The sequence below is a fragment of the Parasulfitobacter algicola genome (genome assembly GCF_013315265.1).
Lineage (GTDB): Bacteria > Pseudomonadota > Alphaproteobacteria > Rhodobacterales > Rhodobacteraceae > Parasulfitobacter > Parasulfitobacter algicola.
On sequence record NZ_JABUFE010000006.1, the window covers coordinates 1 to 57,029 of the forward strand.

Sequence of the window (57,029 nt, forward strand, 5' to 3'; positions counted from 1 at the left end):
AGAGAACAAAGGTAACCTCAGACATCGACAAACAGGAATTTTGGAAAACAGACATTGACGGATTAGAGAACAAAATCTGCGGGAAGGGGAACTTCGCTGCGGCAAGCGTCGACGATCGTATCGCGCAGGAAGCAGACCCCTAAAAACTCAGTCAGCCAGCTTTGTCACGATCTGCGCGCTGCTTTCTAGAGTTTTATGCACGGGGCACTTATCGGCGATTTCAAGTAGGCGGGTGCGTTGTGTGGTATCCAGGTCGCCCTGCAGGTGGATTTGGCGGATAAAGGCGTCGATCTGTGTGTCTGTGCCGGTGCTGGCATCTTGGGCGTGAACCTTATCATGGCTGACATCGACGCGCACATTCGTCAGCGGCCAGCCTTTTCGACGCGCATACATGCGGATTGTCATGGATGTACAGGCCCCAAGCCCCGCGGACAAAAAACCATAGGGCGACATACCGCGATTGGTACCGCCATAGGCCAATGGTTCATCGGCAAGGGTATGATGGGTGGCACCTGATTGAACATCTTGCAGAAAGCCGTTTGGATCTGCTTCGGTTACGCGGATCACGCCTTCGGGCGCGCCGATCGGCGGGGCAGGCTGGGTCAGCGGAATGTAGCGGGATACCCAAGCAGAAATAACGCTGGCGGCGTATTCGGCATCTGCGGCCTTGGTGATCAGGTGATCGGCATTATCAAGGGTGATGAACGACTTGGGGTGCTTGGCAGCCAGAAAAATCTCGGATGCATTATCGATGCTAACTGTATCGTCCAGCGGCGCGTGCAAAATCAACAAGGCCGCGCCTAAATTGCTGATTGCGGGGGTCAGTTCGCCCTTGGCGATGTCATCCAGAAAGTTTTTCCCGATGCGAAAAGGGCGACCGCCCAATTGCACTTCGGCTACGCCTTTGCTGATGATCTCGGGCAGGGCGTCGGCGAAGTTGTGGGTGACGTGATTGGGATCGAACGGTGCGCCAAGGGTAACAACAGCCTTGGTTGACGGGATCTGCGGGGCGGCTTTCAGAACGGCGGCACCGCCCAGGGAATGCCCGATCAGAATGCTGGGGGACATCTTGCGCCCATCCAGATATTCACACGCAGCGATCAGATCATCGACATTTGACGTAAAAGACGTATTTGAAAATTCGCCACCTGAATGCCCCAGCCCGGTGAAATCAAACCGCAAAACAGCAATCCCCATTGATGCAAGGCGCGCGGCAATGCGGCGCGCAGCAGGGATATCTTTTGAGCAGGTAAAGCAATGGGCGAAAAGGGCCGTTGCCAGATGTGGGCCGTCTGGCAAATCAAGGCGGGCTGCCAATTGATCACCGCTGTGACCTGTGAATGTGATCCGTTCGGTAGGCATTGCCATGTGTCCCTTTGCGCGTGTTGGTTTCGAAATTGGGACAGGTTTGCGCAAGACACAAGGCATGTGTCAGTTCTGTCACGTCATGGTGACAGATCGTATGTGATATGTTTCAAAAATGAAGCGTCTGGCGACGCTGCATTTATAGGTGCGTTGCCCTTAAGTGGGGCAACGCCACGTGCTTATCCGCCAGAACGAGATTGGCGTTTGCGTTCGTGCGGATCCAGGTAACGCTTGCGCAGACGGATGGCGTTTGGTGTCACTTCGACCAGTTCATCATCGTCGATATAGGCGATGGCCTCTTCAAGTGACAGCTTCATAGGTGTGGTAAGGCGGACGTTTTCGTCGGTGCCGGCCGCACGAACGTTGGTCAGCTTTTTGCCTTTCAAAGGATTCACCTCAAGATCGTTTTCACGGCTGTGTTCGCCGATAATCATGCCCTGATAGACGTCTTCCTGTGCGCCGATAAAGAATTTGCCGCGATCTTCGAGGTTAAAGATCGCATAGGCGACAGACACGCCGTTTTCCATCGAAATCAGAACACCCGCGCGACGACCTGGAATGGCGCCTTTGTGCGGAGCCCAATCGTGAAAAACACGGTTCAGCACGCCTGTGCCGCGTGTATCGGTCAGGAATTCGCCGTGATAGCCGATCAATCCGCGCGATGGCACATGTGCAATAATGCGGGTTTTGCCCGCCCCGGCCTGCTTCATTTCAACCAGATCGCCGCGACGCGTACCGGTGATCTTTTCGATAACAGCACCAGAATATTCGTCATCAACATCAATGGTGACTTCTTCGATGGGTTCCAGTTTTTCGCCGTTTTCTTCGCGAAATAGCACCTGGGGGCGACTGATGGACAGCTCAAACCCTTCGCGGCGCATGTTTTCGATCAGAACGCCCATTTGCAATTCGCCGCGGCCTGCGACCTCAAACGCTTCGCCACCGGGGGTGTCGGTGACACTGATAGCGACGTTGGATTCGGCTTCCTTCATCAGGCGTTCGCGAATTACGCGGGACTGAACCTTTTTGCCATCGCGTCCAGCAAGCGGACTGTCGTTGATGCCGAAAGTCACCGTGATAGTGGGCGGATCGATGGGTTGTGCCGGAATGGCTTCGGTGACCGTGGTTGCACAGATCGTATCGGCGACGGTGGCCTTGGTCATGCCTGCGATGCTGACAATGTCGCCCGCTTCGGCCACGTCGATGGCCTGTTGGCCCAGGCCGCGAAAAGCCAGAATTTTGGTGGCGCGGAACTGTTCAACGCGGGTACCGTCGCGCGACAGGGCATGTACGGTTTCACCAGCTTTCAGGGTGCCGCTTTCCACGCGGCCCGTCAGGATGCGGCCAATAAAAGGATCAGCGCCCAATGTGGTGGCCAGCATACGAAACGGATCCGAGATCGCATCAAGTTGTTTGGGGGCGGGCACGTGTTGCACGACCAGATCAAACAGCGCTGAAAGATCCTTGCGCGGGCCGTTCAGTTCGACATCGGCCCAACCGGATCGACCGGATGCATAAAGGGCCGGGAAATCCAGTTGATGGTCATCGGCACCCAGGTTGGCAAACAGATCAAAGACTTCGTCAAGTGCGCGATCCGGTTCGGCATCAGGTTTGTCGACCTTATTCAGCACAACGATGGGACGCAGGCCAAGGGCCAGTGCTTTTGAGGTGACGAATTTTGTTTGCGGCATCGGCCCTTCGGCGGCATCAACCAGAAGTACAACACCGTCAACCATCGACAGAATGCGTTCGACTTCGGCACCAAAATCAGCGTGGCCGGGGGTGTCAACGATGTTGATCCGGCGATCTTTCCATTCGACGCTGGTTGCTTTGGCCAGAATAGTAATCCCGCGTTCGCGTTCCAGATCGTTGCTGTCCATCGCGCGTTCGGCCACAGCCTGATTTTCACGAAAGGCGCCCGACTGTTTCAAAAGTTCATCCACAAGTGTGGTTTTGCCGTGGTCAACGTGTGCGATGATCGCGATATTGCGAAGGTCCATGTGTCATGCCTTATGCTGGAGTTGCGCGCGGCCTAACGCGGCTGTGCACAAAAAGCCAGAGGGAATGCAAAGACACCCTGCGTAAAACGTATCTTTCGCCCAAATCTGTGAAACCTGCTGGAAATGTCACATAATAAAGGGGTGTTTTCATGCAGCCGTTAACTTGGTGCGGCAGCGCGGGCTTTGCTGACGGGTATAAAGCAGGGTGAATTGGAGTAGGGTTATGATTTTTATTTGGGGCTCGCGCGGGCGGGCTAAATCTATTGAGAACGGCGATTTTTTCTGCCCCGAATGTAACGGACGTCAGGATATGGATCTGATGCATGTGAAAAATTGGTTTACTTTTTATTGGATACCGATTTTTCCAATGGGGGATCTGGGCAAATATGTGGAATGCAAACGCTGCAAGGCCACATTTAATGAGCGTATTCGCGACTATGATCCTGAATCGCAGGCCGAAGCGTTCGAGGCTGAATTTTCCATCGCAGCCAAGCGCGTAATGTTCAAAATGGCATTGGCGGACGGTGAAATTGATGATGCCGAGGTGGCACAGATCACACAAGCCTTCCAGAACATCGCCAAACGCGAGATTGACCCGGCTGATATGGCGGCTGAATTGGAAATGGCCCGCAACGATACACTGACGGTCAAGGATTATCTGACGGATGTGGCCCCTGGGTTGAACGATACGGGCAAAGAGCTGGTGCTGCGATCCGCGATTGCGGTGGCCAAAGCCGACGGCAACGTGGACCCCGAAGAAATCGTGCAGATCAAGGAAGTTATCGCAGCACTGGATATGCCCAAAGCCTATGCCAATGGTGTGCTGGCCGAAGAAGGATTGGCCACGATTTAAGGCACGGGCTTGGACAATTCGGTCTGTACCGGGGTGGGGATATCTTCTGCGCCCCATGACACGGATCTAAGCAGTTCGCAATCAAACGTATCACCATGTAGTACGCTGATGTCGCCCGTTGGTTCAAACACGACCGCCCTGATTTGGCTTAGGGCGATTGCGTTCGCCTCGCGCAGTTTGCCGCGCAAATCCGATTGGGTGACGCGCGCCAATGGCAGGTTCTTTTCAAGAACAACGCCATCATACATCAACATCAGGGGTGCATTATCGGTCAAAGTTACAGCCCACCCGTATCGCTGCCGGACTTTTGAGACGACAAAACGGGTCAAAAACAGCGTGGCCAATGCCACCAGTTCCGGCCAAGGAGAATCGCTGCTGGTCATCATCGTGGCCAGCACGGACCCGGCAGCGACTGTTAGGCCGAAATCAAAACTGGACATTTTGGAAAACGACCGAAGCCCGTTCAGTCGCACTAATACGATCACGGCTACGACCGCCAGTATTGTTTGTGCAGCAACGATGATAAATTCCATCAGCTAGTTACTTTTCAAAGCGTTGCGACCGCGTGATACAAAGACGGTGCAAAGCGTACTGACGATGGCACAGGCGATAACACCAAGAGCGCGTTCATAAAGCCCATCGACCGTTGTTGGCAGAAGAAAAAAGATCGGTGCGGTGATACCCCAAAGCAGACCAAGACCAATCAGGGTGCGCATGGCCCAATCGTGATTGATACCGATACCCTTGGCCATGAAAAGTGGGGCCAACAAAAAGAAAACGCCAAGACAGTAAACCAGATACATGTGGATTACGATGCCTTCATTGTCGTTGTCACCATATTCATTGCGTGCGCCGACCACGACGACCAAGGCGGCTAGAACGGCTAACGAAAAGATCCCACCAGACCAGAAAATACCCCCTAAATGCGCATGAGAGGCGGCAAGTGCTGTGGCGAATAGTCCTGCCGCAAAGCCATACAGGGCCACGTCCATAATAATCTCGGATTGACCGGCGGCCAGATCACTGATGGTGTCGGATACCCAATTATATTCTGGAACGAAAAACGGCGCTATGATTGTTCCAAGAATTAAAGCAACACAACCCAGCAGACCAATCAGTCCGAATAGGATCAGCAGATAGGGGCGTTCTTGATCTATCGCGTGGCCCGTTGCATCTTGCGTCAATGATCTACCCCTTTGGCCGTGGTGTTTATTTCAAACGCAACGTTGTCAAAAAATGTTCCGCGAACATTTGATATGATTGCGAACGGCTCAATTGAGCGGCCGAATAAGGATACGAAATGTCAAAACGAACGATAATCGATGTGCCAGGTGTGCCTAAGTCGCCGTCACCCATTGCGAATGCAGTAGTGGTCGGGAATACCTGCCATATCTCGGGGCAACTTAGTGTTTATGACGATGGATACCGCCCGGGCACACCGCGCGCCGAAGCCGAGCGCGCGTTTGAGCTGATCTTTCTGATCGCCGCCGAGGCAGGATTTGACCGATCTGACATCGTTTATGTCGACCTGGCTTTTGCCGATTTGGATGATCTGCCCGACGTGAATGCGCTTTATGGCGAGCTGTTTGAAACACCACCGGCGCGCACGATCTATCAAGCGGCCAAACTGCCTTTTGGGGCCAAGGTTAAGGTGCAGGCGGTTGCGATGAAGTCATTCATCGGTGATAAGGAAGCATGACAATACTAGAAAAAATCCTGACTTTCTTAGTCGCGTGGGTCGTTATTGGGGTGGTATGTCTTGCCTTCATTGCCATAGCTTTATCGGTAAATACCGATTTAGCAGGAGGATGGGCCGCGGTGCCGTTACTTTTGCCGATTGTTGGTGGGATGTTTTTTGTGTCCTATCGAAAAAAATCCCATTCAAAATGACCGTGCCAGTCGGGCATATAGCTATGACGTCCTCTTGAGGTCGTTCCCAACAGGTGGAAATTTGATGATACGCAAATTGATTACGATATTATGCATGTCTGCTGCTTTGACACATGCTGTAAGCGCACATGAAGTGGACGTCGATCGACAATTTACCCCGAATAAAGAAGTCGCGGGCGTGGATACACCGCCCTATAGCATCGATGATATCTTCAGGGGCGAGGCGCGCGATGTCTTGCTGGACGCCGACTGTAACATGACAGCCCGCACATTTCAGAATATGTCGATCGGGGCATGGCTGGAACAGGATATCGAAGAACGACAGCGGCTGGTCTGTGTGATTCTGATGGTGTCAGGCGGGCCAGAGCGTCTGAAAGAACGCGCGGGACAAGACCCGATAGATCCGTTTGTTTTACAGTCCCTTACAGAACAAGCAGCATATCTGTCCGAGGTGCTTCGCGCGCCTTATAACCTAAGTGCTGTCGAAGCGGTTAGCGCCATTCTGGTGATAAACGGGGCGCTGTATCCGGGGGACAGACGCGCCATGATGCGGTTGATTGCGGAAAAATAAATGGGCCGCGTGTCGAGCCGATTCAGTCAAATGCAACTGTCCTATGCATGTCCGCTTGCGCGCGTGTGATCGCCTTGGCCACCTGAACCGATGTGAGAAATGAAATATTCATCAAGATCAACTGAATAATAACCATGATCGGCAAGTATGATACGAACTCATCAATATTGAAGATTATCATCGTAATTATTGCTATAGCGGTAAAATAAAGGATCGAGCTGATCCAATATACGTAAAACACGGCCTGGATCTTGGCATCACGCCAGTTTTTTGGATTAATCGAGGCTTTCCATATGTCACGTAGGGCGGCGAACGGGATCCAAAGATTTATAATTGGTATCAATTTCCACAATGCAGCACGAAGTGGGGGTATTGGCATATCCTTTGCCCCTAAGGCACGGGCATTTAAAGCTGCGTGATAAATCCACGTCATAAAGCTGATAAAGGATATGATGAAGACGATTATCGTAACAGGCATCAATAAACTATGTCCGACATATACATACGGGTATAGTTTTTGAACGCTTGGCGTTGTTATTAAATACCTTTGAAACACACCGGTCCAAAGTATTTGCATAATAAAATAGATGTTACAAAAACCCATCGTCAGATAAGTCGTCCATTTGACCCATGATAATCTGGGCGAAATGGCGCGGAAGTCGGGGGGTAATTTTGGGTTCATTATTCAAATAAAATGGGCCGCCCGATATCAGGCGGCCCGTGTTCTTTTACATCGCAGCGTTCAGGTTTTCGTCGATCTTCTCAAGGAAACCTTCGGTGGTCAGCCATTTCTGATCGGGGCCGACAAGCAGGGCCAGATCTTTGGTCATATGGCCGCTTTCGACCGTATCGACGATGACCTTTTCCAACGTATCGGCAAATTTGGTCAGTTGATCGTTGCCGTCCAGTTTCGCGCGGTGCTTCAGCCCGCCGGTCCAAGCAAAAATCGACGCGATTGAATTTGTCGATGTCGCTTCGCCCTTTTGGTGCTGGCGATAGTGACGTGTGACGGTGCCGTGGGCGGCTTCGGCCTCAACGACTTTGCCATCGGGCGTCATCAGTTGGCTGGTCATCAGACCAAGCGATCCAAAGCCCTGTGCCACGGTGTCAGATTGTACGTCGCCATCATAGTTCTTGCACGCCCAGACAAAGCCGCCAGACCATTTCATGGCAGCCGCGACCATATCGTCAATCAGACGATGTTCGTACGTGATGCCAGCGGCCTTGAACTTATCGGCGAACTCTTCTTCGAACACCTTTTGGAAGATCAGCATGAACTGACCATCGTACTGTTTCAGAATGGTGTTCTTGGTCGACAGATACACCGGCCAACCCAGGTTCAGACCATAGTTCAGCGACGCGCGTGCAAAATCGTGAATGCTTTCATCAAGGTTATACATACCCATGTAAACACCGGATGATGGCGCCTTGAACACTTCGTGTTCGATCACCTTGCCGTCGTCGCCCACAAATTTCATGGACAGCGTTCCAGGCCCGGGGAATTTCATATCCGTGGCACGATACTGATCACCATAAGCATGACGGCCAATGACGATGGGCTGTGTCCAGCCTGGTACAAGACGGGGGACATTCTTACAGATGATCGGAGCACGGAACACAACGCCGCCCAGAATGTTGCGGATCGTCCCATTGGGGCTGCGCCACATTTTCTTAAGGCCGAATTCTTCGACCCGGCCTTCGTCGGGGGTGATCGTTGCGCATTTGACGCCGACGCCGATTTCCTTGATCTTTTCGGCCGCATCAATGGTGATCTGGTCGTCTGTGCGATCACGTTCTTCGATGCCAAGATCGTAATACAGCAAGTCAACATCCAAATAGGGCAGGATCAGTTTTTTCTTGATGAAATCCCAGATGATCCGGGTCATTTCATCGCCATCAAGTTCGACGATTGGATTTTCAACTTTGATCTTGGACATGGTGTCCCCCTTGCTGCGTGAATCGGTCTGCGCGTCGTCTAGCGCAATTCGCCGCCGCGGGGAAGGTATACGCTTGTATACGGAATTTGATTACACACCATACGCATCAATCGTGATCACACCATCCAATGTGCCAAGTAGAGAGGGCGATGCAGATTCGTCAGCACCTTCAGCCGGGACAAACATGTTGATCGTACCACCTAGAATCGCCCCGGGACCAAGCAAGTGGTCGAAAATTTCAGGTTCAGTTATGGGATATTTTGCATGACCCTGCCCGTTACCTTTTCGAGTTTCATAGCCGCAACAAACAAAGCGCAGATCGCCCAAGCCGTATTCAGTTTGCAGATAAGCATGTGCCTCGATGAGGTTTTCAGCAGGAACTGAGTATTTCACCTGAATAAGTTTTTGAGAATTCATGACGACTAGGCATTCGGGCTTGCCAAGATAGGGAAGGTTCAGGCCGTCATTCTTCAAAAACGCTTGGCAAATATCGGTTTTAGGCCAAACAAAATATGTGACGCTTCCCAAAAGGCATAAGGATAGAACCGTCAGAATTCCTGTTTTCATTCCGCATCAAGTGGATTGGTTTTTTGGTGTTCTTCCAGTTTGTCGGCCAGATACATGCGACCTTTGTTGAACGCCAGTTGTGTGCGTACCGCGCCCAGAAACTCTTCTTCAAGAGTTTGAGAAGATGCACCAATAATATCTGCCAATTTGACAAAAAGGCTGCTGTCCCCGATTTCATCTTGGACAGCAACACATTCTTCGGCCAATTGCGCGGCCATTTCCTGAATCGTAGCCATTAGCGTGTGTTTTCAGTTAACCTGCGTTGTACGTATTCTTTCACATTACCAATCATCGTATCCATATAATCATCTTCAAAAAAGTGGCCAGAGCCATCGATTTCCTGATGCGTGACAGTAATACCTTTTTGTTCGTGCAGCTTTTCGACCAGCGCATGCGTGTCAGCGGGTGGGGCCACGCGATCGTTCGTGCCGTTGATGACCAACCCGGAACTGGGGCAGGGCGCAAGGAACGAAAAATCATACATATTGGCGGGTGGCGATGCGCTGATGAACCCTGTAATTTCGGGGCGGCGCATCAAAAGCTGCATGCCGATCCAGGCGCCAAAAGAAAAGCCTGCGACCCAGCAATGCTTGGAATTATTATTCATCGATTGCAGGTAATCCAGGGCCGATGCTGCATCTGACAGCTCTCCTATGCCCTGATCATATTCGCCTTGGCTGCGACCCACCCCGCGGAAATTAAACCGCAGAACTGTAAAGCCCATGTTATAAAACGCGTAGTGCAGATTATAAACGACGCGATTGTTCATAGTACCGCCAAATTGTGGATGCGGATGCAGCACAATCGCAATGGGGGCGTCTTTTTCCTTCTGCGGATGGTAGCGGCCTTCTAGCCGACCTTCGGGGCCGGGGAAAATCACTTCGGGCATAGGTGTCCCTGTCTTTTTGTGTTTAAGGCGCATGGTATTCTTGACGAATTCACTTGGTCACCTTAGAACAGTTCTAAATTATACTTGTTATGCACTGGACGTGCTGGAATAAGGCAACTAAGCAATCTGTCTTGGCGCGTCAATGCAAATGCGGAAGTCTTGGATCATGAAGCTAAGTACAAAGGGCAGATATGCAATGGTTGCGCTGGCTGATCTGGCGCTGCAACCCGCTGATGTATTGGTGTCATTGGGTGAGATTTCTAAGCGTCAGGATATATCTTTGCCGTATCTTGAACAGCTTTTCGTGAAATTGCGCCGCGCCAAACTTGTGGACAGCGTGCGCGGACCCGGTGGCGGCTATCGGCTGGCGCGGGCCGCAGTTGATATTCGGGTGGTTGATATATTGTCGGCGGTGGACGAGACGGTCAGCGCGATGCACACAGGGGCAGGGGCATCAGGTGGCGTGTCAGGCAGCCGCGCACAGTCTTTGACCAACCGTCTGTGGGAAGGGCTGTCGGCCCATGTCTATGTGTTTTTGCACCAGACGCGATTGTCGGATGTGGTGAAAAACGACCTTATGCCATGCCCTGCCGTGCCGAATTTGTTTGAGCTCGTTGACGAATGATGCATTACCGAAATGAAACGCCTGCGGCGCTGCGGTTTCTGGCACTTCGTGCAGGTTTCGCCTTTGGCGAGAATATTTTTGCCAAGAAGAAGGCGGTAATATGAGCCGGGTTTATCTGGATTATAATGCCACGGCGCCTTTGCGGGTGGAGGCGCGCGAGGCGATGTTGGCGGCAATGGATGTGGTCGGTAATCCGTCGTCGGTTCATGCCGAGGGGCGCGCAGCGAAGGCGATTGTCGAAAAAGCGCGGGGGCAGGTTGCGGCGCTGGTCGGGTGTGATCCACAGGAGATTATTTTTACCAGCGGTGCGACGGAGGCTGCAGCTTTGGTCCTTCGGAATGCCAAAGGGACAGTTTTTGTATCTGAGAACTGTCATGATTGTTTTTTTGCGCATGTTGATAATGCGAATGTCAGATCTGTTCCGATCAATGTAAACGGATATGTCGAGAGCGGCTGGCTGGATGATGAGCTGCAGAAGGTCAAAAAAGCGGGTCAGAAGCTAAATCTGGTTGCCCATTCCTTTGCCAATAGTGAAACAGGCATTCTTGAGCAGGGCATGATCAGGCGCGCCATTCTGGATACCGGTGCGCGGCTTGTCACGGATTGTGTTCAGGCTGTGCACAGACGCAGTATCTCTTTCGGTCAGCCCTGGAACAGCTATGCCGTTTTATCAGCTCATAAAATGGGTGGCCCTTATGGTGTCGGATGTCTTGTCGTGAAACAGGGTATTGATTTGCAAGCACAGATCAAAGGTGGCGGCCAAGAGATGGGGCGGCGGTCTGGGACTGAGAATGTCATCGGGGTTGCTGGATTTGGGGCTGCGGCCGAGGCTGCGGCACGAGATATTGAGGCGGGCGTCTGGGAAAAAGTTGAGAAACTTAGAAATATTCTAGAAAGTGCTATTGAGGCTGGCTCAAACGATACTATTTTTGTCGGGAAAGGGACTAAACGTTTGCCGAACACATCTTGTTTCGCCACACCGGGTTGGAAGGCTGAGACACAGGTGATGCAGATGGACCTTGCGGGCTTTGCGATCAGTGCGGGCAGTGCGTGTTCCAGCGGCAAGGTCAAGTCCAGCCGAGTGCTGCGCGCGATGGGATACAAAGATGATGTGGCGTCAAGCGCGGTGCGCGTGTCATTGGGGCCCGAGACAACAGAACAGCAGGTCATGGCGTTTGCGGATGCTTGGCTGAATGCAAGACAAAAACAACGCGCCCGTGCGGCGTGATAACACGAGAGGAAAGCAAGATGGCGGCACTGGATGTTGATGTCAAAGAAGGCGTCGAAGCGGAAACCGTTGAGGCCGTTCAACAGCTTGCGGGCAAATATAAATACGGTTGGGAAACCGAGATTGAGATGGAATATGCTCCAAAAGGGCTGACGCCAGATATCGTCAAGCTGATCTCAGAGCGCAATGAAGAGCCTGAGTGGATGACCGAGTGGCGCCTTCAGGCCTATGACCGTTGGCTGCAAATGAAAGAACCCGATTGGGCGATGGTGGATTACCCTGAGATCGATTTTCAGGATCAGTATTACTATGCCCGCCCCAAAAGCATGATTGAAAAGCCTAAATCACTGGATGAGGTTGATCCGAAATTGCTGGCGACTTACGAAAAGTTGGGGATCCCTCTGAAAGAGCAGATGATTTTGGCTGGTGTCGAAGGGGCCGAGGATATGCCTGCCGAGGGGCGCAAGGTGGCCGTGGATGCGGTGTTTGACTCGGTTTCCGTGGGCACAACGTTTCAGGCCGAATTGAAAAAGGCCGGTGTGATCTTCTGTTCCATTTCTGAGGCAATCCGCGAACATCCTGAACTGGTGAAGAAATATCTGGGGTCGGTCGTGCCGGTGTCGGATAATTTCTATGCCACGTTGAACTCTGCTGTGTTTTCAGACGGGTCGTTTGTCTATGTGCCGCCCGGCGTGCGTTGCCCGATGGAGCTGAGCACCTATTTCCGGATCAATGCTGAAAATACGGGGCAGTTTGAACGCACACTGATCATTGCCGACAAAGGATCGTACGTCAGCTATCTGGAAGGCTGTACCGCACCGCAGCGTGATACATCACAATTACACGCAGCCGTGGTTGAGATCGTGCTGCTTGAAGATGCCGAGGTCAAGTACTCTACTGTTCAGAACTGGTATCCTGGTGATGAAAACGGCAAGGGCGGGATTTATAATTTTGTGACCAAGCGTGCCGATTGCCGCGGGGATCGTTCCAAGGTGATGTGGACGCAAGTGGAAACCGGATCAGCTGTGACCTGGAAGTACCCAAGCTGTATTCTGCGTGGTGACGAAAGTCAGGGCGAGTTCTATTCGATTGCGATCACCAACCATATGCAGCAAGCCGATACCGGAACAAAAATGGTGCATCTGGGCAAGAACACCAAATCCCGGATCGTGTCCAAAGGGATCAGTGCCGGCAAGGCGCAGAATACCTATCGCGGGCTGGTATCGATGCATCCCAAGGCTAAGAACAGCCGAAATTACACGCAATGCGACAGTCTGTTGATCGGCGACAAATGCGGGGCCCATACAGTGCCATATATTGAGGTCAAGAATAATAGCAGCCGCGTTGAGCATGAGGCGACAACATCCAAGGTGGACGACGATCAGCTGTTTTACTGCCGTCAGCGCGGTATGGACGAGGAAGAGGCCGTGGCCCTTGTCGTGAACGGGTTCTGCAAGGAAGTGCTGCAGGCGCTGCCGATGGAATTTGCGATGGAAGCTCAGCAGCTGGTTGCGATTTCTCTGGAAGGGTCAGTGGGTTAATGCGCGACCTTCCCATGCATCATGGCACCTATACGCCAAATGGCGTCGCCACAGATAAAGCAGCAATGCATCGTCAGCACATGCATGGTACGATGTCCTACACGTCTGGATTGACATATCTGTTGTCCATCCCTGCAGGTGCTTTTGTGTTCAGTGCTATATTCTATGTGATATTTGGTATGCCTGCCGCAGGTACGCTGATTGGGGTCATTCTAACACCCATCTTGCTGTTTTGGCGCGCACGACGGGCTGAAAAGAAGTGGCAGATGATCAAATCACAGCAGCAATATACTGCACAAGAAGACCGCAGAAAACAGACCGCGCGTCAAATTCAGGAAGCAAAAGCGCGCGGTGATTTTGATCGGTTCGGTCAGACTGAAAAATGAAACGCACGGCACTTTTATCTGCAGTGGCAACGGGTGCGTTTTGTGGGCCATTTGCTTTGATCGTCGATACCCTTTCGGATGGTCTTGGGGCGCTTGAGATATTAGCTGCCGGCGCGATATCAGGCTTTTTAGGCAGCCTTTTTGCGCATTTTATTTTGTGGAAGAAATCATGACGAAGATGAGGATGCAATTTGAAGACAATCATTTGATTGACACATGCATTGATTCCGTATCGTCAAAAGTGCCGAAATTATTCTTTTCGCAGTCAAGTTGTCGCCTTAATCGCTTTCTACCCAAGGGCGATATCGCAGACAAAAAAGATCGTCAGAATGAGCGAAGAGCAAAAAGCCAATTTTCAGGATCGTTTGGCCAGAATAAATGGCCCGCAATCCGCGCAGTCCATGCCACAGAACATGGTGACGCAGCCATCCCAGTCCAAGGCGCGCAAAGTTCACAAAGAACCGATGCTGGGGAACTTCGGATATCCACTATCGATAATCGGTGCGTTTCTTCTGGGTATGATCTGCGTTTTGATCAGTCGGTGGGCACGTTTTCATATCGCGATTGGCGAACCAACGGCGATATCTTACGACGCACTGGTAATCGAAGGCCTGCTTGCCGGCGGGATCGCTTTTATCATGCGGCACGCCTTCAATCTGGAAGATCCCATTCATATCAGCGCCAAAGGCTTTGGAATCACAGCAATGATTGGTCTTATGCACAATCTGGTTTGGTATTTTCCTACAGCGTTCGAACTGATCTTCTCACCCGAATGGGTCGAACTTGTGTTGGATCAGACAGAGATAAACTCATTCATGATCGGCCCGATTGCTGTTGTATTCGGGCAGTAAACTCGGCGGCTATTCGCCGTGATAACGCCCAAATCACCAATCTTTCGCCCAAGAACCGCCCAATTTGCTACCTAGGTTTGAAGAAACTTGGGGGTTTTTTGTATGTCAGTTGGTCAAACATCGTTCAGCAGCAGGATCGGGCGCGTGGAAGCAGGTCAAGATGGTTTAATAACGGGGCGCGGGCGCGGTGGCGCAAAGCAACCCAATTTCATTGTTGGGTTCGTAACCGGAATTTTGGCCTATGTCGGCTTTATACTGGGCGCATGGCACCTGAAAGAATGGGCGGCGGTCAACTTTACAACAATCGAAGATTTCGGCATTATTGTTCTTGGAACGATCATAACAGGCTGGATCATCCGGTCACTTTTGAAAATTCAGGGCAAGAATGTAATCCGCAATCATTTGCTGGGCATCATCGTGGCATTTGGCACATTTCACATGGCTGTACATGCCTTTCCCGAACAAATCGAAATGGCGTTTGCCCCCGAATGGATGGCGCAAACCATGTCCAGCACAAGTCCGGACTTTATGACACCCGACGCCGGCTTTCTGGCCGCACGCGATGTGATCATGGTCAAATTAGAAAGCATGGAAACTTATCAGAATCTTCGGGCCGAATTGGCCGAAGAGCTAGAAAACTAAACCAAAACAGTCCATCACTGAACCTTAATCGGGACCCTGCATCGCAGGTGTCCCTTTTTGCGTTGCCTAAGAGGAAATTATGTTAGAAATCAAAAATCTGCACGTTAAACTTGAAGAAGAAGACAAACAAATTCTGAAAGGGGTCGATCTGACGCTTGAGGCCGGTAAGGTGCATGCGATCATGGGGCCGAATGGGTCTGGTAAATCGACTTTATCTTACGTCCTTGCGGGCCGCGACGGCTATGAGGTCACCGACGGATCGGCTAAGTTGGGCGGTGAAGATATCCTGGAAATGGATCCAGAAGAGCGCGCTGCGGCTGGTCTGTTTTTGGCCTTTCAATACCCGGTCGAAATTCCCGGTGTGGGCAACATGACATTCCTACGCACGGCCGTGAATGCCCAACGCAAGGCGCGCAGCGAAGATGAACTAAGTGCAGCCGATTTCCTGAAATTGATCCGCGAAAAAGCCAAAAGTTTGAAAATCGACGCTGACATGCTAAAGCGTCCGGTGAATGTCGGGTTTTCGGGTGGTGAGAAAAAGCGCAATGAAATTCTGCAGATGGCAATGCTTGAGCCAAAGATGTGCATTTTGGATGAAACGGACTCAGGCCTGGACGTTGATGCCATGAAACTGGTCGCCGAAGGCGTGAATGCGCTGCGCGATGAAGGGCGATCATTCTTGGTCATCACGCATTATCAGCGCCTTTTGGATCATATCAAACCAGATGTCGTCCATATCATGGCGGACGGTAAAATCATCAAAACTGGTGGCCCAGAACTGGCGCTTGAAGTTGAAAATAACGGTTATGCCGACATTCTGGCCGAGGTGGCATAAATGGCGCTTGCGAAACTGAAACAAGACACGACTGAAACACGTCTGTCGGCCATGCAAATGCCCGAAGGCGGACATTGGTCAGATGCGGCCCGTGCGGATGCGCTAAGCCGCGTTCGGATGATGGGCCTGCCGACCCGGCGTGATGAATATTGGAAATATACAAACCCAACGACGCTGACAGATGCAAATGGCCCGCCAGCGGCGACATTTGATATGAGTGATGAATCACAGCTGTTTGGTGACATTGATCGTTTGAAAATCGTTTTTGTCGATGGTGTGTATGATGCCGATGCATCAGACCCACTGGCGATGGAGCACGTGACAATCGCGCGCCTGGCCGAAGCGGGTGAAAAAGATATCCACTGGGCCAAAGACATGTATGGCACGCTGGAAATTGATGGCCAGAGTCCAGTCGAACGGCCCCTTGCGGCCTTGAACACCGCATTTGCCAGTGACGGCATTCTGATCCATGTCACGGGTAAGGCCCCAAAGCCTGTCAGCATGATTTATCATCATAGTTCAGATACATCCGACGCCATTTTGCATCATTGCATCAAGCTTGAATCGGGTGCGGAACTGACAGTTCTGGAAAATGGCCCGGCGGCTGCGCGCTTTAACAAATGCATGGAGATTGATGTAGCTGATGGCGCGGCTTTTCACCATGTGCGGGCGCAGGGGCGTGATCATGAACGGCGTGCTGTGACGCATATGTTCACGCGTTTGGGTGCAAATAGCACCTATAAAAGCTTTACGTTGACCGCGAATGGCGTGTTAACCCGTAATGAAACCATCATTGACCTAAGGGGCGATGACGCGATTGCCCATGTAGCGGGTGCGGCCATGGGCGATGGTGATTTTCACCACGACGACACTGTTTTTATCACCCATGATGCCGTCAATTGCGAAAGCCGTCAGGTGTTCAAAAAGGTTCTGCGCAACGGGGCTGTCGGCGTTTTTCAAGGCAAAATTCTCGTGCAACCAGGTGCGCAAAAGACCGATGGCTATCAGATCAGCCAGTCACTTTTGTTGGATGAAGACAGCCAGTTTCTAGCCAAACCTGAACTTGAAATCTATGCCGATGATGTGGCCTGTTCGCATGGGTCGACATCTGGTGCGATTGATGAAGATGCGCTGTTTTATCTGCGATCACGCGGTGTGCCTGAACATCAGGCGCAGGATCTTCTGGTTTTGGCATTCCTGGCCGAAGCGATTGAAGAAATCGAAGATGAAGATATTGCCGCCGATATTCTGTCGCGGCTTGAAGGTTGGCTGGTCAGACGTCGCTGATGCCCGTTGCGGATAATATCATAGCAACTTACCGGGGGCCGACGCGGGTAATGCAGCGGCTTTTGGATGCAGGTCAACGCGAAGATCGGGCCTTGGCAATGGTCATGGGCGCCAGCGCGCTGATCTTTATTGCACAATGGCCTAAATTGGCGCGCCAGGCCCATCTGACCGAAGGTGTCGAGATTCAGCAATTAATCGCCGGTGCGCTTTGGGGGATTATCTTTTTACTGCCCTTGATGCTGTATGGTCTGGCAGCATTAAGTCATATGATTGCACGCGTATTTGGGGGCAGGGGCAGTTGGTTTGGTGCCAGATTAGCCTTATTCTGGAGCCTTTTAGCCTCGACCCCGCTATTGATGTTGCACGGTCTTGTTGCCGGTTTTATCGGACCTGGCACGCAGCTTTCGGTCGTTGGGGTTGTCTGGCTTGTGGTGTTTTTGGTCTTTTGGGGTCTGTGCCTTCGTGTCGCAGAGCTTGAGACCCCCCTCAAAGCGGACTAAGTACCTTTTATGACAATGACAATTCAATCTTTCCTCGCGTTATTCCAGCTTAGTTTTGCCCAGCCAAAGCAAGCGGCCGAAGCTGTCTTAGCTTTGAATATCCCGCGTGAGGCTTTGTGGCTGCTTGTGTCGCTGGCTGTGATTTTATCGACAATATCAGGCGTGCTTGGGCAAACGATTGCCACGCCCACTGAACAGCAACAGCAAGCAATGCAGTTAATCCCGACAAACCCTGTGCTTTTTTTGGTTATGTATGCTGTGTTTATAGTGGCATTTATGGGTGCCGTTCACGTGGCAGGACTTGCTTTTAAAAGTCAGGGCAGCTTCGATGAATGTGTCGTCGTGTTGTCATGGTGGCTGATCATATCGAATACTGCACGGATTATGGGGCTGTTTCTGGCTTTGCTTTCACCCATGCTAGGTGGCTTGGTGCTGCTTGGTCTTGTGGGGTATGGCATCTGGATTTTAGTCAACTTCGCAGATGTTATTTTCCGGTTCAATTCGCTTGGGAAATCAGCGCTGATGCTATTTCTTGCGTTCATGGGGCTGGTTTTTGCAGCCGCTATGATCTTGGCGATTTTTGGTTTCACACCACCTGAAGGGGCGGCCAATGTATGATATTGATAAAATCCGGGCCGATTTTCCAATACTGTCGCGCCAGGTGAACGGCAAACCGCTGGTATATTTGGACAATGGGGCATCTGCGCAAAAACCAAAAACCGTGATAGATGCGATCACAACGGCCTATTCCTATGAATATTCCAATGTTCACCGTGGCCTACATTATCTTTCCAACGTCGCGACTGAAAAATACGAAAGCGTGCGCGGGATCGTGGCGCGCTTTTTGAATGCGCCCTCTGAGGATGAGATTGTTTTGAATTCCGGCACGACCGAAGGCATCAACATGGTTGCTTATGGTTGGGCTATGCCACGGCTGCAGGCCGGTGATGAGATCGTTCTTAGCGTGATGGAGCATCATGCGAACATTGTACCGTGGCATTTTCTGCGTGAACGGCAAGGTGTCGTTCTAAAATGGGTCGATGTCGATGTGAACGGTGCATTAGATCCGCAGAAGGTGATCGACGCGATTGGGTCCAAGACTAAACTGGTGGCGTTGACGCATCTGTCGAATGTTCTGGGCACGAAGGTGGATATCAAAGCCATCACCAAGGCAGCCCATGATCACGGTGTGCCAGTTCTGGTCGATGGATCACAGGCAGCTGTGCATATGCCTGTCGATGTGACTGATCTTGATTGCGATTTTTACGCGGTTACCGGGCACAAACTTTACGGTCCAAGTGGATCTGGTGCGATTTTCGTCAAGAAAGAGCGGCTGCAGGAAATGCAGCCCTTTATGGGTGGTGGCGATATGATCCGTGATGTGCACAAGGACAGTGTGACCTATAACGATCCGCCAATGAAGTTCGAAGCGGGAACGCCTGGCATTGTTCAGACGATCGGCATGGGGGCCGCGCTGACCTATATGATGGATTTGGGGATGAATAAGGTTGCTGCTTATGAGGACAGCTTGCGGGATTATGCGCGCCAGAAACTGGACGGATTGAACTGGCTGCATGTCCAGGGCACGACAGCAGATAAGGCTGCGATTTTTTCATTTACTTTGGATGGTGCGGCACATGCACATGATATTTCCACCGTTTTGGACAAAAAGGGCGTTGCTGTGCGCGCAGGCCATCATTGTGCACAGCCATTGATGGAACATTTGGGTGTGTCCGCCACATGTCGCGCATCATTTGGCATGTATAACACTAAGGAAGAGGTCGATGTTCTGGTCGATGCGCTGGAACTGTGCCACGATCTTTTTGCCTAATAGGGCGTTTCTTTTTACAAAGGTCCGGGCATAAAAAAGCCCCGCCTAAGGGGCGATTTCAGAATAGAGTTTGGGAAAAAAGACGGTTAACGCCCCCATGTCCGAATTGGACCGCAATCCATATGGACGAAGTTTGATTTTGAATATCGACCAACACCACCACTGGCACAGGCCGCTGCGGCACGTGCAACTTCGGTGACGCTTTTCGAATTCATCCGTAGATCGGCCGCCTGGCCTTTCATATGCAGTGATTGCTTGGCAACGCCACCTGAACGGGATCGCAGCATCGCATTGGTCTGCGGGGTGCGATATCCAGAGAGTAACAGATAAGGTTCATCCGCACGAAGCAGATTGTGGGACGCGGCCATAATATCAATGGTACGGGTATCGATAGAGGTGGTACTGTCCTGACGCCAGTCGCGCATGAAATAATTGATTTCTTTCAGACTTTCGCGAACGTATTTTCCATCGATCCAATAAAGAATGTCGATGCTTTCGCCGGTTCTGCCAGAATGCATACGCAATCTGCGCACATCGCCAGCACCGCGAAGAAAACCTGCCGCCATTGTGTAAGTAGGTGCTGCAGTCACCGCAGTTGCTGCAAACGCACCCAAGAGCCCACGTCGTGTTAAGCCCCTAGAGCCAGATATTGTCATGTCCCAAACGCCCGTCCCGTTTCTTAGTGTTTTGGCCCGCGTTTCGCGTGCCCCTGCCTGGTCATCCCCTGCATATGGTATGCCATATCTCGAATCAGCAACCAACCCCTGATTAGCTGTTAACCTTGTATAAGCATGAAAATTGGCAAAATTTTGCTAAAAAAGCCCTAATTTTTCTTGCCTTAAAGTAAACGCCGTGGTGCAAGTGCACCGGATTACAGATTATTGGCGCAAGCGCACGATTGTGAATGGACTTGCATCAATCCGTGTAACAAAACATGAACTGATCAGATAAACGAAACTTTAAACAGAGGCCAGAGATGCTTATTTCGCAGCCCCGACCTTCATCAATTTTTGCAATCATCGCATTGCTTTTTGTTGTTTTAACTGGAATTCCCGCCGCATCGCAGAATTTGCAGGCACGTCAGGCACTGGCGGAAGCCGCTGCCAGTGACCGCGGTATTGCCGAATTTTATAAATCGCGGAATTATGAACCAATTTGGACCGGATCGTCGTCAAAAGACCGGCAACGCAGACAGTCTTTTCTGAAAGCGTTAAAGACCGCAGATGATCACGGTTTGCCTGCAGAAAGTTACAAGGCTGACACAATCCTGTCTAATTTGCGTGGCGCTAAAACAGTCCGCGAACGTGCACAGATCGAAGTGCAGCTTAGCAAGATGTTTCTTGACTATGCACGTGACATTCAAACCGGTGTATTAGTCCCATCGCGTGTGGACAGCGGCATCGTTCGCAAGATACCCTATCGCGATCGTACTGCGACGCTGACAGCTTTTTCGAAAAGCTCAGCAAATGGTTTTATCAAATCACTTCCCCCTCGAAACCCCGAATACACACGCCTTATGAAGGAAAAGATGCGTCTTGAACGCCTTTTGGCACGCGGCGGGTGGGGCCCCGAAGTTCGTGCGCGGGAATTGAAACCCGGTGCAACGGGTGCTCAGGTTGTGGCATTGCGTGATCGGTTGCGGGCCATGGGGTATATCCGTCGGTCGTCAACACAGACGTACGACGACAACATTCGCAAGGCTGTCGCATTGTTCCAACGTGACCATGGTCTGCGCACTGATGGTGTTGCCGGCAAGGGCACGATGTCTGAAATCAACAAGCCGGTTGAAGCACGCTTGCAATCGGTCATTGTCGCGATGGAAAGGGAACGCTGGATGAACATGGATCGTGGTAAACGCCATGTCATGGTCAACCTGACAGATTTTACTGCCAAAATCATCGATAATAACAAGGTCACATTTTCGACCCGGTCTGTCATCGGCAAAAATGTTGATGATCAACGCAGCCCTGAATTTTCCGATACGATGGAATTCATGGTGATTAACCCAAGCTGGTATGTGCCGCGATCCATCGCAACCAAGGAATATCTGCCGCTACTGCGTCGAAATCCAAACGCTGTGCGTCATTTGGAAATTCGCGATACACGTGGTCGCCGGGTCAATCGCGCGACAGCGGACTTCGCAAATTATACGGAAAACAACTTTCCTTATACCATGCGCGAACCCCCAAGTCAGGGTAACGCGCTTGGTCTGGTCAAGTTCATGTTCCCAAACCAGTACAACATCTATCTTCATGATACGCCTGCGAAAAACCTATTTAATCGGGAAACCCGTGCCTATAGTCATGGTTGTATTAGGCTGCGCGATCCCTTTGATTTTGCATATGCGCTGTTGGCAAAGCAAACCAACGATCCCGAAGGTTTCTTCAAAGCGCAATTGCGCACAGGCAAGGAAGTGCAGGTTGATCTGAAGCAACCAGTCCCAGTTCACATCATGTACCGTACGGCTTTTACGCAAGCCAAAGGTCCTATCAACTTTCGTCGCGACGTTTATGGTCGCGATGCGCGTATCTGGCGCGCCCTTGAACGCGAAGGGGTAGCATTGCGCGCCGTTCGGGGGTAAGCCACACCCCGAGATATTCAGGGGAAAACACATGGCACATACTGTCAAACAGATTGCAGCGGCGCTTGGGGCGGAAGCCTTTGGCGCCGTTGATCTTTTGATCGAAGGTGCTGCAGAACCCGCGATGGCAGGTCCCACACAGATCGCATTGGCGATGGATCCAAAATATGGCGAAGGCCTTGCAAAAGGACATGCGCGCGCAGCGATTCTTTGGGCCGGGGCCGATTGGCAGGAACTGGGGCTTGATGCCGCGATCTTTGTGCCACGCCCACGTTATGCAATGTCGGGATTAACCACATTGTTGGATGCGGGGCCAGACATAGCCACAGGTATTCATCCCTCTGCTATTATTGATCCGTCTGCACATATTGGCGCAAACGCAGCAATTGGCCCACTGGTTGTGATCGGTCGCGATGTGACAATCGGCGACAACGCCCGCATTGCCGCACACACAGTTATTTCCGAGGCGACAGTGATTGGTGATGACGCCATGATCCTGCAAGGTGTGAAAATCGGTGCACGGGTTCAGATCGGCGACCGGTTTATCGCGCAACCGGGCGCTGTGATCGGATCAGACGGGTTTTCTTTTGTTACACCGGAAAAATCCGGTGTTGAAAACGTACGTGAAACCTTGGGCGATCAAAAGGATGCTAAGGCGCAAAGCTGGACGCGCATTCATTCCCTTGGCACCGTTGAAATTGCGAATGACGTGGAAATCGGCGCGAATACAGCCATTGACCGAGGTACGATCCGTGCGACGAAAATCGGGCGTGGTACCAAGCTGGATAACCTTGTTCATATCGGTCACAACATTCAGATCGGCGAAGATTGCCTGATCTGCGGACAGGTGGGCATGGCGGGATCATCGACCATCGGCAACCGCGTGGTAATGGCCGGGCAGTGCGGTGTGAACGACAATATTTTTGTTGGGGATGACGTTATCGCAGGCGGGGCGACCAAGATTTTCACCAATGCGCCTGCCGGGCGCGTGCTGCTTGGGTACCCGGCTATGAAGATGGAAACTCATGTAGAAGCCTATAAAGGTCTGCGCAGGCTATCGCGTCTTTTCCGTGATGTCGCGGACTTAAAGAAAGCGGTTTCAAAGCCTGAACAGAATGACTAAATCTTTGGCAGATGGATGGGGAAAGTAAGATGAGCGTCAAAGATCGCGTCATGAAAATCATCGCTGAGCAAGCCGTTCTGGATGTCGAGGACGTCAAAATGGACAGCACGCTTGAAGATTTGGGCATCGACAGTCTGGGGCTGGTCGAAAGCATTTTTTCCATCGAGGAAGAATTTGATATCCAGGTGCCATTTAATGCGAATGAACCCGGCGAAAGCGAATTCGATATTTCGTCTGTGGCATCGATCGTCAAGGCTGTTGAAACCCTTGTCTCTGAACAGGCATGACCCAAAACCGCGTTGTCATCACCGGCGTAGGAACCATCAATGCACTTGGTCACAATGCAGCCACCACGCTTGAGGCGATGCGCGAAGGCCGTTGTGGGATTGGCCCGCTGGATATTCGCGATGTCGACAGGCTAGGCGTCAAGATCGGCGGGCAGGTGCGTGACTATGATGAAACCACGCATTTTAACCGCCAACAGATCGTGCTTTACGACCGCTTCACACAGTTTACGTTGCTTGCGGCGAAAGAAGCAACTGACCAGTCCGGCATCAATTTCAGTGGTGAGTTATCTGATACAACCGGCGTCGTTCTTGGCACAGCTGCGGGGGGCGTGAACACCTGGGATGACAATTACAGATCCGTCTATGAAGATGGTAAAAACCGCGTGCATCCCTTTGTTATTCCTAAGTTAATGAACAATGCGGCTGCCAGTCACGTGTCGATGGAATATAACCTGCGTGGCCCCACGTTCACCGTTGCTACGGCCTGTGCATCGTCCAATCACGCGATGGGGCAAGCTTTTCACATGATCCGCAGCGGTATGGCCAAGGCGATGATCACGGGTGGATCGGAATCAATGCTGTGTTTTGGCGGTGTGAAGGCCTGGGAAGGACTGCGTGTGATGTCCAAAGACGCATGCCGCCCCTTTTCCGCCAACCGCAACGGCATGGTTCAGGGCGAAGGAGCAGCTGTTTTCGTTTTTGAAAACTATGATCATGCCAAAGCCCGCGGTGCTGATATTCTGGCCGAAGTTGTGGGCTTTGCGATGACATCGGATGCATCGGACATTGTGATGCCGTCAAAACAGGGGGCAGGGCGTGCAATAAGTGGCGCGTTAAGGGATGCAGGGTTAAACCGCGAAGACATTGGCTATATCAACGCCCATGGCACTGGAACTGCTGCTAACGACAAAACCGAATGCGCTGCTGTGGCGGATGTTTTTGGAAAACATGCCGATAAACTGATGATATCATCCACAAAATCCATGCATGGTCATCTGATTGGTGGAACTGGTGCCGTTGAACTTTTGGCCTGCGTCATGGCTTTGCGCGACGGGATTATCGCGCCCACAATCGGTTACGAAGAGCCCGACCCAGAATGCGCACTGGATGTTGTCCCGAACGAGGCGCGCGAAGTCAAAGTATCGGCCGTTCTGTCAAATGCCTTTGCCTTTGGCGGCCTGAACGCCGTTCTTGCCCTGCGCAAAGTTTGACTAAATTAAAACTGGTGATACACCCTTTCAGAATTGCTTGTTAAACAGGATCACCGTTTCATGAACCGCGAACAAACCAACCGTATTCGATATGTGCTGGAAGAAATTCTTCCACCTGCTTTGCGGGACACAAAGATGTATCTGTTTTTGGCTAAACGGGTTTGGGGTGAACACATTACGCGGCTTGCCGAGTTTCGTCAAAACGCCCCGTTTCTGACACCCGAAGAATACGAAACCCTCTATCGCGACCATCCACGGGTTCATGATGAAACAGACAATTCGCAAGGCTGCATCGATAAAATCACCCAGGATATTGTCGGGGACACCGTATGTGATGTCGGCTGTGGAACAGGTGCGCTGTTGTTGCGCGTCGCAGAAAAACGCAATGATATCAAAGAAATGACAGGCGTTGATTTCGTGATCGAAGACGCCAAGGCTCTGGATCGCGTGAACTATGTCGCCGCCCGAATCGAAGATTTACCGTTTGAGGATAACGCGTTCGATACCGTGATTTGCACCCACGTCATCGAACATATCTTGGAATACCGCGTGGCATTGGCTGAACTACGGCGAATTGCGAAAAAGCGCCTGATCATCGTTGTTCCCCGCGAACGCGAGGCACTTTATACCTTTAATCCGCACTTCAACTTCTTTCCTTATAAGCACGCACTTTTGCGTGCGCTGCATCCCATTCCCGAAAATTACGAATGCATCGATATCGGGCGGGATATCTATTACCGTGAAGATTACTAATAAAAAAACGCCGCTCAAATTCAACTGGGCGGCGTTTTTTATTCTGTTATCGAAAAACTATTCGGGAATTGTCGCAGGTTGTGGATCTTCTTCATTTGCCTGATCCAGCGCGTCAAAGGCGGCTGTGAACCCGTTAAGGGAGACAGTCAAAACCACATTCTGATCCGGCGCAAGGGCAGGAACAATTCTGATCCGCGCTTGCCCGCCCCGTTTGAAGTTATTCACGTAATTCTCATCTACGCCGAACTGCGCCAGACAACCAATTTCAGCGCATTGTCTGAAAGGATATCGGCGTGCGGTCCCACTGTCGATGGTCAGCGTAACTTGTTCGGTCAACAGCGTATCAAGGGGCGCTAGAAAGTTAACGGCGGCACGGGCAGGGCGCTGGTCTTCGGCTAATGGCAGAATGTTCAGCTCGGCCACGGGATTATCTTCGCTGTCCATCAATAGCTGGTGCATTTCGCAACCATCCCGACCATCAGGCAGACGCGTGCACCGAATTTTCCAATCGCTGAATTCTTCGCGAATAAATCGTTGACCGGGGCGAATTTCATTTGTGACATCTTCGCCCATCTCAAGCTGTGGGGCCTCAGTCGGTGCGGCTTCTTCTTGGGCTGGCGGCTCGGCCTCATTCGTGGTGTCTTGGGCAAAAACCGGTGCTGCGAGCCCAACTAAAGTCACGGCGCAAAACGTTTTTAAAATATCGGACATTGGTGATCCTGCTTGTTTTGATCTTTGACATCGTCGTTAACACGTCGATCTTACGGTGTCAGTCCCGTATGCCGTCAAACACAGCATAAAACCGCCGTGATTCATGGAAAAAAGGGTCCCCCCAAAGGAACCCTTTTTCAGACTAAAGTCTCTCCCCGTCGGACTGGCCGACTTCTTATTGAGGGTACGCTATGAAGTTTCATGATCTACGTCAATAACGATCTGTTCACGTTTTTGCATCGGAACAATTTTCTTTAAAACGTTAACGTATTGGGGTTCAAGTTATGATCAATGCATATTTTTTGACGCTGATTGATTACTGAATGTGCATCATGACTGGTGCAAAAAACCGAAGCCCCCTATGGTGACCTTGGGGAATGTGGGTAACGAGAAAGGGCAGACATGGTTAATGATATTTTTATCGGTGGGGGTGGCGAAGGGTATACCGAACCGCAGGCACTGAAACTTAGCTATGCAAACCGTCATGGCCTTATCGCCGGGGCAACGGGAACTGGCAAAACGGTCACGCTTCAGATTTTGGCGGAAAGCTTTTCCAACGCCGGCGTCCCTGTTTTTCTATCTGACGTGAAGGGCGATTTGTCTGGCCTTGCCAAGGCAGGTAGTGCTGATTTCAAGCTGCATGATGCCTTTACCAGTCGCGCGGAAAAAATTAGTTTTACCGATTACAACTATCAGGATTTCCCCGTCACATTTTGGGATCTGTTTGGCCAATCGGGTCATCCGGTCCGCACGACTGTCGCCGAAATGGGTCCGCTTCTGATATCACGTCTGCTTGAGCTATCCGAGGCGCAGGAAGGGGTTTTGAACATCGCGTTCCGTGTGGCTGATGAAGAAGGCATGCCGCTTTTGGATCTAAAAGATTTACAGGCGTTGTTGGTTTGGGTTGGTGAAAACGGCGGCGATCTTGGTTTACGTTATGGTAATGTATCCAAAGCGTCGATCGGGGCCATCCAGCGCCGGCTTCTGGTGCTGGAAAATCAAGGCGGGGCCAAGTTGTTTGGTGAACCTGCATTAGAACTGGCTGACATCATGATGACCAATGATCAGGGCAGGGGGCGGATTAACATTCTGGCCTCGGATCAGTTGATGGGTGCCCCGCGGCTTTATGCGACCTTCCTGTTGTGGCTGCTATCTGAACTGTTCGAAGAATTGCCCGAAGTAGGCGACCCCGATAAGCCCAAACTGGTGTTTTTCTTTGACGAAGCGCATTTGCTGTTCGAAGACGCCCCCAAAGCACTGGTTGATAAAGTCGAACAGGTCGCGCGGCTGATCCGGTCCAAGGGCGTTGGTGTCTATTTCATCACACAAAATCCGGCTGACGTGCCCGAAGATATTTTGGGCCAGCTTGGTAATCGGATCCAGCATGCCTTGCGCGCTTTTACTGCAAAAGACAAAAAGCAATTGCGCGCAGCCTCAGAAACCTATCGCGAAAATCCACGTTTCGACACCGAACAGGCGATCCGCGAGGTTGGCGTTGGCGAAGCTGTGACATCGATGTTGCAAAAAAAAGGCGTGCCCGGCTTAGTCGAACGTACGCTGATCCGCCCGCCATCTTCACAGCTTGGGCCGATTTCCGATCTTGAACGCAAGGGCGTGATTGCGATGTCGCCCATCGCAGGCAAATACGAGGCGCTGATAGATCGTGCCTCAGCCTTTGAGATGTTGAAAAAACGCGCCGAGGTCGCCGCGAAAGAAGCCGAAGCCGCCGAAGCCAAGGAAGAAGAACTGGCTGTGGCCGAACGCGAATATCGCGCCGCGCGCCGCTACTCCGGGACCAAAGTCAGCCGGTCCACATCGCGCCGGACACGTAAAACCGAAAGCTTCGGGGCCGCAATGACGGGCATGGTCATCAAAGAACTCAAAGGCACCACAGGTCGCCGTATCGTTCGCGGTATTCTGGGTGGGTTATTCAAGGGGCGTTGATGAACGACCTGTTTCTACTGGGCACCAAGGGCGGCCCGGCCGTACGTACAGGTGGTTCGATGCCGACATCGTCGTTGTTGCGCATCGCGGATCAGGTCATAGTGATTGACTGCGGCATTGGCGTGACCCGCGCAATTGTCAACGCAGGTGTGACCCTGATGGATGTCGATGCGATTTTTATCACGCATCTGCACAGCGATCATATATTGGAACTTGGGCCGTTGTTGCACACGGCCTGGACCACCGGATTGAAGCGCAAAATCCAGGTCTTCGGCCCGGTTGGGACCAATGATTATCTTGATCATTTCTTGCAATCCATGACGTTTGATAATGATATTCGCGTTCGCGACGAAGGGCGCATTCCCTTGGATACGCTGATCGAAGTGTCAATCTTTACGCAAGGGTCACTGCCAGATATTGGCGGGATAAACGTTGATGCATTGCGCGTTGACCATCCGCCGGTTACGGACTGCTTTGCACTGCGGTTTGAAGCGGATGATATACGCGTCGTCTTCTCGGCTGACACCGCCTATTTTCCGTCCCTTGCTGAATTTGCCCGAAACGCTGATGTTTTGGTTCATGAAGCAATGTTATTGGAGGCTGTTGATGCTTTGGTGGCGCGCACCGGAAATGCGGATCGTCTGAAACAGCACTTGTTGGCAAGTCATACCGCTGCCGCTGATGTTGCCCGCATCGCCCGTGATGCAAATGTCAAACATCTGTGCCTGAACCACCTGATCCCCGCCGATGACCCGCAATATAGCCCCGCAGATTTCATTGCGCAGATCAAGACCGTCTGGAATGGTGAAGTGACAGTCGGATACGATGGATGCAGGATTGATCTGGCGCCTGACTAAGGCCATCCCATCGCTTGAAAATCGATCTGATCAAATGGCACCGGCTCATATAAAATAGCATCAAGGGGCATGCGGTGTTCTGTCAGACATTGAGTGGATTTCCGGCTGATCTGCTGGCCTTGCTCAAATGTCCGCCCATGATTATTTGTCCCAATGCAATTTGCATAACTCATTTCACTACATCGTTTTTCGACAATACGAACAGCGCGAACAATATCGCATTCGGCGGTTTCAATCGCATCTTCGCGCGAGCTTGACAGCTTATCATAGGTTAACTCTGGATTGGAAAGTTGTTTGTGAATTAGATTAATTTGCGCCAGATATTCCAAAGTGGTGTCAAGGTTATGACCCGAATAATACAGTCGGTTTTGCGTGAAAATCTGTTTAGACTTCACATCATGAAAATCCGTTCTGACTGTTGCAAGCTGCCCGCCTAAGATCCACATATCACTGTCAAAGCGGCCATAAACCATAGCGTCATACCACATACGTCTTAACTGCTTCAGTTGACCATCTGTCAAAATAGTTTCGCTAACACTGATACCTGTATAATGATCCAAGTGCCTGAATTCGAGTTCGTGAAGAATGGCAATTTCAAGCCATTCATAATTCAGCGGATCATCTTTTAAGATTTGATCTGCATAGTCCTTAAGGTTCAGGTATGATTGAACAATGACCTGCGGATCCCTGTCGATACGTGCATACCTCATACCATTTCCAGCGTAATATTCGTGGTCATGTATTCCGTAATTTTCATCAAAATGCAGCTTCTGCAATCGCCGCAAATTTTCAAAGCTTCTGTCTGTCGCAAGGCTGAAAACATATCGCCAGTATTCCAGTTCTGGCGCATCCGCATACTTTTCAAGCACTGTCTTTATTTGCGCTATTTCTCTTTTAGAGGCATTTATGGTGAAATAGTAGATACCATATTTCGCAAAGAACAGGCTAACTTTGCAAATTTCGGCGTTATAGCCACTGACTTCCACAGCATAGATATTACACAAACGTTCCTGTTTACGGCGTGACCCACCCCATTCCGGCGCCATCACACTGACCGCTTTTGCGACGGAACGGCTGTTCGGAATTGAGTCCAAAACAACGTCAAGCACTGGCTCGGGGTTGCGACGCTGTTGCCCAATCTGCTGCATCAGAAAAACGGCATCGCTAGCAGGAATGAACGTTGGAAGCTGTTCATAAGCTGTCAAAGTATGCTCGTTGGCTTTGTTCATATTGAATTGAAAGGCGCGCATTGCTTCGGGCGATGTTTCAGATACAATTCTTTCGCCCCGATACAACCAACCCGACTTTACATACATCCAGGCCGCCGCAGAATGCGCATAAGCAGATGTCGGATAAGCGTTCGTCCATTCCTGAATAGCAGCGCGCCTTTGGGGGTGGGTTGTTTGGAAAAGTGTCCCATAGATTTTCCACAAGTCGATGCTGTTGCCTGTTTTCAACGCATTTTCGTGACGTTCACCGATAGATCGTTCAAGGGCCGCAAAATCCTTGGCATCGATCATACGGCGAAATTCATTCAGATCGACCTTGGCATAGGCCGGAAGACAAAAGGCTAAAAATGTACAAAGAAAATACTTCATAAATTGTTTGTTCCTCGACGGTTCCACAGGGGATAAGTTATCTGTCGCTGATTAAACCGAAAGATGAAATTGGCAGCACGTTATGTACAAAAAGCACATAGCAATTGACCCAAATTCCATTAAAGCGGGCGTATCTGAAGTTGTGTCAGTCGGTTTGCATCACGTGCGACGACCTCGAACCGGAAGCCATGAAAGCTGAACACCTGACCAACGGTGGGGATCATCTGTGCCTCATGAATGACAAGGCCAGCCACTGTATTCGCCTCGTCATCGGGCAAGTTCCAGTCGGTTGCACGGTTCAGATCGCGGATCGTCATCGATCCATCAATCACGAAATGACCATCGGATGATTTCAGAACAGGTTGTTCGGCATCCGGGTCAAATTCATCAGTGATTTCACCAACGATTTCTTCCAGAATATCCTCTAGTGTAATCAGACCTTGCAGCGCACCGTATTCATCCACAACCAGCGCAAAGTGTGTGCTACGACGCAAAAACTCACGCATTTGATCATCAAGCGTTGTAGTTTCAGGCACAAAATACGGTGTCATGGCGACATCTGTAACTGCAAATGATTCCAAAGCGTTGTGAGACGCATCCGGACCGCGGATCAACTTGTCAATCGCGCGCAACAGATCTTTTGCATGGATAACGCCGATGATGTTTTCGGGATCATCACGATAAATGGGAAGACGTGTATGATTGCTTTCCAAACATTGCGACAGGATTTTTTCAGGGTTGTCATTGGCATTGATCATCTCAATGCCTGAACGATGCAACATGATTTCTTCGACCGTACGATCACTTAGATCAAGTGCGCCTAAAATTCGATCGCGGTCTTCTTTTTCAACGACACCTTCAGAGTGCCCCAACTGCAAAGCACCTGCAATTTCTTCACGCACAGCCAGAATGTGACTGTCGGGGTCTGTCTTTACCCCAAAAAGCGCCAGGATAGAACCGACCAAAACGCGCACAGCCGATACGACCGGGGCGAAAACCATGATGACAATTGATATCGCCGGGGACACCTTTGATGCCGCTGTTTCAGCGTTAGTGATGGCATAGGTTTTAGGTAAAACCTCTGCAAAAACAAGCACTAGCAGCGTCATGACCAATGTCGCAATGGCCACACCGCTTTCGCCGAAAACCCGGGTAAACAGCGCCGTGGCAAGCGAAGCCGCAAGAATATTCACCAGATTATTACCCAGCAACACTGACCCGATCAGACGTTCGTTGTCTTCGGTTATTTTTAGCGCGCGTTCGGCCCCTCTGGAGCCCTTGTCTGCCTGCGCGCGCAATTTCCCCCGTGAGGCAGCGGTCAGGGCTGTTTCTGATCCAGAAAAGAAGCCCGATAAGATCAACAGAACTAAAATCCCGCCGGTGGTGATCCAGAAAGCCGTATCGAAAACAGTAGGGGTCATGGTGTCACTTTTTCAAACTCTAAGGTCTTATGGGCTGAGCGATGCGATGGATCAAGCTGTTATCGTTTCTTGGACAGCGGATGATGATCCAACACCAGTTCTTTTAAGCGCTCATCCAAAACATGGGTATATATTTCTGTCGTTGCCACATCTGCGTGCCCTAAAAGTGTTTGAATCGACCGTAAATCAGCACCATTTGCCAAAAGATGTGTCGCAAAGGCATGACGCAAAGTATGAGGCGTGACCAGATCAGGCATGACGCCAGCTGCAGCGGCAAGATCCTTGATCAGAACATAAAACCTGATCCTGGTCAGATGACCTGATTTGCCGCTTGATGGAAATAAGAACGGTGAAACATGCAAACCCTTTGCACGTGCCAGATCCTGTTTTTTGTCCCATGTCTTGATCCATTCAGCCAACGCGGTTCGTGCTGATGATGATAGTGGCACCATACGTTCCTTGCCGCCTTTTCCGCGGATCAGGATCAATCTTGGATCACCGCGCACCGCCGATATGGGCAATGATACCAGTTCAGTTACGCGCATACCGGTAGCATAAAGCAATTCAAGCAGGCATGTGTTGCGCAGTTGGTCATGTTTATTGCGTCCAAAGGTCTTGGCTGCCTGCAACAAGCGGTCAACATCCTGTTCGCTAAGGGTTTTAGGTAAACGCTTGTCGCGTCCCGGCCCCTTGATCTGAAGTGCTGGATTGTCTTCGCGCAGACCTTCTTCGAACGTAAAACGGTAAAGTTGTTTGATTGATGATAACCGGCGCGCACGTGTGGTTTTGGCAAGGCCTTGCGCGGTGCAATGGATCAGATACCCTTCGACATGGTCGCGGGTGGCCGTTGCAAAAGTGACTTTATTCTGCGCTAACCACTCAGAAAAATCTTTCAGATCACGTATATAGGCCAGTTGCGTGTTATGCGATGCGTCCAGTTCTGCGGCCTGGGCTTGGACAAAGGCTTCGATCCAGTTCAGGTTTGTCATTATCCGCGCTCAAGCAGCAGCAGTTGCAGAGCGGCTTGCCGCGCCGTGTCTTCAAGACCAACAGATCGCAGCACCTTTAACCCTTGTGTGACCTGTGCCATATCGCCGCCGGCGCCTTTATCAAGCAAGGCAATAGCGCGCAAAATAGCTTCGCCGATACGCTTTTCGCGCAACATCGGAACGAATTTTTCAGGTAGGCTGTTATCTGTAAACGCATCCTTTACCGCAGCAGCAGTTGTGTTATGGGCCGTAGCTGTCTGCAGTTCGCCCCGCGCAAGGGCTTTTAGAAAACGCGTTTCTGCATCGTTGTCTTCCATCTGATTTGCAGCGGCTTCGTAGCTGTCTGACAATAACGCAATACGCAAGACAAGTGATTTTGTTGGTTTGTCAACTTTAAGACCCATCAGTTGGTCGGTGAACAAATTAGCAAAGGCAACTTCCAGATCAGCCTGTTGCATAGCAGCCCAAGCCGTTGAAAGGGTGCTTTGAACCGCCTTGGCGTTTCGATCTGTCAAAGCTTTGTCCAGATTTTGAATTGCGCGTGCGCGGTCCCATATTCCGCCGGATGCTGACGGCCTGCGGTCAGAATAAATGCCTAACAGTTGATTTTCGGGAATTGCACCGACCCGGGCCAGCCGTTCGGCGGCCTCAAGCTGTGCTTTCCAGCCGGTATTTGATCGCAAGTCAGACGCTACAAAGGCCAAAGGCAAACGTGTCGTCGGAAGCGGTTCTCCGATTGCCTCGCGAATGCGGAATTCCAGTGGTGTAATCCGGGATGGTGGCGGTGTAGCGATGATATGATCGGTTTCTTCGTGTTCCAGAAAACGCACCATCAGATCTTCTTCGGCCTGATCTATCTGCCCAAGCGCCACGCCCGTTTCCAATGTCAAAGCCGCGGCTGACCAATCCCCGTTGCGGGCCAAACAGAAAATACGCGTTGAAAAGCTGGGGGTTAGACCGGGTTTATCGCGCAATGCCTCGCACGCGGCATCTTCGGTTCCGCTTAAAAGAGCCAGATCAAACCATCTGCGAAACAGATCCGGTTGTTTTGTATCGGCCCGTTCCAGCAGTGCCTTGGCCGCATCAATCGCGCCCACGTCTAGCAAGGCATCAATCCGTGCCAGCAATAGCTTGGGTTCAAAATCAGCATCCATTGGCGGATTAACTTCGGCCAATAGCAGCATGTTCATCAGATCCTGCAAGGCAGGCAATCGCGGGGCAGGGGTCAGCAAAATCAATTGCGACAGTGTATCGCCATCACTGCTGCCCCATAGTTCAGGGGGCAGACCGGTCACGGATGTGGGTAAAAGGCCAACAGCATCAGGGGTTTGAACATCTAGTGGCATGACACTGACATTTTCGATCCCGGCCCCTGCGGATACAGGGGGTTCGGCGCCGCCAAGAGGTGGTTCAACCGAAATCGCAAGACTGTCCGACAACCAGTCAATCGCAGACAAAGGTGCCTCTGCCAGCGCTGTTGATCCGAATAGTGCCGTAAAAACTGTTAATCTAATCAACATCCAATGTTACCGGTTTTGTCACTTCGACCTGATCAGGGCTGAAATCAGCACCCAGATACGGCCCAAGATAAGCATAGCCTACCAATGCCAGAAAACCCAGCACTGCAAGATATCCAATGTATTTAAAAATACGCCCCATTTTATTTGTCCTTCGCCTTTGCCTGCCCTGCGCGATATCTCTTCGGATATCTATGCATTTGATTTTATATATGGTCTTTTCGGCAAGTTCACGCCATTGAATGAGCAATGCAAGCAGTAAGCGGCCATGCGCCGACATTAAAGTGGGGGCTGTGTGGCCGGAAGATTGAAGAAAACGGTTGTTTTGGTTGGTATGATGGGGGCTGGAAAAACGGCAGTGGGGCGTGCATTGGCGACCCGGCTTGATGTTCCGTTCAAAGACAGTGATGCAGAACTTGTGACCGCCGCAAACATGACAATCGCCGAAATTTTCGACCGCGATGGTGAAGAGTTTTTTCGTCAAAAAGAAACGCAAGTGATCGAACGGCTCATGAACGATGCGCCCTGTGTTTTATCTACGGGTGGTGGCGCATTTTTGAAATCTGAAAATCGCGACATTATTTCAGCCAAGGGTGTTTCCATTTGGTTGAATGCCGATTTGGATTTGTTGTGGCAGCGTGTGCGGCACAAAGATACGCGCCCCTTGCTACGCACAGCGGACCCATATGCAACGTTGTCTGATCTTTATGATCAACGTGTGCCCATTTACGAAAAAGCCGATTTGGCTGTCCCTGCCGACCCGGAATTCGAAATTGATGATATGGCCCAAGCTATTGAAATAGTTTTAGAAAAACGCCCCGATGTGTTGGAGATGTATGATGATTGAGACGGTTCACGTTCCCTTGGGCGATCGCGCCTATGATATTCAGATCGGCCAAGATGTCGTGGCGCGCGCGCCAGAATGGATTACGCCTCTATTGACACAATCCCGCGTCGCTATCGTAACAGACGAAACTGTCGCAGATCAGTATCTGGCAAGGCTGTGCGCCGTCTTTAATGATGCTGGTATCCAAACCGTATCGCTTGCCCTACCCGCAGGCGAGGCGACCAAAAGCTGGCCACAATTTTCACGCACAGTCGAATGGCTGTTGGATCAAAAGGTTGAACGAAACGATATCGTCATCGCTTTTGGGGGCGGTGTGATTGGCGATCTGGTTGGATTTGCGGCCGCTGTTTTGCGCCGTGGTGTGCGTTTTGTGCAAATGCCGACAACGCTTTTGGCGCAAGTCGACAGTTCGGTCGGGGGTAAAACCGGGATCAACGCGCCGCATGGCAAAAACCTGATCGGGGCCTTTCACCAACCGTCTTTGGTATTAGCCGATGTCGGCATTTTAGACACATTGCCAAAGCGCGCCTTTCTGGCGGGCTATGGGGAAGTCGTGAAATACGGGCTTTTAGGGGATGCGGCATTCTTTGAATGGCTGGAAGAAAACGCCCCCGCAATGGCCGAGGGTGACATCAATTTGCGCATCGCGGCGGTCAAACGGTCTTGCCAGATGAAAGCAGATATCGTCGTTCGCGATGAAACCGAATTGAGGGACCGCGCGCTTTTGAATCTGGGGCACACATTTTGCCATGCGCTTGAAGCCGCGACAGGATATTCAGATCGTTTGCTGCACGGCGAAGGGGTTGCTGTGGGGTGCGCGTTGGCTTTTGATCTGTCGGCGCGCATGGGGCTTTGCAGTCAAGAAGACCCAAGTCGCGTCCGGGCCCACTTGCGCGCACTTGGGATGAAGATTGATCTGCGTGATATTGAAGGGGAGTTGCCGTCGACGGATGATCTTATCGATTTGATGTCGCAGGATAAAAAGGTTCTTGATGGACAGCTAAGGTTTGTTCTGGCCCGTGGCATCGGCAAAGCCTTTGTAACGCCAAATGTCGACACTGATCTTGTAAAAGCGGTCTTGAATGACGCGCGTTAGACGGGCTTGTGGTGCGCCAAACAAGCCCGTCGCCGACTGCTTCACATCCTAAAATGGAATTTCGTCATCAATATCGTTATTTGCCGGGGGTTGGTTGCCATAATCACCCTGTGATGACCCACCGCCATAACTTGATCCACGGGACTGATCACTGACCTGTCCACCGCCGCCGCCGTCACGGCCATCCAGCATTGTCAGCTCTGATTTATAAGGCCGCAGCACAACTTCGGTCGAATACTTATCTTGACCGTTTTGATCCTGCCATTTGCGGGTTTCCAACTGGCCTTCGATATAAACCTTGGATCCTTTTTTCAAATATTGCTCAGCGACACGTGCAAGAGGTTCGGAAAAAATAGCAACGCGGTGCCATTCTGTCCGCTCGCGGCGTTCGCCGGTGTTGCGGTCTTTCCAGTTTTCAGATGTCGCGATGCTTAGATTGCAGACTTTCCCACCATTCTGAAAGGTGCGCACTTCGGGATCTTGTCCCAAATTGCCCACCAGGATTACTTTATTTACTGAACCTGCCATCGTAACCTCCTGCCGAATCTCATAATTCTGTGACTGTATCGTAAATATGCTCTTAAGCCGCAATATACGACTGGTCATGCAGGTAAAAATGCATATATTGCAGCCAATCAAAAGACGAGGATTATTATGCGTCAATTGTTTGCTGTTTTTATTTGTATCAATTTGATCAGTGCCGGGGTCGCGATATCCGAGGAATTTACATTATCCTCTAAATCACGTGCGGGTCTTTTCAAATCGCAAACCGATGTTCTGGACCGCCGGGCCACCAAGCAGTATGCCAATTCGGTCAGATTGCAGCCGCCGCGCGTGACGATCCCCACAGGGTTGGGCGCGTCACCCAGATATATTGGCCGGTATCGTGGTCCTTATCTGGATATGGCCCGGGCAGCCGCGCGCAAACATGGCGTGCCCGAAGATCTTTTTCTGCGGCTTGTTCAACAGGAAAGCGCGTGGAAACCCAATGCAAGGTCTCACAAAGGGGCCATTGGATTGGCGCAATTGATGCCCCAAACAGCGCGTGAATTACGCGTCGATCCCAAAGATCCTGCCCAAAATCTTGATGGCGGCGCGCGGTATCTTCGGATGCAATATAACGAATTTAAATCATGGCGCTTGGCGTTGGCTGCCTATAACGCCGGACCCGGGGCTGTTAAAAAGCATGGTGGCGTCCCCCCATTTCGTGAAACCCGCAATTACGTCAAGGTGATTTACGGACAATAAGCTACTGTAAAATAAAAATAATAATTGCCACCCAAAACCCGCACCCGATGATAGCAGTAGGAAATATCCACCAACCACTTCGGAACCGTTTTTGTTTTGGTCGCTTTTTACCCATGACCGACAGGTGGCCAATAGCAGCGCGTTCTGCAAGGGCAAGAATACCCTAATCAGACTGAAATTCGATCACAGGTTCCATTTCATCCAGTTGCTCTTTCGACAGATGGCATTTCATCTGATGATTGTCGGCCAATATTTGCATGGGCGGCATTTCAGTTTCACATAAATCACCCGCGACCTGCGATTTCCAGCGACACCTTGTCTGGAACGGACATCCGGAGGGTGGATTCACGGCGGATGGTACGTCACCCTCAAGCACGATACGCTTTTTCTTGATCCGCGTATCGGCAATTGGAACGGCAGACAAAAGCGCCTCGGTATAGGGATGATAAGGCGGGGCAAAGACCTGTTGTGTGGTACCAAGTTCGACCACATGCCCTAGATACATCACCATAACTCTGTCAGACAGATATCGCACAATGCTTAGATCATGCGAGATGAACAGCAAGGTCGTGCGATGTTCGCGTTGAATATCCATCAACAGATCGGTGACTGCGGCCTGCACCGATACATCAAGCGCAGACACAGGTTCGTCCGCGACAACGATACGCGCGTCGCCTGCAAAGGCGCGGGCAATGCCGACGCGCTGTTTTTGCCCACCGGATAACTGGCGGGGCATGCGGTTGGCAAAAGCACGGGGCAGTTTGACCAGATCCAACAGGTTCAACATACGTTCACGACGTTCGGCAACAGACTTGCCAACACCAAAGATTTCAAGCGCCCGTATCAACTGCCGGCCCACTGTCATGGAGGGATTCAGGGTATCAAAGGGGTTTTGGAAAACCATCTGTACATCTGCGATCGTTTTCGTATCACGATTTTCGATTGCAATGTCATGAATGGGTTTATCATCCAGTAAAATCTGACCTTCGGTCGCCGTTTCAAGTCCCATCAGGACTTTGGCAAAGGTCGATTTCCCGCAACCGGATTCGCCCACAATCGCCAGGGTTTCGCTTTCTCGTGCTTCAAACGTCAGGGTTTCGTTGGCCTTAACAACACGCGCCTGTCCGCCGCCAAACATGCCTTTGCCGCTGATTTCATAGTATTTTTTCAGTTGATCCATTTTCAGGATCACATCGCCAACCTCTGCTTTACCTTTTTCGTCGCCTATCACCGGGGATTCATTCCAGTCAATTTCCTGAAATTTCAAACAACGCGTTGCGTGACGATCATCGCCGGGCACGGTCTGCATAGGGATTTCCTGCGCGTTACAGCGACCTTCCTCGTAATAATCGCAACGCGGTCCGAAATTACATCCGGGTGGGCGTTCGTGGGGCAGGGGAAAGTTGCCCGGAATGGCCACCAAAGGGCGCGCCGTTTTATCAGCGCCGGGCAGGGGGATCGACCGGAACAGCGCCTGCGTATAGGGGTGCTGCATCTTGTCGAATACATCCGCGATGGATCCGGTTTCAACCGCTTCGCCTGAATACATCACGCAAAGTCTGTCACAGGTTTCCAACACCAGCCCCAGATTATGGCTGATAAACAGCATGGATGTGCCGTATTTCTTGCCGAGCCCTTTGACCAGTTCAACGATTCCAGCTTCAACCGTGACATCCAGCGCTGTGGTGGGTTCATCCAAAATCAACAGCGACGGTTTGGACATCAACGCCATCGCAATCACGATGCGCTGCTGTTGCCCGCCAGACAGCTGGTGTGGGAAGCTTTTCATGATGCGTTCAGGGTCAGGCAGGCCCACATCGCTGACCACTTCAAGGGCAAGTTGCCACGCCTCTTTACGCGACTTGCCTTCGTGGATCATTGGTACTTCGATCAGCTGTTTGCCGACTTTCATGGCAGGGTTCAGGCTGGCCATTGGTTCCTGATAGATCATCGCGATTTCAGATCCGCGCAGATCACGCAATTCTTCCTGGCTCATCTCATTCAGATCGCGGCCTTTGAACTTGATCGTTCCATTGACGATTTTACCGTTCACACCCAGATCTTGCATCACACCCAAAGCAACGGTGGATTTACCGCAACCGGATTCGCCGACCAGCCCCATCGCTTCGCCTGGTTGAACTGTGCAGGAAAAGTCCATAACGGCCGGAATTTCACGTAGCCGGGTAAAGAAGGAAATCGACAGATTTTCGATTTCAAGAATGGGGCCTTCGTAATCCCATTTGGTCATCAGTCTCTCCTTACCCTAAAAAGTTGGATGGTACGCGACAAATGCCTGTGAGGGCATGATAAGCGGGTTATATTCATTAGTCTTTCAGGCTTTCTTCACGCAAACCATCCGCCAGCAGGTTCAATCCCAACACAAGTGTCAAAAGCGCAATGGCGGGTACCAGTGCGGGATGTGGGAAAAAGGATATCCGGTCACTGCCCGCCCCAATGGTTGACCCCCAATCGGGACTTTCGGGTGATAGACCCAAGCCAAAGAAGCCAAGTGTACCAAGCAAGATCGTCGTATAGCCGATCCGAAGACAAAAATCGACGATCAGCGGCCCACGTACATTGGGCAAGATTTCCCACAGCATGATATACCACGGTCCTTCGCCACGGGTCTGCGCCGCCGCCACATAGTCACGTGTTTTGATATCTAGCGCCAACCCGCGCACAATTCTGAAAACCGTGGGCGCATTCACAAATACGACTGACACAAAAACAACCAGCAGATTTGCAGGGAATTCGATTACGCCAAACGGGTCCGCGTTCCAGGCAGTTCCAAGATAGATCCATCCGCCAAAAATCACAGTGATACCCAACAGGATATTTCGTTTAACGGGCTGCGTGTAAAAGCGCGAGTTGAACAATATAACCAAAAAGACAATCGGAAATATAAACAAGACACCCGCCATGACGCGCGGCAGGCTGGATTGGATAATCTCGGGCGTGACCAACAGGTAAAACAGCAAAATTACCGGAAAGGCCAGGATCAGGTTGGCTAGAAACGTCAGCAATGTATCTAACCAGCCGCTATAATATCCCGCAGGAAGACCAAGCGTGATACCAACCATAAACGCAAAAAGCGTAGCGCAAGGTGCAATCAGGATTACCGTCCAACTGCCTGCAATCATGCGCGAAAACACATCGCGCCCAAGCAAGTCACCCCCCAAAAGATAGTGCGTATAAACCCCGTCACCCGGATTTGGCAAAGCAACACCAGGTGGATCATTTCGCAATGATGATATCTGGCCCAACGGATCATGGGTCATGATCATGCCAAATGCGCCAAAGACGCCCGAGAACACCCAGAACATCACCAGTGCAAAGCCGATCATGCCGATCCAGCTGTCAAAAAGCTTACCATAAAGGCCCAATTGCCGTTTCAGCACGATCGACACTGTAAATGTGGCGGCCAGGGCAATCCACACGGGCGTGAACTGTGCGGCCATTCGCGTGATGATTTCCAGCCAGCTAAGCGCTTCCATACGTCCAGTCCCTTTACGAAATACGGATGCGTGGGTTCAACACGACATAGCCAATATCTGAGATAAGCTGCGTGACCAGCACGATGAATACGGCAACCACCGACATGGCCAACAGCAGCTCGATATCATTATTCGAAGCCGCAGCGACCAGAGTGAATCCGAAGCCGTTGTAATTAAAGATACTTTCCACAATCACAACGCCGGTCAGAAGCCATGGTATCTGCAACATAATCACCGTAAACGGCGCAATCAGTGCATTTCTAAGGGCATGTTTGATCACGATATTGCGGAAACTGACGCCCTTTAGTCGCGCGGTGCGGATGTATTGTGATGTCATCACCTCGGCCATCGATGCGCGGGTCATACGTGCAATATAACCCATCCCGTAAATCGCCATTGTCATAACCGGCAGGGTAAAGTTCGCAAATGTTGGCCCACTGTCATAAGCTGATCGGGCAGATGCCAAGAACAAGGTCCGATCTATTACCCCCCATTCCCTTAAGATTGGTGAAATTCCAGTAATAGATGATGCAAAGAGTGCGATAAAGATAACGCCAGACACATATTCAGGTGTCGCCGTTGCGGCGATTGAGGCTGTCGATAAGGCCCTGTCTGTGCGTGATCCTTCGCGCATGCCAGCAAAAATGCCGATGATCAGCGCAGATGGGATCATGATGATCATGACCCAGAACATCAAAACGCCAGTGGCGCCCAGCCTTTTGGTCAAAACACTTGCAACATCATCCCGCGATGATCTGGAATATCCCCATTCTCCCTGCAGAACACCGCAATATCTGGGGGCATCTTCGGCAGATTGCGTGCGATTGATACAATACCCCGTCACGCTGCCATCCGATTGGATTTTTGTCCAACCCGGTACGACGCCAAGCCATTGACCATATCTGATTGGCATCGGCTCAAGAAAGCCGCGTTCCCCAAGCCAGGTTGTGACCTGTTCATCAGTGATCCGCGATCCGGCTTCGGTTCGGGCAATCTTTTCCAGATTTGGACGCAGGTTGGTCAGTGCAAAGACGATCATCGTCATGCAAAGCGCAGTCAGTATCATGACGCCGATGCGGCGCAGGACGAACAGTATCATCGCAATCCCTGTGTCTTCTGTATGTCCCAAGGCCCGCGGGTCTGGTCAAAATGGATGTAAAACATATTCAATTCAGCAAACATATCCTAAACGAAGGGCCAGAAGATCATCCTCTGGCCCTTACGGTACAATTTATGCTTTCAAGGCCAGCTTTGTGGGTTCAATGAAATAGCTGGGGTGCATATCGGCCCCCAGAACCTTGTCGGTATAGTGGCGATAGATTGACCGCCAGTAAGGTTGAAGTGTCACACCTTCGTCCAACATGATTTGCTGCAACTCGGCCATAACTTCGCGGCGCGCATCCACATCGGCAATTGCCATGGCTTCGGACAATTTGCTGTCAAACGTCTCATTGCTGAAGCCACTTTCGTTCCATGCCTCGCCAGACCGGTAAGCCAGCGCCAGAACCTGAATACCAAGTGGGCGACCTGACCAGTCCGTCGAACTGAATGGGTATTTCGTCCAGTCATTCCAGAACGTATTGCCGGGCAGTATGGTGCGTTTAACATTGATCCCGGCATCGCGCAGCTGTGCTGCAACTGCGTCGGTCGTGTTCTTGCGCCAGTCATCATCGATCGAGATCAGCTCATGTTCGTAATCGGCCATGCCTGCCTCTTCCATCAGTGCCTTGGCACCGGCAGGATCATATTCGACCTTTGGAATTTCGGCATACTCAGGATGGAGTGGGGCAACGTGATGGTTTTCCGCAATTGTTCCAAGACCGGCTACACCCAGTTCAAGACAGATGCTGTTATCTACGGCCATCTGAAGTGCCCGTCTAACACGCGCGTCACCATATGGGGTTATACCGTCAACTTCGGCATTGTGGTTGGGCCGAATAACGATCGTGTTTGCGGTTGGTACTTCGGACTGGTTCCAGCCAATCGCGTTCATGATATCGACAAAATCAGTCACTGTTTCATACAGCATATCCACTTCACCGGACTCAGCCGCCGCCACCCAGGATGAGGCATCAGTGCCGTAGTCGATGTATTCGATACGATCCAGCGTGGCGCCTTCGCCCCAATATTCGTGATCTTCGTTTTTAACCAACACGCCCTTGATGCCAACTTCGAACTCACCGGGCAGATAGGCACCGGTTCCGATTGGATTATCCATCGGGTTACCGTTGTCATAAGACGGATGCACAACAGCTGCAGGGTAATCGGACAGGCCTGGAATGATTGTGACGTCAGGCTGTGGCAACGTCAGCTTCAGCGTATGGGTGTCGATCACCTCAATCGCGCCTTCGATCATCTTGCCTGTGTCGGGATCAACCAGCGTGTTCATACGCGCGGCCATCGAATTGCCTTCGACCGACTTGTCACACCAGCGTTCAAAATTCACCAACACATCCTGTGCCGTGAAGTCATCGCCATTGTTCCACTTCACGCCTTGGCGCACATTCAGCATATACTCTGTCGCGTCGTCGCTGGCTTCCCAACTTTCCAGCAATGCGGGTTCAAAAGCACCGTCGCGCGTGTAATTGACCAGATATTCCAGCCAGCCGCGGCTGATGTTTGAAATTTGCGGCCAGTCATAGGTGCGCGGATCTTTCAGCGGGCGCACATCCATCTGAATGCGCAGCGTGCCGCCTTGTTGTGCATGACCTGCGGCTTTCGCGGGTGTTGCAAGGCCAAGCATGCCATAAGCCGACGTTGCGGTCAGACCCAAAGCTGTTGCACGCGAAAAGAACTCGCGGCGGCTTAGTTTGCCAGCCTTTGCTTCCTCTGCGTACATTTTAACGGCCGGATGGACCGGCTTACCGGTTAGGGTGGAATGCGTCATCGTGTTCTCCCTGTGAGACAATGATTTTTATTTTTTGTGAAGTCAGGCCATTGGAGGTCGCAAAGTCTTTTTAGCATTGTGTTTCGCGTCACGCCCAAAGGTTCCTTTCATTATCGCTATATTCGGCACAACTTTATGTCGCGCGTCAACGCTTGCTTTTGCTATTTTTGTGTCAAAAGCGACGTTTGCCTATAACAAAAACGACCTGAGCGCTAAACGCAACCGAAAAGATGTATTTATTTTTTAAAGGGATTCTTTGTGTGGTCGATGCTATTTCATGGTTGGAAATAAGAAATCTGAAACCGCGCTGTCAGACATCGCGATCAGATATGCGCCCCGTTGCGATACGCCGAAGGCGTCATGGTCGAATGGCTTTGAAACGCCCGTGTAAAATAGGCAGGTGTTGAAAATCCAAGACTTTTCGCAATCGCATTGACCGGTTCTTTGGTGTCGCGCAAAAGGCGGCGCGCTTCGTACATCACACGATCATTCAGGACTTGCGATGCCGGCTGGCCACTGACCTGATTGCAAACGCGGGTCAGATGCGTCGCCGTCACACCCAGTGCCGTGGCATAGTGCTGAACATTGTGCCCGGTTGGATATTTGTTTTCGATCAATCTGGTATAACGCGCAACCAACCGCGTGGCCGCATCGCTGTATTGCGCCGCGGCTTCTTCGGCGTGCTGACGGTCAAGCCAAACACCCAACAACGCGGCATAGGCAAACGCAGCACGGTCCTGACCGGGACGTTCGCTATCCAACTCACGTTGCAGCTGTTCCAGATTGGCATTGAATTCCTTGTGCGCAGATACATCACGGGTTCGCAGATGCACAGGATCAGTGGGCAATCCCAACCGTTCATCCTGGGGCAGAAAGATCACTGATCCAAATGTGCCGGTCCCCGGTTCAATCGCGAACATTGTTCCTGCTGGAATAAAAATTGCATTATGGGTGCCAAACCCACTGCGCCGACCCGCAACCGTAATACGGCCCTGTCCCCGTGTAATCCACAGCAACGTATGCGACGTTTCGCTGTGGGGCAGACTGGCACGCCACGGTTCACGCTTGACCATTTGGGCCAGCGGCAGGCTTTTGATTTGATCTAGCGTCTCTTTCGATACCACAGCGTCATCTTGTCGTTAAATTTCCAGGCAGCCCTAGTAGTGAAAAAATGTGGCATGCAATTCAAGCGCTTGTTAACCTTTTAAAAGGGGCAGGCGTAAGATTGCCACGTCTTCATTCTGGCCCGAAACCAGGTTCGCTGTCGTTTTGCGTATTGCCGCGACGATATAATCGCTGCCTCACGTGCCTGACCCAAGGTCATTCCCCCTTTCAAATAGGCAATAAGCTCGGGTGCACCAATCGCCTTTGACGATAGCGAATTGGGATTCCAATCCATCAAATTGTGGCGCGCTTCTTCGATCGCGCCCTGTTCAAGCATTGTGTCAAAACGTTTCACTATGCGTGAATTCAGCCAATCCTTGTCGGTCTGAAAGACGATGGGTTGCACTTGATCCAGGGGCATAAGCGGCGGTGGTGTCCGATCCTGCCAGTCGGCCAATCCTGTTTTGGTGGCTTGCAAAACCTCCCATGCCCGCTGAACGCGCACCGGGTTCAATGTATCAATCCGTGCCGCGGTCTTTGTGTCCAGTTCTGCCAGCAAGACATCGCTGCCTTCATCTGCCATCCTATGGTTTGCCAGTGTTCGCACGTCGGACGGTATAGCAGGAATGTCCGCTAACCCTTTTGTTAATGCAGTAAAATACAGCCCAGTACCCCCGACAATAATCGGTCGATCTACCTTTTTTAGAATGTCCCGCAGATCGTTAAGCCAGTGCCCAACCGAATAATCCGCATGGGCCCCAATATGCCCATAAAGATAATGATCGGCAGTCTTTAAATCTGCCTTTGACGGACGCGCCGTTAGCACAGACCAATTCGAAAACACCTGCAAAGCGTCTGCATTGATGATTTGCCCGCCCTGAGTGTCTGCAATTTCAAGCGCTAGGGCGGATTTACCCGATGCGGTTGGGCCAGCGATCAAGACAGCGCGGTCCTGTGCGAGGTTTTTGATGGCAAAAGACATGGCTATCCCGGCTGTCGGAATGGAATTTGTGCAGTCATGAACATCTTTTTGCGCACTTGGCCTTTGGTGATTGAACCCGGGCGGCATTTACGACATTTTGCACCGCAACGCAAAAAGGGATCAGGGATGACGGAAATGGATGGGGCAGATGGGCAGGCCAAGACGACATATAAACGGGTCTTGCTGAAAATATCGGGCGAAGCTTTGATGGGTGATCAGGGCTATGGGCTGCATCCACCGACGGTTCAACGTATCGCGAAAGAAGTGAAATCCGTTCACGATATGGGTGTCGAAATTTGTATGGTCATCGGTGGCGGCAACATTTTTCGCGGCTTGCAAGGCAGCGCGCAAGGGATGGAACGCACGACAGCCGATTACATGGGGATGCTGGCCACAGTCATGAATGCGCTGGCGATGCAATCCGCGCTGGAAGAACTGGACATCCACACCCGTGTCATCAGTGCGATACCGATGGATCAGGTGTGCGAGCCCTATATCCGCCGCCGCGCCGTGCGACACCTGGAAAAGAAACGGGTCTGCATTTTTGCGGCTGGCACCGGAAACCCCTATTTCACCACAGATACCGCCGCCACCCTGCGGGCAAATGAAATGAGCTGCGAGGCAATCTTTATGGGCAAGCAGGTCGACGGTGTTTATGATAAAGATCCAAAGAAACATGATGATGCCGTACGGTATGGACAGATTACCTATGACGAGGTTTTGCAACAGCATCTGGGCGTGATGGATGCCAGCGCCATTGCGTTGGCGCGCGACAACAATCTTCCGATCATCGTCTTTTCACTGGATGAACCGGGTGGCTTCAGGGGCATTCTGGCAGGCGAAGGTACGTATACAAGGGTACATGGGTAATGCGCATTCTATCTGTTTTTTTGATCTGCTTTGCCTTTGTGGCATCGGCCGATGAACAACAGTCTGCACTTCTTGAATTCATGGGCGGGCATGGGTGCACAATTAGTCAGGAAAGCCGCAATGCAGCACGTGCATCCGGTTTCACGCATGAACAAATAAATACCTTGATGCAGGAAAGCCTGTCCAATGGAGCGGCATCGCCGCAGGCTATCTGGATCGTTCTGGGTGAAGAGATTTGTGATATACGATTGCCGGACATAACAACGTCTGTTTTGGTAACAGACCCGGATATCATGGGCGTAACATCAGCAATCGATGAATATGCTAAAATGGGTCAGAATGGCTGCTTTTTGAAAGATGCTAAGACGGTTTTCAATGCCCGTCATGAAGGCGATGCGAATACCGCAGAGACAGAATATACTAAATTCCTTGCATCGCATTTTATGTCAGGTGATTTGCGGTTTTACGGTGAAGAGGTGCTTGAGACACCCATTGGCATTCAGGTGATGACAGGGGATTGCGCCGATGTTCCTCAAAGAGATGTGATTGAGGCAAATCACGCCTATCTTGTCGCTGATTTCGGATCATATGTCCGGGCCTTGGGAAAAGCGAATAGTTGCATAGATCCTGGGGCATCTGGTCTTCAGGTCACGCGGCAAATTTTACCTGATAACAAAAACAGCTGGTTGTTTTTCGAATACGACATAATTGCAATTGCGGCAGGATGGTACACGGGCGGATCAGATGGTCAGCCACGATCACCGCGTCCCCCACTGTGTCATTATTGATAAACAATGCAGTGGGTTGATAGTGGAAACAAAGCGGCAAGTTGCACAGGAACTGCACAGGCGTTCTATACAAATGTCCCAATTTGCAGCTATAGCAGTCACGTAACATACGAAGAGCACAGATATGTCAGAAGATTTTGAACTAGATACAGATGATCTTCAGCGCCGGATGGATGGGGCCATGGCCTCGCTTCGGACTGAATTTGCATCGCTGCGTACAGGGCGTGCATCGGCTAGCATGTTGGAACCGGTGATGGTGGATGCCTACGGTAGCATGACGCCGATCAATCAGGTGGGAACCGTTAACGTGCCTGAGCCGCGGATGGTCACCATCAATGTCTGGGACAAAGGGCTGGTCAGTAAGGTTGAAAAGGCAATTCGCGAAAGTGGTCTTGGGATCAACCCGCAGCTGAACGGCACGATCATCATGTTGCCAATCCCAGAGTTGAACGAAGAACGCAGAAAAGAACTGACCAAAGTTGCCGGAACCTATGCCGAAAATGCGCGGGTCAGCATTCGCAATATTCGCCGTGATGGGATGGATCAGATCAAGAAAGCCAAAGCTGATGGGATGTCCGAGGACGACCAAAAGCTGTGGGAAGATGAAGTTCAGGAATTAACGGATAAAATGATCAGTGCGATAGACGAAGCGCTGGAAACGAAGCAGTCAGAGATAATGCAGGTTTAAGGCGCCAAGCGTCAGAAAGGCCCGGTTTTATGGCCAAAGATATCGCAACACGCGGCCCCAATCATGTCGCGATCATCATGGATGGCAATGGTCGTTGGGCCACGCAACGTGGACGCCCACGCTTGTTTGGTCATCACGCAGGGGCCAAGCGCGTGCGCGAAATCGTCGAGGCTTGCCCGGATTTAGGCGTAAAATACCTGACGATTTTTGCGTTTTCGACTGAAAACTGGAAACGCACCCAAACTGAAGTCGCCGGTTTGATGAGTCTGTTTCGTCGTTATATCCAACGCGAAGCACGCGCATTATTCGAAGAAGGAGTGCGTGTTCGATTTATCGGTGACCGTATGAAGCTGGACGATAAGCTGGTCACATTGATGGATGAATTGGAATTGTTGACAGCTGTCAACTCTAAGGTGCATCTGACAATTGCCCTGAATTATGGGGGTCGGGATGAGGTTGCGCGCGCAACAAAACGCTTGGCCTATGAAGTGGCGGCTGGTCGTCTGGACCCCAAGGACGTGGACGACGAAACCTTGCCACGCTTTCTGGACACTTATGTGTTGCCTGACCCTGATTTGGTGATCCGCACCAGTGGCGAAGCACGTATTTCTAATTTCCTGCTATGGCAATCTGCCTATGCCGAATACGAGTTTATCGATACGCTTTGGCCTGACTTCAAAGCGGATGAATTTGCCGGACTAATTGCAAATTATTCCGAGCGGGACCGCAGATTTGGTGCCATCAAGACATGACTAAGAACCCCAAGTGGGAAGATTTACGGGATCGTGTGATCTATGGTGCAGGTATGGCCGTTTTGGGCATGCTTGGCATTTGGTTGGGCGGCATTTGGTTTCAGATGCTGGCCGTGTTTGTCACGGCTGTGATGATCTGGGAGCTGACTTTGATGGTGCGTCTTGATGCGCCGACCCAAGGCATGTTGCTGGCGGCGTTTACGGCCAGCGTTTTATCAGGATTGCTGGCCACAGAACAAACTGGCCTGATCCTGTCATTGCTTTTTGTGCCCGCCATTGTTGGCGCAGTTATGATGCCACGGGAACGGCTGACATTTTTTCTGTTTGCGCTTGGCATTGTTGTGGCGGGCTGGGGATTGGTTGTCTTTCGCGAAACCTACGGGGTTGTCTGGTTGTTCTGGTTGATCGCTGTTGTGATTGCGACGGATATATTCGGTTATTTCGCGGGCCGCATGATTGGCGGGCCCAAGTTTTGGCCTGCGGTCAGCCCCAAGAAAACCTGGTCGGGAACAATCGCGGGTTGGGTTGCTTCAGCCATTATCGGCTTCATATTCTTGGGGTTCACAAATGCAGGTAATGATTTGCCGTGGATTTCTGTGGCGCTGTCATTTGCTAGTCAAATGGGTGATATCGCGGAAAGTGCTTTGAAACGACGCATGAAGGTCAAGGACAGTTCGACCCTGATCCCAGGACACGGTGGTTTATTTGATCGTTTCGACGGATTACTGGGAGCGGCTTTGGTGATGCTGTTCGTCGCACTGGTCGTTGATATTCCAGAGGTGCGATTCTGACCCGCAAAGTCACCATATTTGGCGCAACAGGATCAGTCGGGCAGAATACGATTGATCTAATCAAGCGCGCACCTAATGAATTTGACGTTGTCGCTTTGTCTGGTGGACGTAACATTCAAGCATTGGCAGAGGATGCCAAAGCCTTGCATGCTGAAATTGCGATTACGGCTTATGATGACGGTCTGGCAGATCTGAAAGATGCGCTTACAGGAACTGGAATAGAAGTCGCCAGTGGTGCGCAGGCGATTGAAGACGCGGCCAGTCGTCCCGCAGATTGGATCATGTCAGCGATTGTGGGGGCGGCCGGTTTGAAACCAGGTTTGCGTGCGCTGCAGCAGGGCACAACATTGGCTTTGGCAAACAAAGAGTCACTGGTGACAGCGGGATCTTTACTGATGGGCACCGCAAAAAAGTACAACGCGACGGTTCTACCTGTCGACAGTGAACATTCTGCGGTGTTTCAGGCCTTGGTTGGCGAAGACATCAAAGCGGTTGAGCGGGTTATCATCACAGCCTCGGGCGGGGCATTTCGTGATTGGCCCCTTGATAAGCTGGCCAATGCGACACTGGCGCAGGCATCCAGTCACCCGAACTGGGATATGGGTCAGCGCATCACAATTGACAGCGCGTCCATGTTTAATAAATCTTTGGAACTTATTGAAACAAAAGAGTTTTTTGACGTTACGCCTGATCAGATCGAAGTTATTATTCATCCTGAAAGCCTGATCCATGCTTTGGTTGGCTTTTGCGATGGGGCGTTGATGGCGCATGTGGGGCCACCTGATATGCGCCACGCGATTGGTTTTGCTTTGAACTGGCCTGAACGCCGCGCCTTGCCTGTTGACCGGTTGAACCTGGTAGATATTGGTGCTTTTACGTTTATTGCTCCGGACGAAGTTCGTTATCCAGCCTTACGCTTGGCGCGTGAAGTGATGGAGGCGGGCGGTTTATCCGGTGCCGCGTTCAATGCCGCCAAAGAACGCGCATTGGATGGTTTTATCGCCGGAGAGATCGGATTTTTGCAAATGGCTGATGTTGTTGACGCGACGTTGAACCGCATGGTCGCGAAAGAAACACTTTTAAGTAATCAGATGTGTCTTGATAACGTGGTGGAAACCGATCATCTGGCACGCATATATGCAACCGAGATTATACACGCACTTTAAGGAGCGTTTACATGGATATTACCAGTTTTGCCGCGGGGTTTGGTGGTGTGACGTATATGATCCTCTTTTTGATCATTGCGCTGTCAATTATCGTAGCCATTCATGAGTACGGACATTACATCGTCGGTCGTTGGTGCGGTATTCATGCCGAAGTGTTTTCCATCGGGTTCGGGCCCGTCATCTATTCACGTCGGGACAAACGTGGCACGCAATGGCAGATCGCCATTTTACCCTTGGGTGGATTTGTAAAGTTTCTTGGCGACGCGGATGCGGCCAGTGGCAAAGATGGTGAACGTGTTGCATCCCTAAGTGCTGCAGAACAACGCCGGACAATGCACGGCGCCCCACTTTGGGCACGGTCTGCCACGGTTGTGGCGGGGCCTGTCTTTAACTTTATTTTTTCTATCGCCATCTTCACCGGTTTGATCCTTTATCAAGGTCAGCCGACCGAAGATTTTGTAATCGAAGATTTTCTGCCCTTACCGGATGTCTATACGCAGGAACTTCAGCCTGGTGATGTTGTCGTGGCGATCAATGGTCAAGAAATCGGCGCAGATCTTGGGGCGGTCTTGGCCAATCTGCCAAGCGCACGCGAAATTGACTATGGTATCATTCGCGACGGTGAAGCCATAACAGTAACAGCGCCACATCTGATGCCGCCTGTTGTGCATGGCCTGACACCGCGTCTTCCGGCAATGGATATTGATATGAAGATCGGCGATGTGATTACGGCTGTAGATGGCGCGCCGGTTTACACATTTGAAGACTTCAGACAGATCGTCGTTAATTCCGAAGGGAAGCCGCTGAAACTTGACGTCTGGCGCGACGGCGAACAGATGGATTTCGTGCTTGTTCCACGCAAAATAGATTATCCGCTTGAGGATGGCACATTTGAGAAGCGTTATTTGATTGGCATGACATCTGGATTGTTCATTGAACGTCAGGCAGAGAATGTCGGGTTTTTCACAGCTGTCTGGTATGGTGTTGAAAATACGTTTGTCATCATGAGCTCAAGCGTGAATGCGCTTTGGAATATCATCACGGGTGCGATCAGCACGTGCAATCTTTCGGGTCCTGTTGGTATCGCTGAAATGTCGTCTGGCATGGCAAGCCAGGGTACAATGAGTTTTATTCAGTTTATCGCGGTTTTGTCGACTGCGATTGGTTTTATTAATTTGTTTCCCATTCCTGTTTTGGATGGCGGCCATCTGGTGTTTCACGCCTATGAGGCCGTTCGGGGTAAGCCCCCCAATGATCAAGCGTTGAAGTACATGATGATTGCCGGATTGACGATCATGCTTTCATTCATGGTTTTTGCGCTGACAAATGACATTTTTTGCCCCTAAAAAGGGGCGGAATTTCGCGCGTCGCGCCTGAATTAGGCACATCATACAGTGTTGCCCGATTATACGCCGACTAGGTTTTGACAAGTCTGCCCCAAGCCGTTAACTGCATTGAAACGGGGCAGCATTGGCGGAGAAGAATCATGGCCGCATGTTGGGGCGCTTTCACACAAAGTGTTTCTTTATTTAAAAAATTGCGTTTCACTGGATTAGCTTTATTAGCATTTCTGGTAACGACTTTGGTCGTGAATGCACAATCATACACTTTCAACACAGTTCAGATCGAAGGCAATCAGCGTGTCGAACAAGGCACAATCCTGACCTATGCCGGGATTGCGCGGGGCGAACGCGTGTCAGCAGGGCGATTGAATGACGCTTATCAGAATATTCTGGAATCTGGATTATTCGAAAGCGTTGAGCTTGAGCCGCGCGGATCGACCCTGATCATCAGGGTAAGGGAATTCCCGACGATCAACCGCATCAGCATCGAAGGCAATCGCCGTATCAAGGACGAAGCCATTTTGGGTTTGTTGCAATCGCGGCCACGTCGAGTCTATAGCCCGACTGTTGCCGAACGGGATGCCGCGTTGATCACGCAAGCCTATGCTCAAGCTGGACGGTTTGCGGCGACTGTAACACCATCCATCATTCGCAGATCTGATAACCGTGTCGATCTGGTTTTTGATATCAGCGAATCCGGTGTGATTGAGATCGAACGCATCAGCTTTACAGGCAATCGCGATTATTCTGATCGCCGGTTGCGCCGCGTTTTGGAAACCAAGCAAGCTGGCATTTTCCGTCAGTTGATCGGTCGCGATACTTTTGTTGAAGACCGTATTGAATTCGACAAGCAGGTGTTGCGTGATTTTTACCTGTCGCGCGGGTATGTTGATTTTCAGACGCTGAATGTCAGCTCAGAATTGACACGTGAACGTGACGCTTTCTTGATTACGTTTAATGTGCGTGAAGGGCAGCAGTTCAAATTTGGTCAGGTTCGTGCCGTTAGTTTGATCGACAATGTGGACGAGGAAGACTTTCAGGACGTGATTAATATCCGCCCTGGCGTGACGTATTCCCCCACGGCCATTGAAACTGTTATCACCCGAATGGAACGTCTGGCACTGCAAAAAGGTCTGAACTTTGTCCGCGTTCAACCCAACGTATCGCGAAACGATCGTCAGCAGACGCTGGATATCAATTTCGAAATCACACGTGGCCCCCGTGTCTTTGTGGAACGTATTGATATTGAGGGGAACACCACAACGCTTGATCGTGTCATTCGCCGTCAGTTTCGTATTGTAGAAGGTGATCCGTTCAATCCGCGTGAAATCAGACAAAGTGCTGAACGTATCCGTGCCCTTGGACTTTTTGCAAATGCCGAAGCAAACGTACGCGAAGGATCCAGCCCAGACACTGTTATTATTGATGTCGATGTCGAAGAACAGAATACCGGGTCTTTGAACTTTGGTGCCAACTTTAATGCAAATGACGGTATTGGTTTGGCTGTCGGGTTCCGTGAACGCAACTTTCTGGGACGCGGGCAATCGCTTTCGTTTGGGTTTAACACATCAGCAGACAATGCAAGTTATAACTTCGGCTTTGCTGAACCTGCGTTTCTGGGGCGGGATCTTCGCTTTGGTATTGATCTAAGGTACGCCACGACTGACGGGCGGTTTTCTGACTATGCCACGACATTGGCGCGGTTCAGCCCATCACTTTCCTTTCCTGTCAGCGAAAATGGGCGGCTATCTGTTCGATATGCGCTGCAACAGGATGAAATTTCTGATGTCGAAGATGATTCCTCGCAATTGGTTATCCAGGATGGCGATGCTGGCGCTTTGATAACCAGTTCAGTTGGTTACAGCTACACCTTTGATAACCGCGTGACGGGCCTGAATCCCAATGCCGGTATCTTGCTGCGGTTCAGTCAGGATATCGCAGGTCTTGGTGGGGATCGTGAATATCTGCGAACGGTCGCGTTTCTGGGCGCGCAGACAGCAGTGCTGAACGAAGAGGTTACGTTGCGGGCCATTTTCGAAGGTGGCGCGATCAATACGTTCGACGGAAATTCAAGAATCACGGATCGCTTTAGCGGGAACGGGAAAATTCGCGGGTTTGAACCAAATGGCTATGGTCCACGCGATTTGAATGCCGAAAATGAAGACGCGGTATATGGCAACATTTTCGCAGCCGCCCGGTTCGAAGCGGATTTTCCACTGCCTTTGCCAGAAGAATATGGCATATCAGGCGGGGCATTCTTTGATATCGGGTCGGTTTGGGATCTGGATGATGATCTTGGCGGAACGATTGATGACGATCTGATCTTGCGATCCTCTGTCGGGCTGTCTTTCTTGTGGACGACGCCATTGGGCCCGCTGCGTTTTAACTTTGCACAACCCTTGTCAATCGAAGACTATGACAATCCGCAATACTTCGACCTGTCCATCTCAACGAGCTTTTAATGCTAAGGTGGATGGCAATCTTGATGCTATGGCTTGCCGCAGGGCAGGCCATGGCGCAACAAGATCAGGTTTTGCCATCCAGTGATGTGCTGGTCATTAACAGACAGCGTCTTTTTGAAGAAAGCGCCTATGGGCGTGCTATCCTGTTCACCTTGAACCAACGGGCTGGTGAAATTAGGGCGGAAAATCAAAGGCTTATACAAGATCTTGAAGCAGAAGAACGTGATCTTGCGTTAAAGCGTTCCACATTGCCACAAGATGAATTTCAAACCCTTGCTGAAGCTTTCGATGAAAAAGTGCAAAAGATCAGGCGTGATCGCGACACGCAAGAACGTCGTTTTGATCTGATTGTGGAACAGACAAGGGTCGACTTTACAAATAAAACGGCTCCAATTCTTGAGAAAATATTGTTGGAAAGCGGCGCTTCGATCATTTTGTATCAGACTGAAGACAGCAATTTCATGGCACTTCCAAAGGTTGATGTAACAGCGATTGCCATTCAACGCATTGATGCTGAATTCAGCGCCAATGGATCTACACCGCAGTAGATACCTTGTGCAGGTTCGACCCAAATGCTAGCCCATCTTAAATGATAATAAAGACGAGGGCCCGATGACCGATCATTTGAAAACAGCCGATATCGATACGATCCAGCGGATTTTACCGCATAGATATCCCTTTTTGCTGGTCGATAAAGTCGTTGATATTGACGGTTCAAAATCGGCAAAGGGTATCAAGAACGTCACATTCAATGAACCCCATTTTCAGGGCCATTTTCCGGGCGCCCCGATTATGCCAGGTGTGACAATTATCGAAGCGATGGCACAAACGGCTGCTGTTATGGTGGGTGTCGATATGGAAATGCTAGACAAGGAGATGCTTGTCTATTTCATGGCAATCGACAAATGCAAATTCCGACGTAAAGTTATGCCGGGGGATGTGTTGGAAATGAACATCGAAACCAAACGTGGCGGATCTAAGATCTGGAAATTCAGCGGGCGCGCGACGGTGGATGGCGAACTGGCTGCCGAAGCAGAATTCACGGCCATGCTAGATCTGCCCGAGGCTGAATAATGGCAATTGACCCCACTGCACAGGTTCACGCAACAGCCCATATCGAAGAGGGTGCCGTTGTTGGAAAGAATTGTATCATTGGCCCATTTGCTCTGGTTGGGTCAGATGTTGTTTTGGCCGATGGGGTTGAACTGAAAAGCCACGCGGTGGTGACTGGTCAAACTGAAATTGGTGCAGAAACCGTTATCTTTTCCTTTGCGGTGATTGGCGAAATTCCGCAGGATCAGAAATTCAAAGGCGAAAAAACGCGCCTTGTCATCGGGGCACGAAATCGAATTCGTGAACATGTCACGATGAATACTGGCACCAAGGGTGGCGGCGGCGTCACACGCGTTGGCGATGATGGTTTGTTCATGGCCGGGTGCCATGTTGCCCATGACGCAAAGGTTGGAAACCGGGTTATTATGGTCAACAACTCTGCTTTGGCAGGGCATTGCATTATCGGAGATGACGTTATCATCGGCGGGCTGTCAGGTATTCACCAATGGGTGCGCATTGGCAACGGCGCGATTATCGGTGCTGTTAGCATGGTCACGAATGACGTGATCCCGCACGGCTTGGTACAGGGGCCCCGGGGAGAGCTGGACGGGCTAAATTTGGTCGGTTTGAAACGCAAAGGTGTTGCGCGTGGCGATATTACTGCCCTT

59 protein-coding genes (1 of these 59 running past the window's edge) are annotated in these 57,029 nt (G+C 51.1%); 36 read left to right on the top strand and 23 right to left on the bottom strand.

Going from position 1 to position 57,029, the window contains the following annotated elements; translation table 11 throughout:
• Window positions 1-147 precede the first annotated feature (147 nt).
• Both HRQ87_RS10965 and typA read right to left on the bottom strand, forming a co-directional pair.
• The gene (locus HRQ87_RS10965; RefSeq protein ID WP_174138650.1) at window positions 148-1,362 is read right to left on the bottom strand and encodes a bifunctional alpha/beta hydrolase/OsmC family protein; all 1,215 of its coding nucleotides are present in this window, start codon (window positions 1,360-1,362) and stop codon (window positions 148-150) included.
• Window positions 1,363-1,544: 182 nt separating this feature from the next.
• Entirely contained in the window at window positions 1,545-3,365 is a 1,821-nt protein-coding gene (typA, locus tag HRQ87_RS10970) for a translational GTPase TypA (RefSeq protein ID WP_174138249.1), read from the bottom strand.
• A 223-nt stretch (window positions 3,366-3,588) separates the two neighbouring features.
• Here typA and HRQ87_RS10975 point away from each other — a divergent pair, with 223 nt between their 5' ends.
• Window positions 3,589-4,218: a TerB family tellurite resistance protein gene (locus tag HRQ87_RS10975; RefSeq protein ID WP_174138251.1), complete on the top strand. Its 630-nt coding sequence runs from the start codon at window positions 3,589-3,591 to the stop codon at window positions 4,216-4,218.
• Here the strand turns inward: HRQ87_RS10975 and HRQ87_RS10980 are convergent.
• Both HRQ87_RS10980 and HRQ87_RS10985 read right to left on the bottom strand, forming a co-directional pair.
• Entirely contained in the window at window positions 4,215-4,751 is a 537-nt protein-coding gene (locus HRQ87_RS10980) for a DUF421 domain-containing protein (RefSeq protein WP_174138253.1), read from the bottom strand. The genes HRQ87_RS10975 and HRQ87_RS10980 overlap by 4 nt on opposite strands.
• A gap of 3 nt (window positions 4,752-4,754) precedes the next feature.
• Window positions 4,755-5,402: a DUF998 domain-containing protein gene (locus HRQ87_RS10985; RefSeq protein WP_174138255.1), complete on the bottom strand. Its 648-nt coding sequence runs from the start codon at window positions 5,400-5,402 to the stop codon at window positions 4,755-4,757.
• Window positions 5,403-5,518: 116 nt separating this feature from the next.
• Between HRQ87_RS10985 and HRQ87_RS10990 the strand changes: the two genes are divergently transcribed.
• Together HRQ87_RS10990 and HRQ87_RS10995 are read left to right on the top strand one after the other, a co-directional pair.
• Entirely contained in the window at window positions 5,519-5,917 is a 399-nt protein-coding gene (locus HRQ87_RS10990; RefSeq protein ID WP_174138257.1) for a RidA family protein, read from the top strand.
• Between the two features lie 255 nt (window positions 5,918-6,172).
• A complete protein-coding gene (locus tag HRQ87_RS10995; RefSeq protein WP_174138259.1) occupies window positions 6,173-6,679 on the top strand; it encodes a hypothetical protein in 507 nt (168 codons plus the stop codon).
• A gap of 22 nt (window positions 6,680-6,701) precedes the next feature.
• Here the strand turns inward: HRQ87_RS10995 and HRQ87_RS11000 are convergent, their stop codons facing one another.
• The 5 genes from HRQ87_RS11000 to HRQ87_RS11020 all read right to left on the bottom strand — a co-directional run bounded on the left by HRQ87_RS11000 (window position 6,702) and on the right by HRQ87_RS11020 (window position 10,072).
• Window positions 6,702-7,361: a DUF4328 domain-containing protein gene (locus tag HRQ87_RS11000; RefSeq protein ID WP_343035246.1), complete on the bottom strand. Its 660-nt coding sequence runs from the start codon at window positions 7,359-7,361 to the stop codon at window positions 6,702-6,704.
• A gap of 46 nt (window positions 7,362-7,407) precedes the next feature.
• Entirely contained in the window at window positions 7,408-8,616 is a 1,209-nt protein-coding gene (locus HRQ87_RS11005) for an NADP-dependent isocitrate dehydrogenase (RefSeq protein WP_174138263.1), read from the bottom strand.
• 90 nt (window positions 8,617-8,706) lie between these two features.
• Window positions 8,707-9,183, bottom strand: a complete 477-nt coding sequence (locus tag HRQ87_RS11010; protein WP_174138265.1) for a hypothetical protein — start codon at window positions 9,181-9,183, stop codon at window positions 8,707-8,709.
• Window positions 9,180-9,419: a hypothetical protein gene (locus HRQ87_RS11015; protein WP_174138267.1), complete on the bottom strand. Its 240-nt coding sequence runs from the start codon at window positions 9,417-9,419 to the stop codon at window positions 9,180-9,182. Before HRQ87_RS11015 ends, HRQ87_RS11010 begins: the two co-directional genes overlap by 4 nt.
• On the bottom strand, window positions 9,419-10,072 hold the full coding sequence (locus tag HRQ87_RS11020) for an alpha/beta hydrolase (RefSeq protein ID WP_174138269.1): 654 nt from the start codon (window positions 10,070-10,072) through the stop codon (window positions 9,419-9,421). Before HRQ87_RS11020 ends, HRQ87_RS11015 begins: the two co-directional genes overlap by 1 nt.
• A gap of 166 nt (window positions 10,073-10,238) precedes the next feature.
• Between HRQ87_RS11020 and iscR the strand changes: the two genes are divergently transcribed.
• From iscR to HRQ87_RS11080, 12 genes are all read left to right on the top strand, one after another.
• Window positions 10,239-10,697, top strand: coding sequence for a Fe-S cluster assembly transcriptional regulator IscR (gene iscR / locus HRQ87_RS11025; protein ID WP_174138271.1), 459 nt, complete (start codon window positions 10,239-10,241; stop codon window positions 10,695-10,697).
• A 100-nt stretch (window positions 10,698-10,797) separates the two neighbouring features.
• The gene (locus tag HRQ87_RS11030) at window positions 10,798-11,925 is read left to right on the top strand and encodes a cysteine desulfurase family protein (protein WP_174138273.1); all 1,128 of its coding nucleotides are present in this window, start codon (window positions 10,798-10,800) and stop codon (window positions 11,923-11,925) included.
• 20 nt (window positions 11,926-11,945) lie between these two features.
• A complete protein-coding gene (gene sufB / locus HRQ87_RS11035) occupies window positions 11,946-13,466 on the top strand; it encodes a Fe-S cluster assembly protein SufB (RefSeq protein WP_174138275.1) in 1,521 nt (506 codons plus the stop codon).
• On the top strand, window positions 13,466-13,852 hold the full coding sequence (locus tag HRQ87_RS11040; protein WP_174138276.1) for a hypothetical protein: 387 nt from the start codon (window positions 13,466-13,468) through the stop codon (window positions 13,850-13,852). Before sufB ends, HRQ87_RS11040 begins: the two co-directional genes overlap by 1 nt.
• Window positions 13,849-14,025: a hypothetical protein gene (locus tag HRQ87_RS11045; RefSeq protein WP_174138278.1), complete on the top strand. Its 177-nt coding sequence runs from the start codon at window positions 13,849-13,851 to the stop codon at window positions 14,023-14,025. Before HRQ87_RS11040 ends, HRQ87_RS11045 begins: the two co-directional genes overlap by 4 nt.
• A gap of 156 nt (window positions 14,026-14,181) precedes the next feature.
• On the top strand, window positions 14,182-14,703 hold the full coding sequence (locus HRQ87_RS11050; RefSeq protein WP_174138280.1) for a hypothetical protein: 522 nt from the start codon (window positions 14,182-14,184) through the stop codon (window positions 14,701-14,703).
• A 102-nt stretch (window positions 14,704-14,805) separates the two neighbouring features.
• Window positions 14,806-15,345 carry a hypothetical protein gene (locus HRQ87_RS11055; protein ID WP_174138282.1) on the top strand — a complete coding sequence of 180 codons (540 nt, stop codon included), beginning with the start codon at window positions 14,806-14,808 and terminating at the stop codon, window positions 15,343-15,345.
• 79 nt (window positions 15,346-15,424) lie between these two features.
• On the top strand, window positions 15,425-16,180 hold the full coding sequence (gene sufC, locus HRQ87_RS11060) for a Fe-S cluster assembly ATPase SufC (RefSeq protein ID WP_174138284.1): 756 nt from the start codon (window positions 15,425-15,427) through the stop codon (window positions 16,178-16,180).
• A complete protein-coding gene (gene sufD / locus HRQ87_RS11065; RefSeq protein ID WP_174138286.1) occupies window positions 16,181-17,467 on the top strand; it encodes a Fe-S cluster assembly protein SufD in 1,287 nt (428 codons plus the stop codon).
• A complete protein-coding gene (locus HRQ87_RS11070) occupies window positions 17,467-17,967 on the top strand; it encodes a YIP1 family protein (protein WP_174138288.1) in 501 nt (166 codons plus the stop codon). The genes sufD and HRQ87_RS11070 overlap by 1 nt, the downstream gene beginning before the upstream one ends.
• 9 nt (window positions 17,968-17,976) lie before the next feature.
• Window positions 17,977-18,585: a YIP1 family protein gene (locus HRQ87_RS11075; RefSeq protein WP_174138290.1), complete on the top strand. Its 609-nt coding sequence runs from the start codon at window positions 17,977-17,979 to the stop codon at window positions 18,583-18,585.
• Window positions 18,578-19,798 carry a cysteine desulfurase gene (locus HRQ87_RS11080; protein ID WP_174138292.1) on the top strand — a complete coding sequence of 407 codons (1,221 nt, stop codon included), beginning with the start codon at window positions 18,578-18,580 and terminating at the stop codon, window positions 19,796-19,798. The genes HRQ87_RS11075 and HRQ87_RS11080 overlap by 8 nt, the downstream gene beginning before the upstream one ends.
• 86 nt (window positions 19,799-19,884) lie before the next feature.
• Here HRQ87_RS11080 and mepK read toward each other — a convergent pair whose 3' ends face one another.
• Entirely contained in the window at window positions 19,885-20,454 is a 570-nt protein-coding gene (gene mepK, locus HRQ87_RS11085) for a peptidoglycan L,D-endopeptidase MepK (RefSeq protein WP_174138294.1), read from the bottom strand.
• A gap of 320 nt (window positions 20,455-20,774) precedes the next feature.
• Here mepK and HRQ87_RS11090 point away from each other — a divergent pair, with 320 nt between their 5' ends.
• The 5 genes from HRQ87_RS11090 to HRQ87_RS11110 are packed head-to-tail and all read left to right on the top strand — an operon-like array spanning window position 20,775 to window position 25,753.
• Entirely contained in the window at window positions 20,775-22,379 is a 1,605-nt protein-coding gene (locus HRQ87_RS11090; protein ID WP_174138296.1) for a L,D-transpeptidase family protein, read from the top strand.
• A 31-nt stretch (window positions 22,380-22,410) separates the two neighbouring features.
• Window positions 22,411-23,502 (top strand): UDP-3-O-(3-hydroxymyristoyl)glucosamine N-acyltransferase, encoded by a 1,092-nt coding sequence (lpxD, locus tag HRQ87_RS11095; protein WP_174138298.1) that lies wholly within the window; start codon window positions 22,411-22,413, stop codon window positions 23,500-23,502.
• Window positions 23,503-23,531: 29 nt separating this feature from the next.
• Window positions 23,532-23,789, top strand: coding sequence for an acyl carrier protein (locus HRQ87_RS11100; RefSeq protein WP_174138300.1), 258 nt, complete (start codon window positions 23,532-23,534; stop codon window positions 23,787-23,789).
• Window positions 23,786-25,000, top strand: a complete 1,215-nt coding sequence (locus HRQ87_RS11105) for a beta-ketoacyl-[acyl-carrier-protein] synthase family protein (RefSeq protein ID WP_174138302.1) — start codon at window positions 23,786-23,788, stop codon at window positions 24,998-25,000. Before HRQ87_RS11100 ends, HRQ87_RS11105 begins: the two co-directional genes overlap by 4 nt.
• A 60-nt stretch (window positions 25,001-25,060) precedes the next feature.
• Entirely contained in the window at window positions 25,061-25,753 is a 693-nt protein-coding gene (locus tag HRQ87_RS11110; protein ID WP_174138304.1) for a class I SAM-dependent methyltransferase, read from the top strand.
• Between the two features lie 57 nt (window positions 25,754-25,810).
• Here HRQ87_RS11110 and HRQ87_RS11115 read toward each other — a convergent pair whose 3' ends face one another.
• Window positions 25,811-26,464 (bottom strand): invasion associated locus B family protein, encoded by a 654-nt coding sequence (locus HRQ87_RS11115; RefSeq protein WP_174138306.1) that lies wholly within the window; start codon window positions 26,462-26,464, stop codon window positions 25,811-25,813.
• Between the two features lie 402 nt (window positions 26,465-26,866).
• Here HRQ87_RS11115 and HRQ87_RS11120 point away from each other — a divergent pair, with 402 nt between their 5' ends.
• Both HRQ87_RS11120 and HRQ87_RS11125 read left to right on the top strand, forming a co-directional pair.
• Window positions 26,867-28,408, top strand: coding sequence for a helicase HerA-like domain-containing protein (locus HRQ87_RS11120; RefSeq protein WP_174138308.1), 1,542 nt, complete (start codon window positions 26,867-26,869; stop codon window positions 28,406-28,408).
• Window positions 28,408-29,265 carry an MBL fold metallo-hydrolase gene (locus HRQ87_RS11125; protein WP_174138311.1) on the top strand — a complete coding sequence of 286 codons (858 nt, stop codon included), beginning with the start codon at window positions 28,408-28,410 and terminating at the stop codon, window positions 29,263-29,265. The genes HRQ87_RS11120 and HRQ87_RS11125 overlap by 1 nt, the downstream gene beginning before the upstream one ends.
• Here the strand turns inward: HRQ87_RS11125 and HRQ87_RS11130 are convergent.
• From HRQ87_RS11130 to HRQ87_RS11150, 5 genes are all read right to left on the bottom strand, one after another.
• Window positions 29,262-30,863 (bottom strand): DUF4034 domain-containing protein, encoded by a 1,602-nt coding sequence (locus tag HRQ87_RS11130; protein WP_174138313.1) that lies wholly within the window; start codon window positions 30,861-30,863, stop codon window positions 29,262-29,264. The two genes, HRQ87_RS11125 and HRQ87_RS11130, sit on opposite strands and share 4 nt — an antisense overlap.
• A 119-nt stretch (window positions 30,864-30,982) precedes the next feature.
• Window positions 30,983-32,284: an HlyC/CorC family transporter gene (locus HRQ87_RS11135; protein ID WP_174138315.1), complete on the bottom strand. Its 1,302-nt coding sequence runs from the start codon at window positions 32,282-32,284 to the stop codon at window positions 30,983-30,985.
• 59 nt (window positions 32,285-32,343) lie between these two features.
• Window positions 32,344-33,273, bottom strand: a complete 930-nt coding sequence (locus tag HRQ87_RS11140) for a site-specific tyrosine recombinase XerD (protein ID WP_174138317.1) — start codon at window positions 33,271-33,273, stop codon at window positions 32,344-32,346.
• The gene (locus HRQ87_RS11145; RefSeq protein ID WP_174138319.1) at window positions 33,273-34,793 is read right to left on the bottom strand and encodes a tetratricopeptide repeat protein; all 1,521 of its coding nucleotides are present in this window, start codon (window positions 34,791-34,793) and stop codon (window positions 33,273-33,275) included. The genes HRQ87_RS11140 and HRQ87_RS11145 overlap by 1 nt, the downstream gene beginning before the upstream one ends.
• On the bottom strand, window positions 34,783-34,932 hold the full coding sequence (locus HRQ87_RS11150) for a hypothetical protein (RefSeq protein WP_174138321.1): 150 nt from the start codon (window positions 34,930-34,932) through the stop codon (window positions 34,783-34,785). Before HRQ87_RS11150 ends, HRQ87_RS11145 begins: the two co-directional genes overlap by 11 nt.
• Before the next feature lie 153 nt (window positions 34,933-35,085).
• Between HRQ87_RS11150 and HRQ87_RS11155 the strand changes: the two genes are divergently transcribed.
• Together HRQ87_RS11155 and aroB are read left to right on the top strand one after the other, a co-directional pair.
• Complete coding sequence (locus tag HRQ87_RS11155; RefSeq protein ID WP_174138323.1) at window positions 35,086-35,637, top strand: shikimate kinase; 552 nt, start codon at window positions 35,086-35,088, stop codon at window positions 35,635-35,637.
• Window positions 35,630-36,733 carry a 3-dehydroquinate synthase gene (aroB, locus tag HRQ87_RS11160; protein ID WP_174138325.1) on the top strand — a complete coding sequence of 368 codons (1,104 nt, stop codon included), beginning with the start codon at window positions 35,630-35,632 and terminating at the stop codon, window positions 36,731-36,733. The genes HRQ87_RS11155 and aroB overlap by 8 nt, the downstream gene beginning before the upstream one ends.
• 48 nt (window positions 36,734-36,781) lie before the next feature.
• On the opposite strand, the gene ssb is transcribed toward aroB, so the two are convergent.
• Complete coding sequence (gene ssb, locus HRQ87_RS11165; RefSeq protein WP_174138327.1) at window positions 36,782-37,261, bottom strand: single-stranded DNA-binding protein; 480 nt, start codon at window positions 37,259-37,261, stop codon at window positions 36,782-36,784.
• 126 nt (window positions 37,262-37,387) lie between these two features.
• Here ssb and HRQ87_RS11170 point away from each other — a divergent pair, with 126 nt between their 5' ends.
• On the top strand, window positions 37,388-37,981 hold the full coding sequence (locus HRQ87_RS11170; RefSeq protein WP_174138329.1) for a lytic transglycosylase domain-containing protein: 594 nt from the start codon (window positions 37,388-37,390) through the stop codon (window positions 37,979-37,981).
• Between the two features lie 163 nt (window positions 37,982-38,144).
• Here the strand turns inward: HRQ87_RS11170 and HRQ87_RS11175 are convergent, their stop codons facing one another.
• The 6 genes from HRQ87_RS11175 to miaA all read right to left on the bottom strand — a co-directional run bounded on the left by HRQ87_RS11175 (window position 38,145) and on the right by miaA (window position 46,448).
• Complete coding sequence (locus HRQ87_RS11175; protein ID WP_174138330.1) at window positions 38,145-40,229, bottom strand: dipeptide ABC transporter ATP-binding protein; 2,085 nt, start codon at window positions 40,227-40,229, stop codon at window positions 38,145-38,147.
• Window positions 40,230-40,305: 76 nt separating this feature from the next.
• On the bottom strand, window positions 40,306-41,475 hold the full coding sequence (locus tag HRQ87_RS11180) for an ABC transporter permease (protein WP_174138333.1): 1,170 nt from the start codon (window positions 41,473-41,475) through the stop codon (window positions 40,306-40,308).
• A 13-nt stretch (window positions 41,476-41,488) separates the two neighbouring features.
• The gene (locus HRQ87_RS11185; RefSeq protein WP_174138335.1) at window positions 41,489-42,574 is read right to left on the bottom strand and encodes an ABC transporter permease; all 1,086 of its coding nucleotides are present in this window, start codon (window positions 42,572-42,574) and stop codon (window positions 41,489-41,491) included.
• A 132-nt stretch (window positions 42,575-42,706) separates the two neighbouring features.
• Window positions 42,707-44,362 carry an ABC transporter substrate-binding protein gene (locus HRQ87_RS11190; RefSeq protein WP_174138337.1) on the bottom strand — a complete coding sequence of 552 codons (1,656 nt, stop codon included), beginning with the start codon at window positions 44,360-44,362 and terminating at the stop codon, window positions 42,707-42,709.
• Between the two features lie 323 nt (window positions 44,363-44,685).
• Complete coding sequence (locus HRQ87_RS11195; protein WP_174138339.1) at window positions 44,686-45,486, bottom strand: helix-turn-helix domain-containing protein; 801 nt, start codon at window positions 45,484-45,486, stop codon at window positions 44,686-44,688.
• 80 nt (window positions 45,487-45,566) lie between these two features.
• Entirely contained in the window at window positions 45,567-46,448 is an 882-nt protein-coding gene (gene miaA / locus HRQ87_RS11200) for a tRNA (adenosine(37)-N6)-dimethylallyltransferase MiaA (protein ID WP_174138341.1), read from the bottom strand.
• Window positions 46,449-46,574: 126 nt separating this feature from the next.
• On the opposite strand from miaA, the gene pyrH reads away from it, so the two are divergent.
• The 11 genes from pyrH to lpxA all read left to right on the top strand — a co-directional run.
• Window positions 46,575-47,318 (top strand): UMP kinase, encoded by a 744-nt coding sequence (pyrH, locus tag HRQ87_RS11205; RefSeq protein ID WP_246252135.1) that lies wholly within the window; start codon window positions 46,575-46,577, stop codon window positions 47,316-47,318.
• On the top strand, window positions 47,318-48,106 hold the full coding sequence (locus tag HRQ87_RS11210) for a hypothetical protein (protein ID WP_174138343.1): 789 nt from the start codon (window positions 47,318-47,320) through the stop codon (window positions 48,104-48,106). Before pyrH ends, HRQ87_RS11210 begins: the two co-directional genes overlap by 1 nt.
• 124 nt (window positions 48,107-48,230) lie before the next feature.
• A complete protein-coding gene (gene frr, locus HRQ87_RS11215; RefSeq protein ID WP_174138345.1) occupies window positions 48,231-48,794 on the top strand; it encodes a ribosome recycling factor in 564 nt (187 codons plus the stop codon).
• Window positions 48,795-48,823: 29 nt separating this feature from the next.
• Complete coding sequence (uppS, locus tag HRQ87_RS11220) at window positions 48,824-49,546, top strand: polyprenyl diphosphate synthase (RefSeq protein WP_174138347.1); 723 nt, start codon at window positions 48,824-48,826, stop codon at window positions 49,544-49,546.
• On the top strand, window positions 49,543-50,337 hold the full coding sequence (locus HRQ87_RS11225) for a phosphatidate cytidylyltransferase (protein ID WP_174138349.1): 795 nt from the start codon (window positions 49,543-49,545) through the stop codon (window positions 50,335-50,337). Before uppS ends, HRQ87_RS11225 begins: the two co-directional genes overlap by 4 nt.
• A complete protein-coding gene (dxr, locus tag HRQ87_RS11230) occupies window positions 50,334-51,503 on the top strand; it encodes a 1-deoxy-D-xylulose-5-phosphate reductoisomerase (protein ID WP_174138654.1) in 1,170 nt (389 codons plus the stop codon). Before HRQ87_RS11225 ends, dxr begins: the two co-directional genes overlap by 4 nt.
• An 11-nt stretch (window positions 51,504-51,514) precedes the next feature.
• On the top strand, window positions 51,515-52,849 hold the full coding sequence (gene rseP, locus HRQ87_RS11235) for an RIP metalloprotease RseP (protein ID WP_174138351.1): 1,335 nt from the start codon (window positions 51,515-51,517) through the stop codon (window positions 52,847-52,849).
• A 140-nt stretch (window positions 52,850-52,989) separates the two neighbouring features.
• On the top strand, window positions 52,990-55,308 hold the full coding sequence (gene bamA, locus HRQ87_RS11240; RefSeq protein ID WP_174138353.1) for an outer membrane protein assembly factor BamA: 2,319 nt from the start codon (window positions 52,990-52,992) through the stop codon (window positions 55,306-55,308).
• Between the two features lie 23 nt (window positions 55,309-55,331).
• Window positions 55,332-55,856 (top strand): OmpH/Skp family outer membrane protein, encoded by a 525-nt coding sequence (locus HRQ87_RS11245; RefSeq protein WP_246252175.1) that lies wholly within the window; start codon window positions 55,332-55,334, stop codon window positions 55,854-55,856.
• A 64-nt stretch (window positions 55,857-55,920) separates the two neighbouring features.
• Entirely contained in the window at window positions 55,921-56,382 is a 462-nt protein-coding gene (fabZ, locus tag HRQ87_RS11250; protein ID WP_174138357.1) for a 3-hydroxyacyl-ACP dehydratase FabZ, read from the top strand.
• Window positions 56,382-57,029 carry the 5' portion of an acyl-ACP--UDP-N-acetylglucosamine O-acyltransferase gene (gene lpxA, locus HRQ87_RS11255; RefSeq protein WP_174138359.1) on the top strand. Its footprint extends 150 nt past the window's final position, so only the first 648 of its 798 coding nucleotides appear in the window; it begins with the start codon at window positions 56,382-56,384; its stop codon lies off the right edge, out of view. Before fabZ ends, lpxA begins: the two co-directional genes overlap by 1 nt.

Coding starts and splice junctions, on each gene's coding strand:
- HRQ87_RS11045 (WP_174138278.1), top strand. CDS start 13,849: ATGAAACGCACGGCACTTTTATCTGCAGTGGCAACGGGTGCGTTTTGT.
- sufD (WP_174138286.1), top strand. CDS start 16,181: ATGGCGCTTGCGAAACTGAAACAAGACACGACTGAAACACGTCTGTCG.
- HRQ87_RS11170 (WP_174138329.1), top strand. CDS start 37,388: ATGCGTCAATTGTTTGCTGTTTTTATTTGTATCAATTTGATCAGTGCC.
- HRQ87_RS11150 (WP_174138321.1), bottom strand. CDS start 34,932: ATGGGGCGTATTTTTAAATACATTGGATATCTTGCAGTGCTGGGTTTT.
- HRQ87_RS11020 (WP_174138269.1), bottom strand. CDS start 10,072: ATGCCCGAAGTGATTTTCCCCGGCCCCGAAGGTCGGCTAGAAGGCCGC.
- HRQ87_RS11090 (WP_174138296.1), top strand. CDS start 20,775: ATGCTTATTTCGCAGCCCCGACCTTCATCAATTTTTGCAATCATCGCA.
- aroB (WP_174138325.1), top strand. CDS start 35,630: ATGATTGAGACGGTTCACGTTCCCTTGGGCGATCGCGCCTATGATATT.
- HRQ87_RS11055 (WP_174138282.1), top strand. CDS start 14,806: ATGTCAGTTGGTCAAACATCGTTCAGCAGCAGGATCGGGCGCGTGGAA.
- HRQ87_RS10995 (WP_174138259.1), top strand. CDS start 6,173: ATGATACGCAAATTGATTACGATATTATGCATGTCTGCTGCTTTGACA.
- HRQ87_RS11180 (WP_174138333.1), bottom strand. CDS start 41,475: ATGGAAGCGCTTAGCTGGCTGGAAATCATCACGCGAATGGCCGCACAG.
- HRQ87_RS11080 (WP_174138292.1), top strand. CDS start 18,578: ATGTATGATATTGATAAAATCCGGGCCGATTTTCCAATACTGTCGCGC.
- HRQ87_RS11010 (WP_174138265.1), bottom strand. CDS start 9,183: ATGAAAACAGGAATTCTGACGGTTCTATCCTTATGCCTTTTGGGAAGC.
- pyrH (WP_246252135.1), top strand. CDS start 46,575: ATGACGGAAATGGATGGGGCAGATGGGCAGGCCAAGACGACATATAAA.
- bamA (WP_174138353.1), top strand. CDS start 52,990: ATGGCCGCATGTTGGGGCGCTTTCACACAAAGTGTTTCTTTATTTAAA.
- HRQ87_RS11000 (WP_343035246.1), bottom strand. CDS start 7,361: ATGAACCCAAAATTACCCCCCGACTTCCGCGCCATTTCGCCCAGATTA.
- HRQ87_RS11190 (WP_174138337.1), bottom strand. CDS start 44,362: ATGACGCATTCCACCCTAACCGGTAAGCCGGTCCATCCGGCCGTTAAA.
- iscR (WP_174138271.1), top strand. CDS start 10,239: ATGAAGCTAAGTACAAAGGGCAGATATGCAATGGTTGCGCTGGCTGAT.
- HRQ87_RS11115 (WP_174138306.1), bottom strand. CDS start 26,464: ATGTCCGATATTTTAAAAACGTTTTGCGCCGTGACTTTAGTTGGGCTC.
- HRQ87_RS11050 (WP_174138280.1), top strand. CDS start 14,182: ATGAGCGAAGAGCAAAAAGCCAATTTTCAGGATCGTTTGGCCAGAATA.
- frr (WP_174138345.1), top strand. CDS start 48,231: ATGTCAGAAGATTTTGAACTAGATACAGATGATCTTCAGCGCCGGATG.
- HRQ87_RS11110 (WP_174138304.1), top strand. CDS start 25,061: ATGAACCGCGAACAAACCAACCGTATTCGATATGTGCTGGAAGAAATT.
- HRQ87_RS11015 (WP_174138267.1), bottom strand. CDS start 9,419: ATGGCTACGATTCAGGAAATGGCCGCGCAATTGGCCGAAGAATGTGTT.
- HRQ87_RS11185 (WP_174138335.1), bottom strand. CDS start 42,574: ATGATACTGTTCGTCCTGCGCCGCATCGGCGTCATGATACTGACTGCG.
- HRQ87_RS10990 (WP_174138257.1), top strand. CDS start 5,519: ATGTCAAAACGAACGATAATCGATGTGCCAGGTGTGCCTAAGTCGCCG.
- HRQ87_RS11030 (WP_174138273.1), top strand. CDS start 10,798: ATGAGCCGGGTTTATCTGGATTATAATGCCACGGCGCCTTTGCGGGTG.
- HRQ87_RS10965 (WP_174138650.1), bottom strand. CDS start 1,362: ATGCCTACCGAACGGATCACATTCACAGGTCACAGCGGTGATCAATTG.
- typA (WP_174138249.1), bottom strand. CDS start 3,365: ATGGACCTTCGCAATATCGCGATCATCGCACACGTTGACCACGGCAAA.
- HRQ87_RS11175 (WP_174138330.1), bottom strand. CDS start 40,229: ATGACCAAATGGGATTACGAAGGCCCCATTCTTGAAATCGAAAATCTG.
- HRQ87_RS11105 (WP_174138302.1), top strand. CDS start 23,786: ATGACCCAAAACCGCGTTGTCATCACCGGCGTAGGAACCATCAATGCA.
- HRQ87_RS11140 (WP_174138317.1), bottom strand. CDS start 33,273: ATGACAAACCTGAACTGGATCGAAGCCTTTGTCCAAGCCCAGGCCGCA.
- ssb (WP_174138327.1), bottom strand. CDS start 37,261: ATGGCAGGTTCAGTAAATAAAGTAATCCTGGTGGGCAATTTGGGACAA.
- mepK (WP_174138294.1), bottom strand. CDS start 20,454: ATGACAATATCTGGCTCTAGGGGCTTAACACGACGTGGGCTCTTGGGT.
- lpxD (WP_174138298.1), top strand. CDS start 22,411: ATGGCACATACTGTCAAACAGATTGCAGCGGCGCTTGGGGCGGAAGCC.
- HRQ87_RS11135 (WP_174138315.1), bottom strand. CDS start 32,284: ATGACCCCTACTGTTTTCGATACGGCTTTCTGGATCACCACCGGCGGG.
- HRQ87_RS11075 (WP_174138290.1), top strand. CDS start 17,977: ATGACAATGACAATTCAATCTTTCCTCGCGTTATTCCAGCTTAGTTTT.
- HRQ87_RS11005 (WP_174138263.1), bottom strand. CDS start 8,616: ATGTCCAAGATCAAAGTTGAAAATCCAATCGTCGAACTTGATGGCGAT.
- HRQ87_RS11245 (WP_246252175.1), top strand. CDS start 55,332: ATGCTATGGCTTGCCGCAGGGCAGGCCATGGCGCAACAAGATCAGGTT.
- HRQ87_RS11120 (WP_174138308.1), top strand. CDS start 26,867: ATGGTTAATGATATTTTTATCGGTGGGGGTGGCGAAGGGTATACCGAA.
- HRQ87_RS10980 (WP_174138253.1), bottom strand. CDS start 4,751: ATGGAATTTATCATCGTTGCTGCACAAACAATACTGGCGGTCGTAGCC.
- HRQ87_RS11225 (WP_174138349.1), top strand. CDS start 49,543: ATGACTAAGAACCCCAAGTGGGAAGATTTACGGGATCGTGTGATCTAT.
- HRQ87_RS10975 (WP_174138251.1), top strand. CDS start 3,589: ATGATTTTTATTTGGGGCTCGCGCGGGCGGGCTAAATCTATTGAGAAC.
- HRQ87_RS11130 (WP_174138313.1), bottom strand. CDS start 30,863: ATGAAGTATTTTCTTTGTACATTTTTAGCCTTTTGTCTTCCGGCCTAT.
- HRQ87_RS11040 (WP_174138276.1), top strand. CDS start 13,466: ATGCGCGACCTTCCCATGCATCATGGCACCTATACGCCAAATGGCGTC.
- HRQ87_RS11145 (WP_174138319.1), bottom strand. CDS start 34,793: ATGTTGATTAGATTAACAGTTTTTACGGCACTATTCGGATCAACAGCG.
- fabZ (WP_174138357.1), top strand. CDS start 55,921: ATGACCGATCATTTGAAAACAGCCGATATCGATACGATCCAGCGGATT.
- miaA (WP_174138341.1), bottom strand. CDS start 46,448: ATGTCTTTTGCCATCAAAAACCTCGCACAGGACCGCGCTGTCTTGATC.
- uppS (WP_174138347.1), top strand. CDS start 48,824: ATGGCCAAAGATATCGCAACACGCGGCCCCAATCATGTCGCGATCATC.
- rseP (WP_174138351.1), top strand. CDS start 51,515: ATGGATATTACCAGTTTTGCCGCGGGGTTTGGTGGTGTGACGTATATG.
- HRQ87_RS11070 (WP_174138288.1), top strand. CDS start 17,467: ATGCCCGTTGCGGATAATATCATAGCAACTTACCGGGGGCCGACGCGG.
- HRQ87_RS11100 (WP_174138300.1), top strand. CDS start 23,532: ATGAGCGTCAAAGATCGCGTCATGAAAATCATCGCTGAGCAAGCCGTT.
- sufB (WP_174138275.1), top strand. CDS start 11,946: ATGGCGGCACTGGATGTTGATGTCAAAGAAGGCGTCGAAGCGGAAACC.
- HRQ87_RS11210 (WP_174138343.1), top strand. CDS start 47,318: ATGCGCATTCTATCTGTTTTTTTGATCTGCTTTGCCTTTGTGGCATCG.
- HRQ87_RS11125 (WP_174138311.1), top strand. CDS start 28,408: ATGAACGACCTGTTTCTACTGGGCACCAAGGGCGGCCCGGCCGTACGT.
- sufC (WP_174138284.1), top strand. CDS start 15,425: ATGTTAGAAATCAAAAATCTGCACGTTAAACTTGAAGAAGAAGACAAA.